The organism is Kitasatospora sp. NPDC101235, assembly GCF_044767505.1.
GTDB lineage: Bacteria > Actinomycetota > Actinomycetes > Streptomycetales > Streptomycetaceae > Kitasatospora.
In genome coordinates, this window is the sequence record NZ_JBIWNZ010000005.1 from 173,014 (window position 1) to 228,753 (window position 55,740).

The window sequence follows — 55,740 nt, forward strand, 5'->3', positions numbered from 1 at the left end:
GCGTCCAGGACGATCAGGACGACCCGGTCGGCGTCGGTGTCCTCCGGCAGCCAGGCTTCGAGCGCCTGGTAGGCGGCGTTCAGGGCGTCGCCCTTGCCGGTGCGCGCCTGCGGCAGCCGCCGGCCGACCAGGTGGACCGGCCGTCCCGCGTCCGCCCTGGCCCGTACCAGCTCGGCGGTCCGGTCCTCGCAGTGGTCGTCGACGACCCAGACCCGCGCCCGGGGAAAGTGCCGGGCGAGGTAGTCCAGGGTGGTGCCGATCACGGCCTCCTCGTCCCGGCAGGGTATGAGGAAGTGCCAGTCGAACCGGCTCGGGTCGCCCGGGGCGTCCGGGCGGGCCCGCAGGAAGTTGCGCACGATCACCGTGACGTAGGCGAGGAAGCCGATCCCCAGCACGAAGGAGAGGGAGACGGACAGGTCGAGCAGGGTCACGGCGCATCGGCCTCCGCGTCGCGGGTGGACGTTCGGGTGATCAGGTGGAGGAAGAGCAGCAGCGCGATCAGGCCGGCGGCCATCATCAGCACCGAGCCGAACAGGACGTGCGTCCAGCCGAACCCCTCGTCGCCGTAGCGGTGCTGCATGGCGACGATCAGCGTCAGCCGGCCCAGGTTGGCGGCGACGACCAGGGCGGCCGCCAGGAAGAAGCCCAGCAGGACCCGGGCCGGCCGGCGGGTGCCGAACAGCAGGAGGACTCCGGCCAGCAGCGCCAGCGGGGCGATCAGCAGGTCGCTGCTGCATCCGGTGGTCAGGGCGATCCCGCGCCCGAACCCGCCCGCGTCCGCGGCGTACAGCACCGGCGCGTCGGGGGCCTCCAGCAGCAGGGTGCGCAGGCCGAGCGCGTGGGAGACCAACCACCGCGCCCCGGCCATCTCGTGGAACCGGTAGGCGCGTTCGCCGGCGACCAGGACCCCGCACAGGCCCAGCAGCAGTGGTCCGGCCACCCCGGCGAGCACCCGGCCGGACAGTGGGGCGCGGCCGTGCCGCGACAGCGGCGAGCGGGCCGGCCCCGGTGGCCGGGCGGGTTGCGGGTACACGTCTGCGGTCACGAGGAAACCCCCTGGGAGTGAGGCGAGTCGGCGGAAGGAGGCGCGGCAGGGCCGCTACCGTTCGTCGCGCTTCCGGCCGGTCCGCTCGTCCCGGTCGGCGGCCAGCCGGCTGCGCCGCAGCAGGGCGACTCCCACCAGCACCAGGGCCGTGCCGGCCGCGGCCGCGATGCCGAGGCCGGGCGAGCCGGTCGAGGCCAGCACGCCGCCGCCGGCTGCCGTCGGGGGAAGGCCGCCGCCCATGGGTCCGTACATGGTGGTTCCTCTCGTGACGACCGGGTTGTCCCGGTCTTTGCGATCTGGAGCCGTATGTTGCTGGGCTGATCGGATGATCGGATAGGTACGGCGCGCCCATTCGGGTGGAAATCACCCGTTTGCCGCAACCGGCCGCGCGAAGGCGCCGGCCGGCCGGTATCCCGCGGGCGACCGCCGCCACCAAGTGGACACGGCGCAACGGTCCCTGATGCACCGGCATACGAACCACCACCCGGCCCCTTCCGGGCCACGGCAGGCTCCTGTCGGCCAAGTGGGTGACATTGTTCCTTCATGTGGATATTTCTTGTGAATCCCCCCATATCGTCTGCTGATACTTCCCCACCCCACCCCTCGCCCCCTTCGGAGCGCCATGTCCTCGACCGATGTCGCCCTGGTCCTCGGAACCCGGCCGGAGATCGTCAAACTCGCCGGAGTGGTCCGCCTCCTCGGCCCGCAGGCCCGCGTCGTCTGGAGCGGCCAGCACTGGGACCCGGCCCTCACCACCACCTTCTTCACCCAGTACGGCCTCCCCCACCCGCACCACCTGCTGAAGGGCGTCGGCGGCGAGCCGCGCGGCCGTCAGATCGGCCGGATGGTCAGCGCGTTGAGCGACCACCTCGCCGCCCGCCCGCCGGCCGCCGTCGTCGTCCAGGGCGACACCAACACCGCCGCCGCCGGCGCCCTGGCGGCGCACTGCGCCGGCATACCCGTCGTCCACGTCGAGGCCGGCCTGCGCTCCTTCGACCCTGACATGCCCGAGGAGGCCAACCGTCGCCTGATCGCCCCGCTCGCCGACCTGCACTGCGCGCCCACCGCGACCGCGGCGGCGCACCTGCTGCGCGAGGGGATCGAACCGGACCGGGTCGTGATCACCGGCAACACCGTCGTCGAGGCGACCCTGGAGACCCTGCCCGGCGAGGCCGAGGCCCAGCGCATCGTGGCCGAACACGCCGTCACCCCCGGCGGCTACGTGCTCGCCACCATCCACCGCCCCGAGAACACCGACGACGCCGCGCGGCTCGCCCAGATCCTCGACCAGCTCGCCGCTCTGGACCTGCCGGTGCTGCTGCCGCTGCACCCCCGGACCAGGGCCGCCGTCGAGGCGTTCGGCCTGCGCAGCCCGATCGCGCGGCTGCGCCGGATCGAGCCGCTGGACCACGCCGGTTTCCTCGCCCTGGCCCGCCACTGCCGCCTGCTGGTGTCGGACTCCGGCGGGGTCCAGGAGGAGTGCACGGTGCTCAAGCGCCCGCTCGTGGTGGTGCGCAACTCCACCGAGCGCCCCGAGGCCGTCCGGGCCGGCTTCGCCCGGCTCGCCCGCCCCGGCCACGAACTCGGCCGCGCCCTGCGGGACCTGCTCGCCGACGAGGCCGCCACCGAACGGCTGGCGCACCTCCCCTCGCCCTACGGCACCGGGCAGGCGAGCGCCGAGATCGTCGCCGCGGTCCGCAGCCGCTACCTCGCCCCCGAACGGCCCGCCGAACGCCCCGCGGAGCAGCCCGCCGCACCGCTGCCCGCCCTCGACCGCGCGCCGGTCGCGGCCGCGGCAGCCCACCCCCGGCGCTGAGCGGCGGCGGGCCCCGGAACGTCGCACAGAACGACGACCCCGCCAGACTCCCGTTCGACCACTAACCGGTTTCGGACAGTCCTTGGCCCGCGTTCCGGACAGCCCCTCGGATCCTCGTGAACGGCGCTTTCCCGCACCCCACCCTGGAGTCGCCGGGCGGCCGAGCTCAGGACGGCCTCGGAGCCGCCCGAGTCCGGTGCAGTGCACCGCACTTCACCGATCGCTCGCCACCCGACCAGGAGGTCGCCTTGAGCACCCACCGCCCCACCCGGAGAAACGTCCTGAAGGCCGCAGGCGGCCTCTCGGCAGCACTGGCGCTCGGCGGCGCGAGCGTCCTCGCGACCGCCTCGGCGGCCCACGCGGCCGACGACGGCTTCGGGCTGCACATCGTGGACCGCAACGAGGCCGACGCCCGGATGCGGTACTACCGCTTCGCGACCGCCGAGATCGGCTGGCAGCCCGCCGTCAACGTGCTGCTCCCCGACGACTACCACACCAGCGGGCGCACCTACCCCGTCCTCCACCTGCTCCACGGCGGCCTCCAGGACTTCATCGAGTTCGACCGCCAGGGCGTCCGCGACTGGACCGCCGGCAAGCCGCTGATCGTCGTGATGCCCGACGGCGGGCAGGCCGGCTGGTACTCCAACCCGGTCAGCACCAACGCCGGCCCCCGGAACTGGGAGAGCTTCCACCTCAACCAGCTGGTCCCGTGGATCGACGCCAACTTCCGCACCTACGCCGAGTACGACGGCCGGGCCGTCGCCGGCTTCTCCATGGGTGGCTTCGGAGCCCTGAAGTACGCGGCCAAGTACTGGGGCCACTTCGCCTCGGTGAGCTCCCACTCCGGCCCGGCGAGCCTCCGCCGCGACAACGGCGCGGTCGTGCACTGGGCCAACGTCTCCGCCGCGGTCAAGGACCTGGCCGGCGGCACGATCTACGGCGCGCCGCTGTGGGACCAGGCCAGGGTCACCGCCGACAACCCGGCCGAGCGCCTGGACAGCTACCGGAACAAGCGGATCTTCCTGGTCGCCGGCACCAACCCCGACCCGACCAACCCCTTCGACCAGTTCAACGAAACGGAAGTGCTCGCCGGCCAGCGGGAGTTCCGCGCCCTGCTCGACAACGCGGGCATCCCGTACGAGGCCCACGAGGAGCCGGGCGGACACATCATCCGCGACTACATGTTCAGGCGCGACATCGACGGCATCATCGACCGGCTCCGCAAGGCATAGCGCGGCGGCCGGCCCCGTCCCCGCGGTCCGGTGGGACGTCCCCGACGGGGACGTCCCACCCGCCGCTGCGCGCCCCGGATCCGCCGGCCGCGGCGGCGCATCCGCCCCCTGACCGGCCCCCGCCCCGGACCCGCCCGCAAACTGCCAGGCACGAAGGTGACGGATCGGATCCGTCGACCCGGCGCACCCCGGCTGGCAGGGTCGGAAGCAGCCCGCAACCGGCGGGATCCACTGCACCCGGGGGGCTCCCATGACGACGACATCCGACGGCCTCGCGGCCACCGGAGCGGGCGCGTTCGGGTGCCCGCCGCGGATCACGGGCTGAGGCGGACGCCATGGACGACCGCTACGAGCGCCACTGCTTCGCCGACCCGCTGTTCTACGACGACCCCGCCCGAGCCGAGCGCCCGGAGGACCGGTTCGCCGCCGCCACCGCCCCGCTGCCGGCGGGCTGGCAGCGCCACGAGCACGGCCCCTGGGTGAACCTGCGGCCGCCGCACGCCCAGCTCCCCGAGCAGGGCTGGAAGGTGCACGTCTCCGCCACCCCCGACGAGGCGGAGCGGGTCGTCGACCAGGTCCTGGCGTACTGCCTGGAGCACGGACTGACCTGGAAGTTCCTGCGCGGCCGGGCCACCGTGCTCGCCCTGAACAGCAAGTACGCCGACCGCCGCGCCAGCGGCAAGCTGATCACGCTCTACCCGGAGGACGACACCCGGCTGGTCCAGGTGCTGGACGACCTGTCCACCCTGCTCAAGGGCGTCCCCGGCCCCTACGTGCTGAGCGACCTGCGCTACCGGGAAGGACCGCTCTACCTGCGCTACGGCTCCTTCGTCGAACGCCACTGCACCGACGAGCACGGCCGGCGCGTCCCGGCCATGCGCGGGCCGGACGGCGCCCTGGTACCCGACACCCGGGGCACGGTCTTCACCGTGCCGCACTGGGCGCCGGTGCCGGAGGTCGTCACGGCCCAGCTCGCCGCCGACGCCGCCCGCGAGGCCGAGACCCCGGCCGACTTCCCGTTCGAGGTCACCAAGGCGCTGCACTTCTCCAACGGCGGCGGGATCTACCTGGCCACCGACCGGCGCGACGACCGCCGGGTGGTGCTGCGCGAGGCCCGCCCGCACGCCGGGCTCGACCACGCCGGCCGGGACGCGGTGCAGCGGCTGCTGAGCGAGCGCCGGGTGCTGGAGGCGCTGGCCGGGGTGGACTTCGTGCCCGCGCTGTACGAGTACCGGCAGGTCTGGGAGCACCACTACCTGGTGGAGGAGTACATCGAGGGCGAGCGGCTGGAGGACGTCTTCACCCGCACCTGCCCGCTCACCCGCCCCGACCCGGACGAGGCCGCGTCGGCCGAGTACACCGCCTGGGCGCTCGACGTGCTCGACCAGGTCGGCGGCATGCTGGCGGCGCTGCACGAGCGCGGGCTGGTCTTCGGCGACCTGCACCCCAACAACGTGATGGTCCGGCCGGACGGGCGCTGCGCGCTGGTCGACTTCGAGATCTCCTTCCCGACCGACGACGCCGCCGCTCCCCCGCTGGGCGCGCCCGGCTTCGTGTCGCCGACCGCCCGGCGCGGGACCGCGGTGGACGCGTACGCGCTGGCCGCGCTGCGGCTCTACCTCTTCCTGCCGCTGAACATCCTGCTCGGACTGGACTCGGCCAAGGCCGAGCTGGCCGGCCGGGAGATCGCCCGCCTCTACCCCGTGCCCGCCGGGTTCGGGGCCGGGGTCGCCGAGGCGCTGCACCGGGCGGCCGGCGGGAAGCTGCCGCCGGGTGCCACCGAGGGCCGACCGGGCACCGCCGCAAGCGCCGCGGGACCGTCGCGTCCGGCCTGGCCCCAGGAGCCGGCGACGGACACCGGGGCCTGGCGCCCGGTCCTGGACTCGCTGGCCGAGGGCATCCTGGCGATGGCGACCCCGGACCGGACGGACCGCCTCTTCCCCGGCGACATCGAACAGTTCGGCCCGGGCCACGGCGGCCTGGGACTGTCCTACGGCGCGGCCGGCGTCCTGTACGCGCTCGGGGCTTGCGGCCGGCCCGCACCGCCGGAGCAGACCGACTGGCTGGTGGCCCGCTCGACGGCGGCGCCGGACCTGCCGCCCGGCCTGTACGACGGCCTGGCCGGCATCGCCTGGGCGCTGGCCCGGCTCGGTGCGCCGCAGGAGGCCGGCGCCCTGGTCGAGCGACTGCTCGCCGCCGAACTCCCGGCCGATCCGGGGCTCGGCTCCGGACGGGCCGGCATCGCGCTCGGCCTGCTCGACCTGGCCGGCCCGCTCGGCCAGGAGCGCCTCGCCGAACGGGCCCTGGCCCTCGGCCACGAGCTGGCCCGGGACGAGCCCGCGCCGCGGCTGCGCGGCCTGCTGGACGGCTGGAGCGGGCAGGCGTCGCTGTTCCTGCGGCTGCACGGGCACACCGGCGAGCGGCGCTGGCTGACGGCGGCCGAGGCGGCGCTCGGCCGCGAACTGGACGGGGCGGACATCTCCGACGGGATGCTCTTCCTGGTCGAGGACCGGCATCGCCGCAAGCTCCCGTACCTGGCCGCGGGCGGTGTGGGCACCGCCCGGCTGATCACCGAGCTGGCCCGGCACCACGGGGCGGACGGGCTGCCCGAGCGGTTCGCCCGGGCGACCGCCGCCGCCGACCGCGCCTGCCTCCCCGACCTGATCGCGGCGGCCGGCCTGTTCGAGGGCCGGGCCGGGCTGGTGCTGCACCTGCTGCGCGGCGGGCACCGGGCCGAGGCCGACCGCCATCTGCGGCTACTGGAGTGGCACGTGATGAACCATCGCGGCCACCCGGCCTTCCCGGGCCGGCGCTCGATGCGCCTGTCCGCGGACCTGGCCACCGGCTCCGCCGGCGTCCTGGTGGCGCTCCACGAGGCCGTCCTCGGCCCGGTGTCACTGCCCGGCATCACGGACTTCCCCCGGCCCTGAGGCCCGGGGGGACCCCCGGCCGCCACCCGGCGGCCGGGACCATCACGGAAAGGAACCGACCATGACCCAGATCCTCGCCCTCCAGGGACTCCAGAGCGAGACCGGCACCGGCGCCGTCGAGCCCAACAGCCACTGGAGCAGCGTGGCCCACTACCGCGCCGAGGCGCCCGTCTCCGAGGAGGCCGGTCGCTGATGTCGAAGATCCTCGCCCTCCAGGCGCTCGAGGCCGCCCAGGACGACGCGGCCGTCCCGTTCAGCCACTGGAGCACCGACCTGCACCTGCCGGTCGGCGCCCCGGTGGAGGCGGCGGAGTAACCCTCCGGTCGACGACACGGCTGCCCGCCGGGGCCACCCGGCGGGCAGCCGTCCGTCGTCGCCTCCGGACGGAGGCCGTCGCCACCTGCGGACGGAGGCCGGCCTCAGCAGGGCGCGGTGGCGTCCGCCGGGAAGGTGAGCCCCGCGCGCTCGGCCAACGCCCCGGCCTGGAACCGGCTCTGCGCGCCCAGCCGCGCCAGCAGCTCGGCGATGTGGCGCCGGCAGGTCCGGGTCGACATGCCCAGCCGCCGGGCGATGGTGTCGTCCTTCTCCCCGGCGGCGAGCAGCACCGCGATCACGTCCTCGACCTCGCGGGAGACCGTACGGGCGGCCCGCGGCGCGGTGTCGTAGGGGACGGCCTGGCTCCACTCGTGCTCGAAGAGCCCGACGAAGTACGCCACCAGGGACGGCTCCCGGACCAGCAGCGCCCCTCCGGTGGCGAGCCGGGCCGGCACGAAGGCCGTGGTCCGGTCCACCACGACCAGCCGGGCCGGCACTTCGGCACGGGTCCGGACCTCCGCCCCCGCGGCGATGACCAGCTCCGCGTAGGACCGGGTGGGCGGGTCGAAGCGGGTCGGGTGCTGGTACAGGCTCCGCAGCCGGACGCCCCGCTCCAGCATGGCCAGGTCCCGGGGCAGCGCCTCGGTCAGGGCCGCCTGCGGGTGCCCGCCGCCCGGCCGGACGGTCAGCACCTCCTCCTTGGCGGCGCCCACCACGGAGGCGAGGGCCGAACCGGCCACGTGGGTGTCCTCCAGCAGACGGACCGAGCCGTCCGCGTCGCCGCCCTGCGCCCGGTACACCGGCTCCAGCGAGGCCACCTCGGCGCGCAGCCCGGCCAGTGCGGCCTGACGGCGGCCCAGCTCGGCCTCCGCGATGCGCAGCCGCGCCTCCTCCCGTCCGGTCAGCCGCGCGGCGGCCTCCTCCGGGCCGACCGCCGCGAAGCAGCCCGGCCCGGCTCCCGGGCTGCGGATCAGCAGGCACAGCGCGGCCAGCCGGTCGACGGCCGACCGGCAGCGCGCCTCACCGAGCCCGAGGTCGGCGGAGATCCGCGCCAGGTCGGCGGGCTCGACCCGCCGGTTCCGCACCGCCCACTCGTAGACCAGCCTCGCCTCGCGATCGAGCAGGGCCTCCCGCCCCGACGACCGGACCGTGTCCGTATTCACCGGATTCCTCCACCCCTCCTCAGTCGGCCAACATCTTCCTGTCCCCCTCACCCCCTGGTGGCCGTCGCCGACGGTGACGACGATCGAACAACCGCTTCCGGGGCCAAGCCGCCGGACGCGATCGTCGACTGCCACCAGCTGTCAAGAGGGCCGCCATGAAAGAACGTGGAACTGTCCGCGTCGCGTTCACCCCACGCGCACCAGGAGCCCCACTGGGCTCCGTCCCGACCCCCGTCGCCCCCTCCACCGAGCCGGGCAACGGCACCGTCACCTTCTACGACTGGGCCGTCCGCCGGGAGCGGCCCGCACCGGTGCGGGCCGTGGCCGCACCGTCGGCCCGTCGGCGGTGGACCGAGCAGTCGTGGACGGCCGCGCAGGCGGTCCACGGGCTCCCTGGGGCCGGCGCGCCCGCCGGGCGGCCGGAGGTGCCACCGGCCCCCGGCGCCGTGCGCGCGGCCGTCGGCGCCCGGCTGCTGCGGGCCCGCCGGGAGGTCTTCCTCTGCTGCCCCGGCGGCGACCCGACGGCGGCAGCGCTGGCCGACCTGGTCCTGGCCGAGCTACCGCGCACCGACCCCGCCCTGCGGGTCCGGATCGTCCACCAGCACCCCGCGCGCTTCCACCTGCCCACCCAGCGCCAGGCCCGGGCCGCGGAACGGGCCGGCGCCGAGGTACGGACCACCGGGGAGAGCTGCGGCCCGCTGCTGGTCGTCGACCGGGAGAGCGCCTTCCTGCCGGAGCGGGGGCGGCCCGACGGGCTGGTGCTGGTGGACCAGCCGTCGGTGGTGGCCCACCTGGCCGACTCCTTCGAGACGCTCTGGCACCGGGGCGAGGCCTTCCGCAGCGGCCCGGCCGCCGCCCGCGCCGTCTCCGACGAGCTCCGGGCGACGATCCTGCGGCTGCTCGCCGACGGGCTGAAGGACGAGGTCATCGCCCGCCGGCTCGGGCTCTCGCTGCGCAACTGCCGTCGGCACATCGCGGGCGTCTACAGCTCGCTGGGCGCGGACAGCCGCTTCCAGGCGGGCGTGCTGGCGGAGCGCAACGGCCTCACCGGGAGCGCGGCGGACGCCGCGACCGGCACACACAGATAGCGTGTGCAAATATTGATTCGCAACAACTAACCACCCGCTGAGCCACCCGGGGCGCCCCTGAGGCGCTCACTCCTCGGTGCGCCCCAGCAGCGTCTCCTCGACGTCCAGCCGCCTGCGCAGCAGCTCGCCCCCTGTCCATGCCCGGCAGGCCGGCCGGCCTGCCGACGCGGATCGCCGGGGCCGCACGACCTGGTCGCACGCCCGGGCGGTCCGGCCCGTCCTGGACCACCCGGGCCCGCGGTCCCGCGGTCGCCGTTGCCGTCAGCCGGCTTCCGTGCGCGGCTCCAGCCGGGTGCCCGTGCGCAGGGTGATCGACATCAGGTCGCTGGGGGCGTCGAGCTCCAGCCGGTGCCAGCGGCCCCGGGGCACGATCGCGGCGGTGCCCGCCGTCAGCCGCACCACGGACTCCTCGTCGCCGGGCTCGACCGGGCGCAGGAAGAGCCGGACGCCGCCGGCCAGGCAGCAGACCGCCTCCTCGGCCTCGGGGTGCATCTCCCAGTGGTCGGCGTGGACCTCGGCGTCGCTCTCCACGTGGAAGGTCGCGATCTGCCAGGCCCTGGCGTCGCCGCCGGTCATCCGGCGCCCGGCGGCCCGGACACCGCCGTCGGAGTGGATGTGCAGGGCCGAGGCGAACAGGTCCACGGTCGTGATCGGAGTGGTCGTCATGAGCGGGTTCCTTCCAGTCGGTTCGCCGCGGGGTCCGGTCGGTCCGCGGCGGGGGTGAGCGGATCGGGGCGGCCGGGCGCCTCCGGCCGGCGCCGGGGCAGCACGCCGATCGCCACCAGCGCGGCGAGGACGAACAGCCCGGCGGTGACGGCCAGTCCGGTGGCGTAGCCGTCGTTGAGGGCGGCGGGGTCGGTGGCGCCGCCGGTGCGGTGGGCGGAGACCGTGGCCAGGGCCGCCAGGCCGACACAGCCGCCGAGTTGGCGCGAGCTGTTGAGCAGGCCGGAGGCCGTCCCGGCCTCGCGGGCGGCCACGCCGGTGGTCCCGGCGGCGGCGACCGGGGCCAGCACCAGTCCGGTGCCGACGCTGGTGACCAGGGACGGGCCGAGGACATCGGTGAGGAAACCGCCGTCGGGGCCGATCAGGGCGAACCAGGCCAGGCCCGCGGCGGCCAGCACGGCTCCGGGCACCAGGGCGGCCCGGGGGGTGCGGTGCGCGACGACGCGCGTGGCGAGCACGGAGCCCGCGACCAGTCCGGCCGAGAAGGGCAGGAAGGCGAGGCCGGTGGCCGCGGCACCCAGGCCCAGGACCTGCTGGAGGTAGAGGGAAACGAAGTAGAAGGCGGTGAACTGCCCGGCGGCGGCCAGGAACACCAGCACGTTGGCGCCGGCCACCCAGCGGCTGCGCAGCAGGCCGAGACGGAGCAGCGGCGCGCAGGCCCTGGTCTCGGCGACGGCGAAGGCGGCCAGCAGCGCGACCGCGGCGGCGAGCGTCCCCAGGGTGGCCGGGGAGCCCCACCCCCGGACATCGGTACGGACCACGCCGTACACCAGCAGCCCGACCCCGGCGGTCGCGAGGACGGCGCCGAGCACGTCCGGCCGCTCCCGTCGCTCCGACCGCACGGGCCGCTCCCCGGCCGCCCCGGTCGCCTCGGCGGGGCCGTCGGCGGGCAGCAGGGCGAGCGCCGCCGCCACCACGGGCAGGTTGACCAGCATGACCCAGCGCCAGCTCGCGTACTCGGTCAGCAGTCCGCCCGCCAGCACGCCCAGCGCGCCGCCCGCGGCGTTCGCCGCGCTCCACACGCCGAGCGCGCGCACCCGCCGGGGCCCTTCGGCGAACGTGGCGGTGAGCATCGCGAGCGCGGCCGGGGCCGCCGCCGCGGCGCCCACGCCCTGCCCGGCTCGGGCGGCGACCAGCTGCCAGGGCGCCTGGGCCAGGCCGCCCGCCAGCGAGCAGAGGCCGAAGACGGCCAGGCCCAGCAGGAGCAGCGGCCGCCGGCCGTACAGGTCGCAGGCGCGGCCGCCGAGCAGCAGGAGCCCGCCGAAGGTGAGCGCGTAGACGTGCACGACCCAGGAGAGGTCGAGCGGCGCGAAGCCCAGGTCGGTCCGGATCGCGGGCAGGGCGACGTTGACCACCGACATGTCCAGGGCGAAGACGAACTGTGCGACGGTCACCGCCGCGAGCACCCGGCCGGGGCGCCCTCGTAAGTTTCTATACATGTATAGAAACTAGCCCCGGACGATCCCCGCTGTCGAGTCCCGGGTGATGATGAGGGCATGCAGCAGCCCCCCACTCAGCAGCCGACCGGATCTCCGGCCGGACCGCCCGCCGCACGGCGCAAGGCCGGCGGCCGGCCTCCCCGCATCTCCCGCGAGGAGGTCGTCACCACGGCCCGCCGGATCGTGGACGAGGAGGGCGTCGAGCGGCTGACCATGCGCCGCCTGGCCACCGAGGTCGGCAGCACGCCGATGGCGCTCTACCACCACGTCCGCGACAAGGAGGACCTGCTCGTCCTGCTGCTGGACGACTACGCCGCGCGGACGCTGCGACCGACCGCGCTGCCGGCCGAGCCGCGCGAACGGGTCCTCGTGGCGGCGGCCGCCATCCACGAGGCGCTCGCCGCCTGCCCGTGGATCGTGGACGTGCTGACCGGGGACAGCCTGATGTCCGCCCACTCCCTGTGGTTCGTCGAGCAGATCGTCGACGGCCTGGTCGCCTGCGGCCTGTCACCGGAACGGGCCGTCCGGGGCTACCGCGCCATCTGGTACTACACCGCCGGCGAGATCATGGTCCGCGCGTCGACGGCCCGCCGCCGCACCGCCGACGGCGACCGCCCGACCCACCGACAGCAGGTCTTCGCCGACCTCGACCCGGAGCGGCTCCCCCGCCTGGCCGGACTCGCCGACCGCTGGGCACCGCTCACCGCCGAGGACACCTACCGGGACGGCCTCGACGCCCTGGTGGACGGCCTGATCGCGGCCCGCTGAACGGGGCCGGGCACCTCCCCGGCTACTTCCCGACCAGGACCCGGCCGATGAGGCCGCTCAGCGCACGGGGTGCCAGGCGCCGGGCCGTCCACAGGGCCCTGGTGCCGCGCCCGGGGAAGGACCACGCGCGTCCGCGCGCCAGGGCGCGGTCCATCGAGTCCAGCACCTTCTCCGGACTCAACCCCCTTCGCGGACCGAGCAGTTCAGGGGTTTCGCGGCGGATGCGCGACAGCATCGGGGTCTCCACGGCGGGCGGGCAGACGCACAGCACCCGGATGCCCTCGGCACGGTGTTCGGCCGCGACGATCTCGGCCAGGAAGTGGACCGCGGCCTTGGCCGCGCCGTAGCCGCCGCCCAGCGGGACGGGCACCCAGCCGCCGATGGAGCCGAAGAGCACGATCTGGCCCCCGCCCTGAGCGGCCATCGCCGGCACCACGGCCCGGACCATGTGGAGCGTGCCGCCGTACACGACGTCCATCAGGCGGAGGGTGTCCGCCGGGTCCTCGTCGAGCAGCCGCCCCATGGAGGCGACGGCGGCGCAGTGCACCAGCCGGCGGAGCGGGCCCAGCTCCCGGGCGACGGCGCGAACCACGGCGGCGACCGCCGCAGGGTCCGTGACGTCGCAGACGAACGGACGCACCGCGGGGGCCTCCTGCGACAGCGCGTCGAGACCGGCCGCGTCGACGTCGACCGCCGCGACCGCCCAGCCCGCCCGGGCCAGCCGCAGCGCCGCCGCCCGGCCGATCCCGCCGGCGGCGCCGGTGACGATCGCCACCTCGCCTGGCACGGACGCCATCTGTCACGCTCCCACGGCTGCGAGATCCACCGGACACCCTCCCGGCGCCGGAGGCCGAGCCTCCCGCGCCGAAGGGCTCCTACCCAGCCGACGGCGCCACAACTCTCTTAGGCCGGGCGGACCTTGACGTCAGCCGTTGCCGAAGAAGCCGAGCGCGCCCGCCGCGCAGACCCCACCGGCCCCCATGAAGACCGGCGTCAGCACCTTGATCTCCACCCAGCTGCCGGCCCGGAACCGCATGCCCTTCGGCGGCCCGACCGGGTACCAGCGCCGGCGCCCGACGGGGATCGGCCACAGCACCGGGCAGCCCGAGACGGTCAGCGCGTCGCCCAGGCAGTGCACCAGCGCGCCGAGCGCGATCGGCAGCCCGATCCAGAGGTACTCCTGCCCGGGCTCCTCGAACAGCCACTGCGAACCGTTGCCGGGCTTGTCGAGGACCTCCGCGAGCATCCACGCGCTGGTCGCCCCCAGCAGCCACACCAGGACGTCGCTGGAGACCCGGGCGTGCCGCCACAGCAGGCCCTCGATCGCCAGCACCATGTGCACGAACAGCACCACCAGCACGCCCCAGCGACCGCCGTACACGGCCACCGCCGCGGCGCCCGCCCCGCACAGCACCGCCCAGGGCCAGGTGTGCGTCAGCGTCCGGTGGCCGCCCGAGCGCCGCGGGTCGCCCTTGCCCCGGGTGGCCTTGTACACGGCGTACGAGAGGTTGTCGATCACTTCGCAGAGCGCCCGGGACACCGGCCCGAACGCCCTGGATATCGTCGCCGCCTTGTGGTCCAGGTCCGGCGCCAGGGCCGCCCCCGCACAGATCAGCGCCCCCGCGAGCAGGACCGGCCAGGGCATCGGCTCCCCCATCCCGGCCGCCACCGCGCCCACCCCCAGCCACGCGGTCGCACCCGACAGCGAATGCGCCGGTCCCATCATGTCCGTACACCACCGATCCTCATCAGCTCCGTCCTCACCGTGAGGACCTGACATCCCGGCAGCCTATCCGTCCAAGATCACCCGCCGGGCGCCTCGCCCGGCCCGGCACCCCCGCCCCCGACCCGCACCCGCCGGCCCGCCCCCTGCCGGCCCGCACCGCCTCACCCGGCCGTGCGCTGTGCCTCCAGCGCGATGCGGGCCGTGGTCGTCAGCGCGTCCAGCGCCTCCCGGGTGCGGGCCGGTTCCTGCATGCGCGCGTCCGGCTCGGCTCGCTCCCGCGCCATGGCGCAGGGCCCCCGACGCCCGCTCCGGCGCGTCCGGTGCCCCGCCGGTCAGGCGAGGCTCTTCTCCAGCGCGGCGAGGTAACTGCGCATCAGGTGGTCGCGGACGCCCTCGCCGTCCGGGGAGAAGGCCGCGGCACCCAGGCCCCCGACCCGGTCGGTCAGCGCGGAGACCAGCCCGACCTTCTCCTGGACGCGGCCCGCGGAGTCGATGTGGCGCAGCGCCGCGACATGGGTGAAGGCGGGCTCCGGGGGCAGCTCGGGGACGATGTCGTTGCCGTGGACGAAGCGGAAGGTACGTCCCTGCAGGCCCTTGTCGTAGGCGGCGGCCAGCAGCCGGTCGCAGGTCCGGGGCTGGCCGAAGGTGTAGACGCCGTCGGCCGCCAGGCGCGGGTCCTCCAGGTCGAGCCGGGCGGCGACGAGCATGGCGAGGGCGCCGCCGAGGCTGTGGCCGGTGAACCAGACGGTCTGGCCGTCGGTCCGCAGGTCGGAGACGGCCTCGGCGACGTCGGGGAAGACGGATTCGAGGGCCTCGGCGAAGCCGTAGTGGACGTAGCCCGTCCGGCCGGGGCCCGGCCAGGGCGGGGTGGAGGCGTCGGTGAGCCAGTCGCGGATCTGTGCGGGTTCGGTGCCGCGGAACGCGGTGACGATCATGTTGTCACCGGCCATGGTGTAGGCCTGGGTGTCCTGGAGCGGGAACGGCGGGGTGAACCGGGTCTGGTGGTGGCGCACGGTGTCGAAGCCCCAGTCGCGGGCCTGCTCCTCGATGGTGGCCTCGTCCTTGTAGGCGAGGTCGGCGGCCTTGGCCAGCCAGTAGGCGTGCGGAAGGCTGTATCCGGTGACGTGCTGGTCGAAGGTGGTCGGTACGGCCATGGGGGGACGCTCCTGTCGGGTCGACGGTCGACGGCTGGTCTGTCCCGGGGCCGTCGGCGCCCACCGAAGGGGGCGTGCCGTGACGCCCCGGTGACCAAGGGTGACGCTACCGCCCATGCGCTTCGTGGGCGACCGGGCCACCGCCACCCGCCGGACCCCGCCGCGCGGCCCCGCTCGGCCGCCGTCCACCGCCTCAGGGCGTACGCGTCCCGTCGAGGTAGGCGAGGACCGCGAGGACGCGGCGGTTGTCGTCGTCGGACGCACCGAGGTCGAGCTTCGCGAAGATGTTGGAGGTGTGCTTGCTGACCGCGCCCTCGCTGAAGTGCAGCCGTTGCGCGATGGCGGCGTTGGAGCGGCCTTCGGCCATCATGGCGAGGACCTCGCGCTCCCGCGGGGTGAGGAGGGCGAGGGGCTGGTCGTAGGCGTTGCGGGCGAGGAGGCGGGAGATGACCTGGGGGTCCATGACGGTGCCGCCCGCGGCGACGGTGCGGACGGCGTCGACGAACTGGTCGGCTTTGGAGACGCGGTCCTTGAGGAGGTAGCCGACGCCGCCGGTGCCGTCCGCGATCAGCTCCCGCGCGTAGAGCTGTTCGACGTGCTGGGAGAGGACCAGGACGGGCAGGCCGGGCCGCTCACGACGGGCGGCGAGCGCCACCTGGAGGCCCTCGTCGGTGTACGTGGGGGGCAGGCGGACGTCGACCACCGCGATGTCGGGTCGGTGCTCGGCCAGTGCGGCGGCCAGTTCGGGTCCGCTCTCCACCGCGGCAACGATCTCGTGCCCGTGGGCACCGAGCAGCAGGGAGAGGCCGTCCCTCAGCAGGACGAGGTCCTCGGCGAGGACAACACGCACGGTAGCTCCATGATCAGCCTGGTCGGACCCCCCGGGGGGCTGGTCAGCGTGAGCGTACCGTCGAACGCGGCGAGTCTGCGTCGGATGCCCCGCAGGCCACTGCCCCGGCCGGGGTCGGCGCCGCCGCGGCCGTCGTCGGTGACCTCGGCGCGGAGCAGGCCTGTCGCGTGGGCGAGGTGCACGGTGGCGTGCCGGGCGTCGCCGTGCCTGACGGCGTTGGTGAGTGCCTCGCTGACGGCGAAGTAGACCGCCGACTCCACCGGTGCCTCGGCCCGTCCGGGCAGTTCGGCCCGCACCTCGACCTTCAGCGGGACGTCCAGCGCCAGCGCCCGCACGCCTTCGGCGAGGCCCCGTTCGGCGAGCACCGGAGGGTGGATGCCGCGCACCAGGTCGCGCAGTTCCTGGAGTGCCTGGGTGACGTTCTCCTGGGCGTCCGTCACCACCCGCTTCGCCTGTTGCGGATCACGGTCGATCAGCGCCGCGACCGCGCCCAGGCGCAGGCTCACCGCGACCAGCCGGGCCTGGGCGCCGTCGTGCAGGTCCCGTTCGATCCGGCGCAGTTCGGCGGCCTGGGCCTCGGTGGCGTCCAGCCGGATCTCGGTGAGCTGCTCGACCCGCCGGGCGAGCCGGGAGCGTTCGGTGGGGCCCAGCAGGGTGCCGGTCCACCGGCCGTGCAGGCGCAGCGCGGGCCGGGCGAGGGCGAGTCCGGCGACGATCAGCACCGGCCCGAGGAGGAGGAACAGGAGGGCGGGTACGCCTGCGGAGGGCAGGCCGAACAGCAGGTCGTACGGCAGCGGGGCCTGGACGATCCCGTACAGGCCGGCGCCGGCCAGCAGCACGGGTGTGGCCGCGATGCCGCCGCCGACTATGGGGTCGGCGACCAGCCAGAGGGCGTCGCGCCAGGTCGCCGGGTCGTTCCAGAGCCAGCGGATGGTGCGGGACATGCCCGCGAACCAGCGGCTCTTGTGGTAGTCGTGACCGGTCCAGAACCAGCCGTGGAGGGTGCGTTCCAGGGCCGGGAGCGGCTGGTACGGCGGCGGTACGGGCACCCCCGACCAGTGGCCGGCCGCCCACCGGGCGGCGCCGGCGGCGGAGCGGACCATCCGGATGGCGGCCGGGAAGAGCGGGAACATCCCGAGGCAGCCCCAGAGCAGGAAGGACAGCAGGAAGACCGTCACCAGCACCACCCCGACCGGTATCAGCAGCGTCAGGACGGCGAGCCGCCCGAGTGCCCGTACGGCGGCGCGCAGCTCTCGGGCCGCGCTGCCCGGTTCCCGGGCGGCTGGGGTCTGCGGGCTGCTCACGGGACCTCCGGTCGGGATCGGTGCGGGCCGTCCATGATCGCAGCCGCCTGCTCCGGCGTGCGTCCCGACGCGGGCCCCTGCGTGCGTCCCTGCTGACCGCGGGTCAGCCGGTACGTCCCCACGAGACAGCCCGCGCCCAGCAGCACGAACCCGACCGCCACCGGCACCTGCCACGCCGACGGCAGGTACAGGGCCAGGAGCCAGCTCCGGTTGGCCGGCGCGAAGAGCGACATCCCCAACGCCACCACACCCTGCGGGGCCACGGCCAGCACGCCGGCCGTGGTCAGCAGCCCGGCCGCCACGGCGCGCCCGCGCGGCAGCCGGTCCGACGGTTCCCCGTCGCCCGGGGCGTCCGGGGCCGCCGCCCGCCGTACGCCCTTGCGCAGCGCGTCCAGCAGCTCCGGCCCGCGGGTCTCCAGCCGGCGCCGGGCCCCCGCCCCGAGCAGCCCGGCGTACAGCAGCCCGGTGCCCCAACCGGCCGCCACCCCGGCCCAGCGCAGCGGTTCGCTGTGCAGCAGCGTGCCGGCCAGGACGACGCCGGCGGCGGGCAGCGCGGCGAGGGCCTGGAGCAACAGGACGACCATGCTCTGCAGCCGGGTCTGGTCGGCGCTCTCGTCGCTGAAGCCGTCCAGCGGGTTGCCGCCGGGCCGGTCCGGGAACGGCGCGGGGCCGAGGACGGACACCAGCGGCACCAGACCCGCCCCGGCCCCGAGCACGGCGGGCAGGACGGCGAGCACCCAGGGCCGGCTCCCGTCGACCCGGGCGGCGGCACCCGCGACCAGGGTGAGCAGCAGGGCGGCGGGGCCGACGACCAGCAGCCAGGCGAGCTGCCGGGCCCGGACGTCGACCCGCTCGGCGCCGGGGACGACCAGGGTCAGCCAGAGCGCGCCGGCGTCCAGGCCGTACAGGTTGGCGCACAGCGCGCCGGCGAACAGGGCCGCGACCACACCGGCCCACGGCACCAGGGCGGGGAAGCCGCCGAGCAGCGGCAGCAGGCCGGTGAACACGCCCGTCCACAGCGCCATCCGCAGCAGCCGGGCCCGGCGCGGGTCGCGGGCCCACAGGCGCAGCTCCTTGCCGAGCACGGCACCGCCGGGGGTGTCCGGTACGGCCGGCCACCGGACACCCGCGCGTGAGGCGCCCCGCCGTGAGGCGCCCCGCCGGGAGGTGCCCCTACCGGCCGTACCGCGTGCCAACTGCCGGGCGAGCAGGGCGGTCCAGGCGGCGAACAGCAGCCCCGAGAGCGCCAGCAGCCCACCCAGGCAGGCCGCGGCCAGGGCCCACTGCCCGCGTCGGGCGGCGTCGACCGCGACCACCGACCAGCCCGAGGGCAGGACCCGTACGGCGGTGCCGACGGCGGCGGCCCACTCGCCGCCGAGCAGCCGGGCGAAGAAGCCGATCGCGAACCAGCCGGTGTTGAGGAACCCGGTGACCAGGCCGACCAGCAGCGCGGACAGCTCCCAACCCAGCCGCGAGCGGGCCGCGCTGCCGAGGCCCTGAAGGGTCAGCTTGGACAGCACCACCACGAAGAGCAGGTGCAGCAGCACCGCGGGGACGGCGACCAGCGCGGGCACCGGGCCGAACCCGGCGCCGAGGACGATCAGCACCGCGAAGGCGGCCAGGCTGACCAGCGGGGTGACCCCGACGAAGGCCGCGCCGAGCAGCCCGACGGCCAGGACGCGCGGCTGCCGGGGCAGCAGGGTGAAGTAGTCGAGCCGCAGGGTCGGATCGCCGCCCGTGACGGTCGGACCGAGCGCCCAGCCCGCCGTCCACACCAGCAGCACGGCGGCGATGACACCGACCCCGGCCTCGGGGGTGGGGAAGTCCGCCAGGCCCAGCAGTGCGGTGCCGACGGCCGCGACCGCGCCGGTCACCGCCCCGAGGAACAGACTCGCCGCCCGGGGACCGGACATCGAACGCCGCAGGACGGCCAGCTTCATCCCGATCAGGACGCCAACCACGACAGGCCCTCCGCTCCCCCGGTCCGGGCGCCGACCAGCTCGACGAAGACCTCCTCCAGGCCGCGTCCGCCACGGACCTCCGTCACCGTGCCCGCCGCCAGCACCCGGCCCCCGGCGATCACACCGACGTGGTCGCAGAGCTGCTCGACCAGCGCCATCACATGGCTGGACAGGACCACCGAGCCGCCGGAGTCGACGAAGCGCCGCAGAATGACCCGGATGGTCGCGGCCGACACCGGGTCGACGGCCTCGAAGGGCTCGTCCAGCACCAGCAGCCGAGGGGCGTGCAACAGGGCGGTGGCCAGGCCGATCTTCTTGCGCATCCCCGTGGAGTAGTCGATGACGGGGGTGTGCTCGGCACCGTCGAGCTCCAGCACGGCCAGCAGTTCCTCGGACCGGGCGTCCACGGTGCCGGCCGGAAGACCGCGCAACCGGCCCAGGTAGTACAGCAGTTCGCGCCCGGTCAGCCGCTCGGGCAGCATCATGCCGTCGGGCAGCACCCCCACCAGGGACTTGGCCCGCACCGGGTCGCTCCACACGTCGACGCCGAGGATCGCCGAGCTCCCGGCGTCCGGGCGCAACAGCCCGACGGCCATCGACAGCGCGGTGGTCTTGCCGGCGCCGTTGGGCCCGACGAGCCCGTAGAAAGACCCGCACGGCACGGACAGGTCCACCCCGTCCACGGCGACATGCGCTCCGAACCGCTTGCGCAGCCCCGACAGCTGCAGTGCGGGGGCTTCCCCGCCCCCTACCGCTCGGAATCCCTGCCCCGCGCGCGCCGATCCCCGCACCTCGTCCCTCCCGCGTCGTCACGGCCGCCCCGGTCCGGGCGGCACGTGATCAACGCTAGGGACAGCGGGGCGGCGGCAGAATCCACCTGCACCCCCACCGGGGGTGGGTCTGGGCCCACCCCCGGTCCGAGCGCGCCGCCGGTCGACGGGTGAGCATCGCCGGCACCGCCTCCACCACGGCGTTTGCGCGAACCGAGAAGGCCCTGTGTACCGTCTGTGAGCACCGGGTCGCGGGGCGGGTTCCCGCCCGACCCCACCCAGGACACGGCCGGGGTCGAACACTGCCCTCCCCCGGACGCGCCGGTCGGTCCCGGAGCCACGTCGCCCACCAGGGACCCAGCCGCCATCAAGCGAGAGGAGCCACCCCCGTGGACAACGGAACGCCCCTGAGCGAGCAGCACCGCGCCGCCGCCGAGGCCCACACGGACACCGCGCACGAGCAGCACGACCGGGGCGAGAGCGCCCACCAGTCGATCACGTACGCGAACAACGCGAACCTGACGGCAGCGCGGCTCGAACGCGAGGGACGGTGACGGGCTCTCCCACCACGGAGCCGTCGAACTCCGCCCGCCGGATCGCCGGGTTGACCGGATCCCGACGACCGGCATCCTGACCCCCGCACCTGCACCTGCCCCGGCGCGCAGGGAGGAGGCTCTCCGGCCTGCGGCACGGCCCCGGCCCCGGCCCCGGCCGCCGACCGGGTGGCCCGCCGGGCGGTGAAGTACGCAGGCCTGGCGGTGAGTTGTCCGAGCCGCCAGGCCCTGGGCGCCGACCGGCCGGGTGGTCGGTGCGGGCCCGGGCCATGAGCCGCTGACAGCCGGTCCGCTGCCGCTCGCCCGGCCGGGCGCCGGGGTCCTCGACCAGGCCGCGCACCGCTACCACGAGCGGGCCGCGCCCGGTCGGGACTCGACCGACCGGGTTTCCCGCCGACGCGGCCGGGCAGCCGCCGGGCATGGACCATTCGCACACGCCCGTCCTCGACGCGCTCGGCGGGCCGCACCCGTCCGGCCGCCCGCGGACGGTCTCCTCCGCACGGAGCGGGCAGACGCCGGCCCTCCACCGATTGCCCGCACCGGGTCGGACGGCGACCGGAACGAGGCGGCGACCGGTATGAGACGGAGACCTCCATGAACGGTGCCGAAGGCTTCCCGGTCCGGCTGTCCGCCGAGCACCGGGCCATCGAGGCGCTGCTGCGCCGGCTGAACCGCACCACCACCCGCGCCGGCACCCCCGACGAGGAGGCCCTGCGGCTGCTGGGCTCCTTGCGGCGCCTCCTCGCCCCCCACCTCCTGGCCGAGGAGGCCCACCTGTACCCGCTGGCCCGGCGGTGCCTCGTGGCCGGTGACGCGCTCGCGGACGCCGCCGACGGCAGCCATGCGGCGATCCGCCGGCTGCTCGACCGGGCGCAGGACGGCCGGCTGTCCGCCGGCGGGCGCCGCCACGCCACGGCCGTGCTGGTCGTCCTGCTCCGCGCCCACCTGCGCGGCGAGGAGGAACGGCTGTTCCCCGCGCTGCGCGCCCGCGCCGCGCCGCGGGACCTGCGGACCTGCGAGCGCCGCATGCACGAGGGCCGGGGCCGCCGGCCGGGTGCACCGCTGCGGGGGCTCCCGCCGGGGACCGGGGCCATCGCCGCCCTCCGGGACCACGTCAGCGGGCACGACGGCTCCGGGCACCACCACTCGCCCTGACGACCAACCGGCGCCCGCCGGGCCCCTCGACCGCCGCCGCCCGGAGGCCCGGCCGCGCTACGAGCCGCTCCACTCGCCGGGCGCGGACCGCAGCCGGTCGCCCTCGGCCAGCCGCCGGGCCACCGTGTCGAGGTCCGTGCCCAGCCGCTGGGCGGCCGCGACCAGCAGGCTCAGCGCGGTGTGCGGGGTCACGCCGAACCGCTCGGCGGTGATGCCGATGGCCAGGCCGGTGGCGTGCCGGCGGTCCAGCAGGTCGGCCACCGCCCTGGACAGCGCGAACCGGTCGAGGGCGGCCGACGCCTGGAGGGCGAGCACCTCGACCAGCCCGAGGGCCGGCGTGCCGGGCTCGGCCGGTGTGCGCAGGTACGCGCTGAACACGGTGCAGCCGTGCGGGTGGGTGCGCAGGTGCGCGCCGACCACGGCCCGTACGCCGCAGCGCCGGGCGCGGTCGGCGAACCGGCCCGGCCGGCCCGGGTCGAGCCGGACCACGACCTGCCCCTCGCCCTGGCGGCGGAGCCGGGCCAGGGGGCCCGCCTCCGCCCCGTCCTGCGCGCGTTCGAGGGCCAGCAGGTACGACGGCGTGGCCGCGAAGGTCTCGACCGAGCCGTCGTCGTGCCAGGTGCTGACGGCGGCGCCCACGCAGTGCGGGACGGTGACCCTGGTCAGCTGCACCACGTCGTGCAGCGTGGGGAAGGACCCGGACCGCGCCCGCTCGCGGGCCGCGAGTTCGCCGAGTACGGCCAGCAGCTTCGTGCGGGCCCGGTCCGTCGCCCGGGCGCCGCCCGCCGCCCCGCCGGCGCCGGCCGGGCCCTGACGGTCCAGCAGCTCACGGGCCCGGGCGATCGCACGGGCCGCGTCGGCCTCCCCCGTGTAGATGCCGATCGTGTAGCAGACGTCGCGCAGCCGCTGCCCGGCTTCCGGCGACCTCGCCGAGGACAGGGCCTCGTACTCCGCGACCAGTCGGCCGAGGGCCGCGACATCCACCATGGGCATGAGCACCTCCGTGTGTTTACGGAAAGTATGCGCCGATCACGCAGCGGAACCACGCCGCCGGTCGGCCGCCCTCGGCGGCCGTCCCCGGCGCTCGGCCCGCCGGCAGTGCAGGCCGCTCAGCCGGCTTCCTCGGGCTCGTCGGCCCAGCCGGGGGCCTCCCGGTCCTCCAGCTCCCTACGCAGCCAGGCCAGCGTGGCGCTGAGCAGCCGGGAGACGTGCATCTGGGAGACACCGATCCGCTCGGCTATCCGGGACTGGGTGCACCCGTCCCAGAAGCGCAGCTTGAGGACGGTCTGCTCGCGCTCGGGCAGCCGGGCCAGCAGCGGGCGGACGGCGATGCGGAAGTCGACGAGTTCGATCCCCGGGTCGCAGTCGCCGAGGCGGTCGAGCAGGGCGCTGCCCGTCTCGTCGGTGTCCTGGTCACGCAGCGCGTCCAGGGAGTCGGGGCGGTAGACCCGGCCCGCCATCAGGCCCTCGGTGGCCTGCTCGACGGTGATGTCCATGTCCTCGGCGATCTCCTCGGGCTGCGGCAGCCGGCCGAGCTCCTGTTCCAGGCGGTCCGAGCCCCGGGCGACGGACAGGTAGAGCTCCTGCATGCTGCGTGGGACCCGCACCGGCCACGACGTGTCGCGGAAGAACCGCTTGATCTCCCCGGTGATGGTCGGGATCGCGTAGGTGACGAACTCGACGCCGCGTTGTGGGTCGTAACCGTCGACGGCCTTGATCAGGCCGATCGTGCCGACCTGGAGGATGTCGTCCATGTCCTCGGCGCGGTGGCGGAAGCGGGCCGCGATGAAGCGCACCAGCGGCATGTTGAGCTCGATGATCGTGCCGCGGACGTAGCTGTAGGCGTGGGTCTCCTGGGCCAGCCCGGCCAACCGCTCGAACAGCGCGTCGCTCAGTTCGCGCGCCTCGGACTTCCCCATCCGGCGCAGTTCGGCCGCCGTCGGTCTCGGCGGCAGGCCGGGCGGCAGGCCCGGAGGCGCGACTCCTTCGTCGGTTGTTTCCAGGTTGATGGACACGTGACTTCTCCTGGGCATCGGGGCCCGGCGACGCGTGCGGACTCGCACCTCGTGCGTCGCGGACTTCTTCCCCCAGAACCTGTGCCCGGCTTCTTCAAGCGCGGTCCCGGTGGCACCGTCCACGGTGCTGGAGCAGCCGGTTCGGACACGGCCGCTGCACCACTGGTTGTACCCCGGGATCCGGTTCCGAACTCACGATCCGGATGTTTTCCTGCTCCGCTTCCGGGCTGTTCGCGCGCCGGCCCGGGTTCGCCCCCCGGGGTCCCGGCCCGGCCGTCAGGCCCGGCGCCCACGGTGGTCCGGCCGGACCACCGCGAGCTGTTCCGGCGCAAGCAGGACGGCGTGGTCACGGCGCCGTTCCGGCCCTGACCGCCCGGCTCAGCGGTCGATCGGCAGGGGCCGATCCGACAGCCCCGGCCGCCCCGGCCGCCGCGGCTTGGCGTAGTCGACCAGCTGCATCATGCCGAGGTCCTCGTGCTGGAGCTGGTGGCAGTGCAGGACGGTGCGGCCGGGGAAGTCCTCGTACGCGACCAGCAGGGTGACGGTGTCGCCCGGCTTGCCCCCGGCCAGGTCCACGGTGTCCTGCCACACCGGCGGGTCGAGCCGCTCACCGTTGCGGTGGGTGACGAGGACGTGGTTGGTGTGCAGGTGGAACGAGTGGTGGAAGCCCGGCGCGGTGTCGTCGGTGCGCAGGGTCCACCGTTCGACGGTGCCGAGCTTCAGGGTGTGGTTGACGTTCTCGGGGTCGAACAGGCCGTAGGCGGGGTCGCGGGTGAGGTCGCCCTCGGGGTCGGCCGCCGAGGTCGGGTGGCTGCCGAGGAGGCGGTAGGCGTTGGCGAACGGCTTGTCGAAGACGCCCGGGTCGACGTGGAAGACCACCGTGCGGTCGGCGTCGGGGTTGGCGATGTCGCCCTCGTCGAGGAACGGCTTGCCCTGCGGCAGGGTGGCCGGCAGTTCCATCGGAGGCTTGACGGCCTTCCCCGCCACCTCGACCGTCATCAGCGGGGCGGACACGCCCTTGGCCCGCAGTTCGTACGTCCCGGCCCCGCCGCCCCGCACCAGCACGTCGGCGCGGTTGCCGGGGGCCAGGAGCAGCAGCTCGGTGGCGACCGGCGCGGGGAAGGTCACGCCGTCCTTGGCGATCTGATGCATCGTCAACTCGGCGTCCCCGCCCGCCACCTGGAGCGACAGCGTGGTGAAGCCGGTCGCCGCCACCAGTCGCCAGCGCTGGACCTCGCCCGGGCGCAGCACGAGGGTGGGGTTGACCTCGCCGTTGACGGTGAAGGTGGACGGCGTGCCGGTGAGCGAGTTGTCGGCGGTGAAGTCGGGGACCCTGCCGTCCTTGAGCTTGAGTTCGTTGATGCAGACGACGAGGTCGGCGGCGGCCGCGATCTCCGGCACCTCGTCGACGTCGCCCTCGACGATGACGACTCCGGTCATCCCGCCGGCGATCTGCCCGGCGGTTGCCCCGTGGACGTGCGGGTGGTACCAGTACGTGCCGGCCGGGTGGTCGGCCGGGATGTCGATGACGGTCAGGTACTCCGGCTCCGGGGCGCCTGCCTCGACCTCGTCGGCCGTACGCGGTGTGAACTCGCGCAGGATGTTGTCGGCCTTCCCGGACGGGGAGACGTGCAGGCCGTGGGTATGCAGGTTGAAGCTGTTCTCGCGGTGCGGGTGGTTGTGGTTGCCGTCGTACGGCCGGTTGGGCGGCAGGCCGTTGACCTGGGTCAGCCGCAGGGTGTCGCCGGCGCACACCCGCAGGGTCGGCCCGGGGATGGTCCCGTTGTAGGTGCGCGTGGTGACCGTGCCGTAGCCGGGGACGTGGGTGTCCGTGAACCGCACGTCGAGCGTCTGGTCGAGCACCGCCCCCGGCCGGCCGGAGCCCGGCCGCGAGGCGCGTGCGGCCGATCGCGGGGCCCGTACGGCGGGCTGCGGGAAGGACGCCGTGGCGGCTGCCGCCCACGACGGGGCGAGGATCCTTTCGGAGGCTGCCACGAGGACGGCGGCCACGGGGAGGGCCTTGAGCATCGACCGGCGACTGATTCCGACATCTTCTCTCATATCCGGGCAATGTAGGTCGACTTGTGGACGGCCACGGTCAGGCACACCGCGCGTCGGCCAGGGGTTGGGCCTTCCGTGCCAAGCTACGAACGCTCCGGCTTGGTCAGGTTGGCCCCACTGCGGGGGTCGAAGACGTGGATGCGTGCCGTGTCCACCCACAGCTCCAGCGGGCTGCCCTCGGCGGCCCGGGTGCCGGTGCTCAACCGGGCGACCACCCGGTGCTCCTGCATGCCGGTGTCGGCCCGGCCCGAGTCGGCGGCGAGCTCGGCGAGTTCCTCGGTCGCCGCCGGTCCGTCCTCCTCCGCGAAGTGGACGTAGACGTCCGAGCCGACCGACTCCCGGACGTCGACGGTCACGGTGACGGTGACCCCTCCGGTGTGCCCCTCGGCCAGGACGGCGTCCTCGAAGTCCTCGGGGCGGATGCCGACGATCAGTTCGCGCGGCGCGTGCGCGCGCTCCAGGGCGCGCCGGGTGCGGTCGTCCAACGGCAGGTCGCCCAGCGAGGTGCGCAGGGCGTTGTGCTCCAGCACCGCGCCGAGGAAGTTCATGCCGGGCGAGCCGATGAACCCGGCGACGAAGAGGTTCACCGGCTCGTCGTACAGCTGCTGCGGCGAGCCGACCTGCTGGACGACGCCGGAGCGCAGCACCACCACCCGGTCGCCGAGCGTCATCGCCTCGACCTGGTCGTGGGTGACGTAGACGGTGGTGGTGCCAAGGCGGCGCTGGAGGGCGGCGATCTGGGTCCGCATCTGCACCCGGAGCCTGGCGTCCAGGTTGGACAGCGGCTCGTCCATCAGGAAGACCTTGGGGTCGCGGACGATCGCCCGGCCCATCGCGACCCGCTGGCGCTGCCCGCCGGAGAGGTTGGCCGGCTTGCGGTCCAGGTGCCGGGTGAGGTCCAGGATGCGGGCGGCCTCCTCGACCTTGGCGGCGATGGTCGGCTTGTCGACCTTGGCCAGGCGCAGCGCGAAGCCCATGTTGTCACGCACGCTCATGTGCGGGTAGAGGGCGTAGCTCTGGAACACCATCGCGATGTCGCGGTCCTTGGGCGCGCGGTCGTTGACCACCTCGCCGGCGATCCTCAGGCTGCCCTCGGTGATGTCCTCCAGCCCGGCGATCATGTTGAGCGTGGTGGACTTGCCGCAGCCGGACGGGCCGACCAGGATCACGAACTCGCCGTCGGCGATGGTGAGGTTGACGTCGTGGACGGCGAGGACGCCGTCGGGGTAGCGCTTGGTGATGCCGTCGAGGACGATCTCGGCCACGGTCCGCCTTCCTGGTCCGCCGGGTGGGGCGGGCTCATCCGTTGGGTCTCGGGTCGGGCCTCAGCCCTTGACTGCGCCGGCGGTGAGCCCGGCGACGATGCGGCGCTGGAACAGCAGCACGAAGACCACGATCGGGATCGTGATGATCACGGCGGCGGCTGCGATCGAGCCGGTCGGCTGCTCGAACTGGGAGCTTCCGGTGAAGAAGGCGATGGCCGCCGGAACCGTCCGGGCCGAGGTGGTGGAGGTCAGCGAGATCGCGAACAGGAAGTCGTTCCAGCAGAAGATGAAGACCAGGATGGCGGTGGTGAACACGCCCGGCGCCGCCAGCGGCGCGATGACCAGCCGGAACGCCTGCCACGGCGTGGCGCCGTCCACCTTGGCCGCCTTCTCCAGGTCCCAGGGGATCTCCCGGAAGAACGCCGAGAGCGTGTAGATCGCCAGCGGCAGCGAGAAGGTCGTGTACGGGATGATCAGCCCGAGCCAGGTGTCGAACAGGCCGAGCGCCCGCTCGATGTCGAACAGCGGCGAGACCAGCGAGATCGGGGGGAACATCGCGATCAGCAGGGACACCCCGATCAGCAGTCGCTTGCCGGGGAAGCGCAGCCGGGCCACCGCGTACGCGGCCATCGTGCCGAGCACGACCGCGACGGTGGTGGCGATCACCGCGATGCCGACCGAGTTGACCAGGGCGCGGGTGAACTCCGAGGTCTGGAAGATGCCGCGGTAGTTGGCCAGGGTCCACCGGCGGGGCACGAAGTTGCCGTCCGACAGGGTGCTCGGGGCCTTGAAGGAGAGCGCCACGATCCACCACACCGGGAACAGCGCGTAGAGCACGACCGCCAGGTTGGCGATGCCCCAGCCGGTCACCGTCCGGGCGTGTCCGCCGCTCATCGCCGCTCCGGTTCCGTGCCGGGCGCGGCCGCGCCGAACAGCTTGACGAAGACCAGCGCGATGAGCGCCACGCAGACGAAGACCAGCACCGAGACGGCCGAACCGATGCCCAGGTTGAGCGCGGTGAAGAGGTTGTCGTAGCCGAGGATCGACACCGAGCCGGTGCCGTTGGCGCCGCCGGTCAGCACGTAGATGTTGTCGAAGATCCGGAAGGCGTCCAGGGTGCGGAAGAGCAGCGCGACCAGGATCGCCGGCTTCATCAGCGGCAGGATCACCAGCCGCAGCCGCTGCCCGGAGCTCGCGCCGTCCACCATCGCCGCCCGGACCGTCTCGTCCGGGACGAGTGCCAGGCCGGCGAGCAGCAGCAGCGCCATGAACGGGGTGGTCTTCCACACCTCCGCGAGGACGATCAGACCGATGGCCGGCCACCGCTCGGTCAGCGGGGCGCTGCCCTCCGGCAGCAGGGCGGCCAGGTACCCGGTGCCCGGTGTCCAGGCGTACTGCCAGGAGTAGGCGGCGACCACCGTGACGATCCCGTACGGCACCAGCACCGCGGTGCGCACGGTGCCGCGGCCGAAGACCGTGCGGTGCATCACCAGCGCGAGCGCCAGGCCGAGCGCCAGCTCGACGGCCACCGACACCACGGTGATCAGCACCGTGACGCCGAGCGCCTGCCACCAGAAGGGGGAGGCCAGCACCGCGCCGTAGTTGGCGAGGCCGACCCAGTGCGCCTGCTCGGGGAAGCGCAGGTCGTAGCGCTGCAGGGAGAGGTGGACGGCGTAGACGACCGGGTACGCGGTGACGGCCAGCATCACGATCACCGCGGGGGCGCACAGCAGCAGGCCCAGCCTGCGCTCCTGGCGGGCGCCGCGCGACGGCCCGGCCGGTTCCGGCGGGGCCGCGGCGGCCTCGGTGGACGGTGTCACGGGATCAGCCCCTTCGAGCCGAGGGCGTCCTGGATCTGCCCGCGGAGGTCGGCCACGTTCTGCTCCGGGTGGATGTCGGCGGGCGGGGAGAGGGTGTGCGAGACGGCGATGGAGACGTTCTGGTAGGCCGGGGTCTGCGGCCGCACGCTGGCGGAGTCGAGGGCGGCCAGCACGTCGGCGGCGAACGGGTAGCTGGCGGTGAGCTCGGCCGTCCCGTACAGGCTCCGCAGCGAGGGCGGGAGGCCGCCCTTCAGCGCGTTGGTGAGCTGGTTGTCCCGGTCGCGCAGGCACAGGGTGGCCTCGGCGGCGAGGTCGGGGTGCCGGCTGTAGGCGCCCACCGCGAGGTCGATCCCGCCGATGGTCACGCTGGCGGGGCGGTCGGCGGTCACCGCGGGGTACGGGGCCCAGCGGAAGTGCGGGAACAGCTCCGGCCGGTTGGCCTTCATCGAGGGGTAGACGAAGGGGTAGTTGAGTTCGAACGCGGCCGTCCCGGACTCCATGGCGAGCCGGTTCTGGTCCTCCATCTGGTTGGGCAGCGAGGGGTCGGCGGCCTCCGAGACCGCCAGGTCCCGCATCACCCCGGCGGCCGTGACGGCGGGCGCCCCGAGCGAGGGCGCCTGCGCGTCGGGCGTGAGGATCGAGCCGCCCGCGCTGGTGACCAGCGTGTTGAACCAGACCGTCAGCCCCTCGTACTGGGCGCCCTGGATCTCCACGAAGTGCGGCTTTCCCTCGCGGGCCAGCTCCTGCGCCCGGGAGAGCATCTCCGCCCAGGTCCTGGGCGGGGTCGGCACCAGGTCGTCGCGGTACCAGAGCAGCTGGGTGTTGGAGTTGTACGGCACGGCGTACAACCGGTCCCGCCAGGTCGCGGTCCGCACCGCCGCGTCGAGGGTGTCGGCGGTGGCCTGCTCGCGCATCGCCCCGGTCCACTCGCGGATCCAGCCGGCCTCGGCGAACTCGGCGGGCCAGGTGACGTCCAGGCCGAGGATGTCCACGCCGGCGTCGTGCGCCGCCATCCGGCGCACCAGCTGCTGGCGCTGGCCGTCCGCGCCCCGGGGCAGCTTGTTGTAGCGGACCGTGTAGCGGCCGCCGGACTGCTGCCCGCAGCGGTCGGCGGCCTGCTGGAGGGCGCCCGAGTCGTCCGGGAAGTTGTACCAGTCCAGGGTCACGGGGCCGCCGTCCCCGCCGCCCGCGCAGCCCACCAGGGCGGAGGCGAGCACGGCCAGTCCGGCGGCTGCGCTCGTCCATCGCGAGCGGAAATCGGGGACCCTCGGCATCGTTCTCCCGGACTGGGACGGAGCGGCCCGGCCGACCCTAGCCCGGCGCCCCCTCCGGACCCGGGCGGGCCGCGCCGCCGCTCGGCCGGCCGACCAGCCGGACGGCCGAACCGGAGCCGCCGAAGCGCCACCCGGTCACCCTCCGTGCCGCGAGCCGCTGCCGGGAGGCGCCCGCCGGGACCGGCGCGGATACTGGGGCCGCACCGGAACTGAGGAGCACGCCGTGACCGGACACGTCGTCGTCGGATTCGACGGCTCACCCGAAAGCCTGGCCGCCGCCGCGTGGGCCGCCCGCGAGGCGCAGCGCCGCGGCCTGCGTCTGGACGTCCTCCAGGCCTGGCCCCGGCCGAAGCACCTCGCACCCGGGAGCAAACCGGGCGACCGCCCCGCACTGGCGCAACTCGCCGAACGGGAGGGAGAGTTGCGCGCACTGGCACCCGAGGTGGCGGTCTCCGCCACCTCGGTGGCCGCCGACCCCGTCGAGGCGCTGGAGGCCGCCGCGCAGGGTGCCGCCCTGCTGGTGCTCGGCTCGCACGGGCTGGGGACCCTGCGCGGGTTCCTGGTCGGCTCGGTGAGCCAGGAGGTGCTGCGACGGGCGGCCTGCCCGGTGGTGCTGGTGCGGGCCGGCGGGGACGAACCGGCCGGCGCGGTGACGGTCGGCCTGGACCTGGCGCACCCGGCGGACGAGGTGCTGGCCTTCGCCTTCGAGGCCGCCGCGCTCCGCTCGGCGCCGCTGCGGGTGATCCACGTCTGGTCCCCGCCGGCCGGCACCGAGTACATGTCCTACGGGGCGATCGGCGGGCTGGAGGGCGAGGTCTCCAGCGTGGAGCGCAGCGGGCTCGCGCAGGCCCTGGAGCCCTGGCGGGCCCGGCACCCCGAGGTGGCGGTGACCACCGACCTGATCCGCGGCAAGGCCGCCGTCGAACTGGTGGACGCGGCCGCGGCGGCCCGGCTGCTGGTCGTCGGCCGCCGCGTCCGGCGCAAGCCGCTGCGCCATCACCACCTCGGCCCGGTGGCGCACGCCGCGATCCACCACGTGCACTGCCCGGTCGCGGTCGTCCCGTACGGCTGACCGGGGTGCCGGGCGCGCTACAGTCCGGTCCCATGAGTGAGTCCGTACGCCCGCCCTTCGGGAATTTCACCACCACCGCGGCCGCGCTGGAGGTCTGCGCGGACCTCGCCGCGCCCGTCGCCGACGCGCTGAAGGACTGGGGCGCGCCCGGGGCGGCCGCCTCGGTGCTCTACGTGGACAGCGATCCGGAACAGGCGGACACCGCCGTCTTCTGCGCGGCCTACGACGTGCCGCCGGAACTCTCCGCCAACTGCGTGGTGGTCGCCGCCAAGCGCGCCGGGGAGGTGACGCTGGCCGCGTGCCTGGCCCTGGCGACCACCCGGGTGGACGTGAACAAGGCGGTGCGCACCCACCTGGGGGCGCGCAAGGCGTCCTTCGCGCCGATGGACACCGCGGTCGAGCTGACCGGTATGGAGTACGGCGGCATCACCCCCGTCGGTCTGCCCGGCGACTGGCCGCTGCTGATCGACGAGGCGGTGGCCGCGGCCCCGTACATCCTGGTCGGCAGCGGCCGGCGCCGGGGCAAGCTCATCCTGCCCGGGTGGGCCCTGGCGAAGCTGCCGGGCGCCCAGGTGCTGCCGGGCCTGGCCGGCTGACCGGGCCGGCGGCCGGGACCGTCACCGGGCCCGGGCGGGGCGGGCGCTGAGACCGACCGGGCAGACCACCGGGGTGCCGTGCACCGGGTCGGTGAGGATCGCACTCTCCACCCCGTACAGCTCGCGCACCAGCTCGGGGGTGACGATGTCGCGCGGCGCGCCCTGGGCGGCCACCCGGCCGTCCCGCATGGCCACCATGTGGTCGGCGTAGCGGCAGGCGGTGGTGAGGTCGTGCAGGACGAGGACGACGGTGCGGCCGCGCCCGGTCAGGCCGCGCACCATCTCCAGCACCTCCAGGGCGTGGCCCATGTCCAGCGCCGAGGTGGGTTCGTCCAGCATCAGGATGTCGGTGTCCTGGGCGACGGCCATGGCGATCCAGGCGCGTTGGCGCTGGCCGCCGGAGAGGGTGTCCAGCGGGCGGTCGGCCAGCTCGTGCAGGTCGGCGGCGGTGAGCGCGTGCTCCACGGCCTCGGCGTCGGCGGCGGACCACTGCCGCAGCAGGCCCTGGTGCGGCTGGCGGCCGTAGCGGACCAGGTCACGCACGGTCAGCCCGTCCGGGGCGGTGGCGGACTGCGGCAGCAGGCCGATGATCCGGGCGATCCCGCGGGTGGACAGCGAGGTCAGCGGCTTGCCGTCGAGCAGCACGGCGCCGGAGCGCGGGGCGATGGTCCGGGCGAGGCCGCCGAGCAAGGTGGACTTGCCGCAGCCGTTCGGGCCGACGATCACGGTGACCTGCTGCGGCAGTTCGAGGTCGAGCTCGCGCACCACGATGGTGCGGTCGTGGCCGAGGCTGAGCGCGCTGGTCGTCAGCCGGTGCGCGTCGGCGGCGGTCGCGGTGCGGTGCGCGTCGACGGCGGTGCGGGCGGTCATGCGGTCCTCCGGGGACGGGTGGTGAGCAGCAGCCAGAGCAGGTAGGGGCCGCCCACGACGGCGGTGACCAGGCCGGCCGGCACCTCCAGCGGCGACAGGACGGTGCGGCCGATCAGGTCGGCGAGCAGGGTGAAGACGGCTCCGGCGGCGGCCGAGGTGAGCACCGGCACGCAACGCGGTCCGGCGATCCGGCGGGCGGCCTCGGGCGCGGCGAGCGCGATCATGCCGAGCGGTCCGGCGACGGCCACCGCCAGGCCCGCGCAGACCACGGCGACCACCAGGACGCCGACGCGCAGGCCGCGCACCCGCACGCCCAGCCCGGTGGCGACGGCGTCGGAGAAGCGCAGCAGCGACAGCCTGCGGCCGAGCAGCACGGCGGCGGGCAGGCAGACCAGCAGGCCGAGCCGGAGGTGGCCGACGGCGTCGGCGTCCCGGCTGTTGAGGGTGCCGACCGTCCAGGCGTAGGCGGAGTTGGCGGCGTCGATGGCTGCGCGGGAGAGCATCAGGTTGGTCACCGCTCCGAAGACCGCGCCGATGCCGAGGCCGACCACCAGGAAGCGGTAGCCGTTGCGGCCGGCCCCGCCACCGAGGGCGAAGGCGAGCGAGGCGGCGGTGGCGGCGCCCACCAGGGCGGCGGCGGAGGGCAGCAGCTGGGTGGCGACGCCGGTGACGGAGGCGACCGCGAAGGCGGTGGCCCCCTCGTTGAAGCCGACGGTGTCCGGGGTGGCGAGCCGGTTCTGGGCGAGGGTCTGCATCAGGCAGCCCGCGACGCCGAGTGCGGCGCCGACGGCCAGTGCGGCCTCGACGCGGGGCAGCCGCAGCTTCTCCACCAGCAGCACGTCGCGCGCGGTGCCGTCGCCGAAGGCGGCGCGCAGGGCGGTCACCGGGTCGAGGTCGGTCTCGCCGACCGCCAGGCAGACGGCGGTCACCGCGACCACGGCGAGCAGCAGGGCGGTGCAGCCGAGAAGGGGCCGGACCGGGACGAGCACCGAACGGCCGCCCAGGGCGAGCAGCCGGGTGCCGGGCGGTACGGGCGGTGCCGGCCGCCGGGTCGCGGCCGAGGGGCGGTCAGGGCTCGACGCGTTCTTCACGGCGGCGGTGTTCACGGGGGCCTTCACAGCGCGGGCATTCGGTGCGAGCGGACGACGGCGACCAGGACGGGGGCGCCGCACAGGGCGGTCATCACGCCGAGCGGCATCTCGTACGGGCGGGCGACCAGCCGGGAGGCCACGTCGGCGAGCAGCACAACGGCCGGCCCGAGCAGCGCGGACACCACGAGCAGCCGGCGCAGGTCCGGGCCGACCAGGGCCCGGGCGGCGAACGGCACCACCAGGCCGACGAAGGAGACCGGTCCGGCGATCGCGGTGGCGGCGCCGACCAGCAGCGCGACGGCGGTCACCGCGAGGGCGCGGGCCCGGCGGGGCTTGTGGCCGAGGCCGGTGGCGACGTCGTCGCCGAGGCCGAGCGCGGTCAGCGCCGGGCCGGAGAGCAGCGCCGGCACCATGCCGATCGCCGACGGCCTGGGCGCCCAGCCCCACTCGGACCCGCTGTCCCTGGAGAACCTCAACAAGGCCGACGCGGACCGGGTGTTCGTCGCCACCCTGAACGCCGAGGGCGAGAAGGCCCTGGAGACCGCCCGCAAGCAGGAGGCCTTCACCCGCCTCAAGGCCGTCGGCAGCAACCAGCTCATGGGCGTCGACGGCCAGGTGTGGAGCAGCAGCTCCGGTCCGATCGCGGCGGAGAAGGTCGTCGAGGACATCGAGAAGGCCTTCGGCCCGAAGTAGTCACACCCATCGCGGAATCCCCCCCGCCGCGGCAATTCCGAAGGACCGTCACCGGAGTGGATCCGGTGACGGTCCTTCACATTGTTCCGGGGCGTCAGGACTGCCGGGCCGCCCACCCCCGCACAGCCGTCGGGGTGGCCCTCACGCCTCCAGGATCAGCTGCAGGAGTTCGCGCAGGGACTCGCGCTGGGAGGCGCTGAGCCGAGCCAGGGGATCGCCGGCGAAGGGCATGCGGGCGCGCAGATCGGCGGCCACGTCACGGCCGGCGGCGGTGGCGGCGACGTGCTTGACGCGACGGTCGCCGGGGTCGACGCTGCGCTCGACCAGGCCCCGGGACTCCAGGCGGTCGATGATCACGGTCACGTTGGACGGCTCCGCGTGCAGCCGCTCGGCGATGCGACGCGTCGGGACCGGGGCCTCGGCGGCGAGCAGCGCCTTGGCCTGCAGCGGAGTCAGGTCGTGGACCGCTGCGGCAGCCTCGGACTCCTGGCCGTAGCGACGGTTGATGGCCGCGAAGAGTCCGACGATCTCCTTGGCGAGGTCATCCGATGGGTGGGGCATGACCACCAGGGTATCCATGTGCTTGACAAAGTGAAATATTGGGCCACATAGTTATGGATCATATTGGTTATGATCAATAACTACCTGAGGACAGTGACATGCCCGACAAGACCGTCCTGATCACCGGCACCTCCTCCGGCATCGGCCTGGCCACCGCCGTCGCCGCCGCGCGCGGCGGCTGGCAGGTGATCGCCACCATGCGGAACACCGCGAAGGCCGGCGCGCTGCTGGCGGCGGCGGAGGAGGCCGGAGTCACCGTCGACGTCCGGACGCTGGACGTGACCGACCCGGCGTCCGTCGAAGCCTGCCTGGCCGGCCTCGACCGGCTGGACGCACTGGTCAACAACGCCGGTGCGGGCCACGTCGGCACCCTGGAGCAGGAGAGTGTGGACGACGTCCGCGCCGTCATGGAGGTCAACTTCTTCGGGGTCCTGCACGTCACGAAGGCCGCCCTGCCCCTGCTGCGGGCGAGCAAGGGCCGGGTGCTGACCGTCACCAGCGTCGGCGGTGTGGTCGGCCAGCCCTTCAACGAGGCGTACTGCGCCGCCAAGTTCGCAGTAGAAGGCTTCATGGAGTCCCTCGCACCGGTCGCGGCCACGGCCGGCGTGTCCGTCGGCGTCGTCGAACCGGGCGCGGTGGCGAGCGAGTTCGTCAGCAACGTGGGCCTCGCGGACGACGCACCGGAACAGGCCGGGCCGTACGCACCGGCCCTGTCCGCCTACCTGGACCGCACCCGCGGCGCCTTCGCCAGCGCGCAGGCGCCCCAGGACGTCGCCGCCCGGATCCTCGACCAGCTCACCGCCGAACGCCCCGCGTTCCGGCTGCTCACCTCCGACGCCGCCCGGGCCTTCGCCGGAACGAAGCTCAAGGACCTCGACGGCTCGGCCGTGCAGAGCCTGACCGCCGGCTGGGTCGCCTAGCTGTTCTGTCCCGTGAGGTCCGGGACACGACAGGCGGGCAGCATCAACGGGTGTGCCGCCGGCGGCCCCTGGGCCCGGCGCTCCCGGTCCAGTTCGGCTCCGGCACGCACCGCCCGGTACACCGCCCGGGCCAGCCGGGAGCCCCGGCGCACAGGATTCGCAGGTCCACAGGGCACGGCTGGAAGGATTCCGCCGGCGCCCGGCAGCCTCCTTCGTGCCGCAGGCGCCGCAGGCGAAGGCCACGCAGCGTCACGATGAACGCGGCGGGACCGGCCTCGGGACGGGCGCCTCAGCCCAGGAGCTTCGCGACCACCCGGTCGAGCGCGCGGATGTCCTCCGGCGGCAGCGCGAGCAGCGCGTCCGGCGGGGTGGTGAGGATCCCGGTGGCGAGCGCGGCCTTCGCCTCGCCCTCCTCGGTGAGGTGGACCAGCTTGGAGCGCCGGTCGGCCGGGTTGGTGATGCGTTCGGCGAGGCCGCGCCGCACCAGGTCGTCCACGATGACGCTGGTGTACGGCGGGTCGGCACCCAGCCGCTCGGCCAGCTCCCGCAGGGTGATCGGGCCGGCGGCGAGCCGGCGCAGCGCCCTGACCCGGCTGAAGCTCATGCCGAGGGCTTCGGCGACGGTCTTGCGGCGGTCGTAGCGCTCCAGCACCAGCGCGTACATCCCCTGCCAGGCCCGGGCCGCCGTTCCGGTGTCGGACTCGTTCCCCTCCGGGTGCCCGCCGCTGTCAAAGCGCTCCATCAGGCGTCCACCGTCTCCTTCGTCTTCCCGGTTCCCCCGGCCGCCTCCTCGGCGGCGAGCCGCTGCGCCGTGCGCTCGGCCGTCGCCCGGGCCCACCGGCCGGAAGTGAGCGTACCGGTGACCAGTACGGCGGCGCCGCAGGCGGCGATGATCCACCACGCCGTCCGTGCCGCCCCGGTGAAGGCCGCCGGGTCCGCCTGGGCCGCCCCGGCCATCAGGGCACCGGTCACCGCGACGCCCAGCGACTGACCGACCTGCCGACTGGTGGAGGCGACGGCAGCCGCCACCCCGGCCTGCGAGCGGGGCATCCCGGAGACGGCGGTGTTGGTGATGGGCGCGTTGACCAGACCGAAGCCGGTGCCGAAGAGCAGGAAGGCGAGGACCAGCAGACCGGTCGGCAGGTGCTCGGAGTAGCCGACCGCCTGGAGCACGGCGCTCGCGGTCAGTGCCGCCCCGGCCAGCAGCAGCGGCGTGCGCGGCCCGCGGGCGGCCACCATCCGGCCGGACAGCGGCGCGGTGAGCAGCGACATGAGCGCCATCGGCAGCATGAACAGCCCGGCGTGCAGCGGGTCGAGCCCGCGGACGTCCTGGAGGTACAGGGAGCTGACGAACAGGAAGCCGCCGAGGCCGGCGAAGGCGGCGACCGCGATCACGGTGGCGCCCGAGAAGGGGGCGGAGCGGAAGAACCGCAGGTCGATCAGCGGGTCGGTGCGCCGGGGTTCGTACCACAGCAGGCCCAGCAGCGCGCCCAGCGCGGCCGCCGTGCAGCCGAGCACCACGGGTGAGGTCCAGCCGCGCTCCGGCGACTCGATGATCGCGTAGGTGAGGGCGGCGAGCAGCACGACGACCAGCAGTTGGCCGACCGGGTCCACCCGGCGGGTGCGGGCCGCCCGCGACTCCGGCACGTAGCGGCCGGTGAGGAAGAGCGCGGCCAGGCCGATCGGGACGTTGATCCAGAAGATCGCCCGCCAGCCGGCCGACTCCACCAGCGCGCCGCCGATGATCGGTCCGGCGGCCATGCTGATGCCCACCACGCCGCTCCAGACGCCGATCGCGCGGGCGCGCTGCCGGGAGTCCGTGAAGGTGTTGCTGATGATCGACATGGCGACGGGGTTCAGCATCGATCCGCCGACCGCCTGGAGCATCCGCGCGGCGATCAGCCAGCCGAGCCCGGGGGCCAGGCTGCACAGCAGGGAGGCCGCGGTGAACACCACCAGCCCGATCCGGAACACCCGGCGGCGGCCGATCCGGTCGGCGGTCGAACCGGAGAGCATCAGCAGGCTCGCCAGCAGCAGGGTGTAGGCGTCGACCGTCCATTGCAGCCCGGACACCGAGGTGTCCAGGTCGCGCCGGATGGCGGGCAGGGCCACGTTCAGGATGGTGTTGTCGAGGCTGACGATCAGCAGGCTCATACAACAGATGGCGAGCACGAGCCAGGGCCGCGGTCGGGCGGCATCGGGCATGACGAACGCTCCACGATTACTTGTGTTGTTGTAATTATTGCGAGCATACAACTAACTCGATGGGCGACTCCACCCCCGGCCGGCCCTGGGCAACAGAACGGCCGCGCCCCGCCGATCTCCTCGGCGGGGCGCGGCCGTTCAGGCTCGCGGGTCAGGCCTTCTTGACCACGCTGGACTTGAGCTGCATGGCGCCGAAGCCCTCGATGCGGCAGTCGATGTCGTGCCCGTCGACGCCGTCCACCAGGCGGATGTTGCGCACCTTGGTGCCGGCCTTGATGCCGGAGGCGCTGCCCTTGACCTTGAGCGCCTTGACCACCGTCACGGTGTCGCCGTCGCTCAGCACGTTGCCGACGGCGTCCTTGATCACGCGCTCGCCGGCCGGCGCTCCGGCCTGGTCGGCGCCGGCGGGCACCCACTCGTGGCCGCACTCGGGGCAGACCATGAGGGCGTTCATCTCATAGGTGTACTCGCTGGAGCACTGCGGGCACGGGGGAAGGTTGTCGCTCATGGGTTCAGGATATCCAGGGTGTTCGGAGGTGGTCTGCGGGACGAGTTCGGAGGTCAGCGGGGGTTCCGGTCGGCCGCCGGGCCGGTGGCCCCGGCGGTCGTGAGGTCGTGGCCGGCGGGGGCATCCCGGTCGTGCAGGTGGGTACGGGCGTGGGCGATGGCCTCGGGGGTGGTGGCGAAGACGTGTCCGTCGGCGCGCAGCCGGTCGAGCACGCCGAGGGCGTCCAGCGGCCGGTGGTGCTCGTCGCGGATGCCGGAGACGAGGACGAGGGTGCCGCGGTGCCGGAGTTCGGCGATGGCGTCGCCGAGGACGGTGGCGCCGCTGGCGTCGATCGCGCTGACCCGCGACATCCGCAGGATCGCGACCCTGACCTCGGCGGACTCAGTGAGTTCGAGCAGGAAGCGGTGGGCTGCGGCGAACAGCAACGGCCCGTCGATCCGGTAGGCGACGATGTGCTCGGCGAGCAGCGCCTGCTCCTCCTCGTGGTGGTCGGCCGGGGGCAGGTCGGTGTGCAGCGGGACCTGCTCGATCCGGGTGGCCTTCGCGACGGCGGCGAGCGCCAGGACGCCGGAGACGAGCATGCCGACGACGACGGCGGTGACCAGGTCGAAGGCGAGGGTGGCGACGGCGGTCAGGGCCAGCACGGCGGCCTCGCCGCGCCCGGTGCGGGCCAGGGCCCGCAGCGAGCCGACCTGGACCATGCGGACGGCGGTGGCGATCAGGACCCCGGCCAGGGCCGCCAGCGGAATCCCCGCGACCAGCGGCGCGGCGGCGAAGACGATCACCGCGAGGACGGCGGCGTGCACCAGGGCGGCGAGCCGGGAGGCGGCACCGGAGCGCACGTTGACGGCGGTGCGGGCGATCGCACCGGTCGCGGCGACACCGCCGAACAGCGGGGCGGCCAGGTTGGCCAGGCCCTGGCCGAACAGTTCACGGTCGCTGTCGTGGCGTTCGGACACGCTCATCGCGTCGGCGGCGGTGGCGGACATCAGTGACTCCAGCGCGGCCAGCGCGGCGACGGCGAACGCGGAGGGCAGCAGCGCGGGGACGGCGGAGAGGTCGAGGAAGCCCAGTGAGGGCGCCGGCAAGCCGGTGGGCAGGTGGCCGATGGTGGCCACGGGCAGGCCGGCCGCCTTGGCGGTGACGGTCGCGGCGACGACGGCGATCAGCGAGAACGGCAGTGCGGGCCGCAGCCGTACGCCGACCAGCATCACGGCGGCGACGGCGAGCGCCACCCCGACGGAGGCCCAGTGCGGTGCGGCGGCGAAGTCGCGCACCGCCCGGGCCGCGACCACGGCCGGGTTGTCGCCCTCGGGCTTGCGCACGCCGAGCGCGCCGGGCACCTGCTGGAGGGCGATGACCCCGGCGATGCCGACGGTGAAGCCCTCCACCACGGGCACCGGCACGTACGCCATCCAGCGCCCGGCCCGGACCAGGGCGAGGACCACCAGGACCACCCCGGCCAGCAGGCCGACGGTCAGTACGCCGTCGGTTCCGTAGCGGGCGACGATCGGGACGAGGACGACGGTCATGGCGCCGGTCGGCCCGGACACCTGGAGGTTGGAGCCGCCGAAGACGGCGGCCAGTGCCCCGGCGACGACGGCGGTGGCCAGTCCGGCCTCGGCGCCCGCGCCGGAGGAGATGCCGAAGCCGAGGGCCAGTGGCAGCGCCACGATCGCCACCGTGAGGCCGGCGAGCAGGTCCTTGCGGGGGGAGCGGCCCATGGTGGCGAGGATCGCCCGGGTGGGCAGGACGGCCCGTACCCGTTCGCGCGCGACGGTGGCGGGGCTCATGCCGCGCCCTCCCCCGACCGGCCGGCTGCCGGCCGTTGTTCGCCGATTGCCGCGGTCACGACCGCTCCTTCCTGCGTCCGCCGGTGGCGCCCGGACGCTCCTCGTACCAGTCCAACGGCACGCCAGCATGTATGAAATTGAAGAATTTTTCAAATCACTTGTTTTGCATGTGATGTATCCCGACAGTAGTGATCGCTGCGCTCGGCCGCGGACGGACGACCGGCCCCGGCCACCGGGGCACCGCTCGCCCTGGTCGCCGGGGCCGGCTTCCGGCGGCCAGGGGCGCTACGGCGCGTAGGTGAACGCCACCGGGCCGCTGGTGCCGCCCGCCGTGGTCACCGTGACGTCCACCGGCCCTGGCCGGTCGGCCGCCGGGGCGGTGGCGGTGCACAGCTGCGGGCCGCAGGAGGCGCGGGTGGCGGGCCGTCCGCCGAAGGAGACCGTGCCGGCGGCCAGGTCCTCGCCGGCCACGATGACCGCGGTGCCGCCGCCGACCGGGCCCGAGGGGGTGTTCAGGCCGGAGACCGAGGGCGCCGCCGGGGGCGGCGGCGGGGCGCCGGTGTAGTCGAAGGCCACCGGGGCCTCGACCGTCCCGCCCGGTCCGACCACCGTGACGGCGGCACTGCCCGAGCCGCCGGGCGTGGTCACCGTGCAGACGGTGTCGGTGCAGGTGCCGGGCGCCGGGACGCCGCCGACCAGCACCATCGCACCGGCCAGGCTTTCGCCCGTGACGGTCACGGGGGTGCCGCCCGCTCCCGGGCCGGCGGTGGCGCTGACCTCGTCGATCCGCGGCTTCGGGGCGAACAGCGGTGGCAACAGGCCGATGCCGAGCAGGTAGGTGGAGACGTGCCCGGTGGGGATCGTGTCGTTGGCGTTGGCCACCCTCGCGGTGATCGCGCCGGTGACCGGGCCGGCCCCCTCCGCGACGACCGGGATCTTCATGAACTCCTGGGCCCCGGGGCGACGGTTGCCGTTCAGGACGGCCTCCAGGTGGCGGCCGTCGGGCGAGACGGTCTCGGTGAAGGTGTAGTCGTACGGCGTGGAGTAGAACATCGCGCCGTCGGTGGTGAGCCCCGAGGGCAGGTCGACGGTGAAGTGGGTCGGCCCGGTGAGGTCCTCGGTGCCGATCGAGTTCCAGGACACCGAGACGACACCGTGCCGGTTCTGCTCGGTGGGGTAGTTCCCGGCCTGGGTGAGGAGCACCCGCTGGCGCATGAGAGTCGGGCCCCCGGCGGGCGCGGTGGTCGCCCCCGCCGTCGCGGTGGCGGCGGTCAGGGACAGGGCTGCGGCGAGACCGGCTCCGGCCAGTCTGATGATCGTAGGCATACGGAAATCCTCGCGGGCACCCGGCAGTTCGGCGGCCGCTTTCCCGAATTGCCCGAACCGGCACCGCATTTGGCGCGATCCCGCACCCGCGCGCTGCCCGCCCTCCCCGCCTCCCCTCCCCTGCCGCGCCGTCACCCGGCCAGCGGCGCGGGCAGCGGGCGGGAGTGCAGGACGTCCAGCCGGGAGACCGCCCTGGTCACCACCACGTACAGCCGGTGCAGGCCGCGAGCCTCGGCCTCCACGATGGCGGCCGGCTCCAGCACCACCACGTGGTCGTACTCCAGCCCCTTCACCAGCGAGGCCGGCAGCACCGTCACCCGCGCCGTGGTGCCGACCTGTTCCGCCTCCCCGGTCGGGATTCCCGCCGCGCGCAGGGCCTCGGCGGCCTCCGCCACCGCGCCGTCCGCCGCGATCACCGCGATCGAGCCCTCGCGCTCCAGCGCGGCCCGCACCGCCGCCACCGCCGCTCCGCCCAGGCTGCCGCCGGCCACCTGTCGCACCGTCAGCTCACCGTCCTGCCGCAGCGACACGGCCGGCGGCACGTCCACGTCCAGCGCGCCCAGCAGGGTGTTGGCGAGCGCCGTCACGGCGGCCGGGACGCGGAAGCCGGTGGTCAGCGACACCACCGCGGCCTGCGGCTTGCCCAGGTGGGCGAGCTGCTCGGACCAGCTCCGGGCGGCCCACGGGGCGGTCGCCTGGGCGAGGTCACCGAGGACGGTGAGGGAACCGAAGGCGCTGCGGCGGGCGATCGCCCGGCACTGCATCGGGGAGAGGTCCTGGGCCTCGTCCACCACGACGTGGCCGAAGCCGGCCGGGCGCTCGACCAGGCCGGCCACCTCGTCCAGGAGCATCAGGTCGTGCTCGGACCACGGGGCGCTGCGCTCCGACCGCGGCGGCCGGCGCCACAGGATCGCCGCCTGCTCCTCGGGGCCGAGCACGCCGTCGGCGGCCTCGGCCAGCACGGCGGGGTCGCTCAGCAGGGCGGCGACCACGGCCTCCGGGCGCAGATCGGGCCAGGCGGCCTCCAGGAAGGCCGCGACCGGCCTGCAACGGCCGATCTTCCGCGACCAGGCACCGGACCTGACGCCGGACCGGCGCTCGGCCTGGTCCTGGACCATCGCCACCACCCGGGTACGGAGGCTCTCCCGGCCGATCGCGTACGGCGGCGCCTGCCCGCGCAGTTCGGCGACCGTCCGGTCGAGCCGCTCCGGCGACACCCGCCACCGGTAGGAGCCGTCCGGGACGACCAGTGGCTCCGAGCCCGTCGCCCGGATGCGGCCGTACAGTGCCCGGCGCAGCACCGTCGCCATCCGCGCGTCCTGCTTGACGGCGGCGGCCCGTTCGTCGTCCACCGAGGTGACCGGCCGGGTGGCGACCAGGTCCTCGACGGTGCTCTGGGCGACGTCGATCTCGCCGAGCGCGGGGAGCACCTCGGCGATGTAGCGCAGGAAGGTCCGGTTGGGGCCGATGACCAGCAGGCCGCTGCGCCGGATCCGCTGCGGGAAGCTGTAGAGCAGGTACGCGGCGCGGTGCAGCCCGACGGCGGTCTTGCCGCTGCCGGGCGCGCCTTGCACGCACACCGACTCGCTCAGTTCGCCCCGCACCAGCGCGTCCTGTTCGGGCTGGATGGTGGCGACGATGTCCCGCATCGGGCCGGTGCGGGGCCGCTCGATCTCGGCGGCCAGGATGCCGCCCGCGCCGCCCTCCCCACTGCCCTCGCCGCCCGCCGGGCCGCGCCCGCCGGACCCCGCGAACCCGCCGGCCCCGCCGAGGGGCTCGTCCTCCAGCCCGGTCAGCTCCTCCGGCGCGCCCAGGCTCCACGGCGCCCAGCCGAACCGGCGGCGCCGCGCGAGCCCGAGCGGGGCGTGGGCGCTCGCCTGGTAGAACGCCCGGGAGACCGGGGCCCGCCAGTCGACCACCAGCGGCGGCACCGTCGGGTCCTCGGAGATCCGCCGTCGGCCCACGTAGTAGCGCTGCCGCCGGTGGTCGCCGGCCTCCGCGGTGTCGGCGAAGTCCAGGCGGCCGAAGAACGACGGGCTCTGCGGCAGCTCCCTCATCCGCTTGGCGCGGGTGCGCAGGTACCGGCCGAGCGCCTCCGCACTGGCGCCGTCGCCGGAGACGTCCTCCCCGGCGACGACCTGGTGGCTCGCGTCCTCGACCTGCCGGGCCGTCGCCGCCCGGCAGACCTCGACGTAGGCCCTCTCCCGCTCCAGTTCGCCGTCGAGGTTCCGGGCTTCCGAGGTCATCGTTCGCGTCCCTTCCTGCACCGCGGGCTCACCTGCTGCTCGGATTCCAGCATAACTTAACTCAGTAAAATTACTGACTTAGTTGCCAATCCGGCGGGTTCGGCCCCAGGCACCTCAGGACACCAGGGGCGCCTCCTCCAGCTCGGTCAGCGTCACGGTGCACAGGCCGCCGCGCTCGGCCCGCACCTCCGTGACCTCCAACTGCGTGCCGGGCAGCAGGATGAACTCCTCCTCGCCGGTGAACGCCGAGAAGTTCCTGATGCCGGCGGCCCGCACCGGACGCACCTCGAAGAGCGTCCGCTTGCCCCGGCTGCCGAGGAAGGAGCGCGCCACCCCGAGCTCGGAGGTGCAGGAGGACACGCCCCACCACGTGACCGTCTTCCCGAGCGGGTACTGGCGCCGCAGGTCCAGCGACACCCCGCGCCACAGCGGCGCGGTACGGGCGGGCAGCCGCGACACCGCCGCGAACAGCAGCCGCAGGTACGGCAGGTACGGCACCAGCCGGCTGCGGTCCGGCGAGCGCAGCACCGCGTTGATCTCCCGGTAGAACGCGGACTCGCAGGTGTACAGGTAGAGCGCGGCGATCTCGTCGGCGGACAGGCCGGTGGCCGCCTCGTCCGCCCGCCGCTTGCCGAAGTCGTGCGACAGCGACACGTGCCGGTCCAGGCCGCGCAGCAGCTCGGCGACCGGCGACACCGCCTCCCGGAAGCCCAGCAGCGGGGTGTCGAACACACCGGTGACGGCGGGCAGGACGAGGCCCTCGTCCTTCACCCCGGCGAGTCGGTCCAGGTAGAGCTGGTGCAGCTCCATGGTGGAGGCGATGAAGGCGCCCATCCGCTCGGCCGTCCCGTCCTGCGCCCCGCCGCCCTGCGCCGACGGCGCGTTCCACCCGGTGCTGGGCAGCCAGTCGACCTCGTCGGCGCCGAGCGAGGCGAGGGCGGCGTTCACCGTGGCGAAGTGCTCGCCGTCGCAGAAGATGTCGCCCTGGGCCGCCGGGTTGGCGTGGTCGATGTGGCGGACCTCGACCTCGGGGTACTTCTCCTGCAGCCGCAGCACGACGTTCTTCAGGCTGCGCGCGTGCGCACCCCACCAGGCGAAGACGACGTAGCGGTCCTCCTCGGCGGACTGCTGCTTGGCGCGGAGGATCTCCTCGACGATCCGCTCGGCGACCGGCCGCCAGAACCCGGTGTGCTGGTCCGGCCCCATCGCCCCGTCGCCGCTCGCGGTGAGCGCCGCGTTCAGCAGCAGCACGCCCTGGGTGAGCATCGCCTGGAACCACTCCGGCGGCTGGACCGTCTCCTGCTTCTTCAGCAGCGCCCGTATGTCCGCGATCGGCGTCTTCTTGGGGATGCCGTACTTCCACATCGCCGCGGCCTTGATCAGGCAGCGGATGCTGATCACCCGGCCGAACTGGCTGTCCTTCCAGTCGTGGAAGGTGTTGTCGAACATCGCGATGCCGGTGGCGCTCTCCGGCCTCGGGTACGGGTTCTGGCCGAAGACGACGACCTTCCACTTGTGCGGCGCGTGCGGCTTGAGCGCCTGGAAGGTCAGCTCGCGGACCGGGACGACCTCCGGACTGCGGCCGGGGCCGATGAACGAGGCCGCACCGGGCTGCGCCTCGATGACCGGCTTCAGCAGCGGCAGCCACGGCTCGCCGCCGCCCGTGAAGAGCTCCGCGAGGGCGAGCGGGTCGTTCGGGTCGGGCTGGGTGGCGGGGGTGTCGACAGCGCTCATGGTGGTGCGACTCCGGCTGGTCGGGACCGTACGAATGACAGACGAACGGCAGGTGATGGCCCGTCAGCTTCCCTGGCGGACACCACAGTCCTATCAGCGGGGTCCGACAGTCCGGCCCGCCCCGACCGGCCGCCGACCGGGGGTGGACGGATTGTCAGAGCCGGGCGCTAGCTTCGTCGGTGTCACCAAGGAACCGGATCGACCGACCCGGCCGACGGGCCTGGCCACCGCCCGGCCGCACACCCGACCGACAGGAGCCCAGCATGACCACGGACCGCACCCCGTCGCCGCTCAAGGTGGTGCTGACCGACCTCAACGCGGCGGTCGTGGAGTCCTGGCGGGCGGCCTTCGCCGACGTCCCCGGGATCGAGATCCGGCACGCCTCCCTCCTCACCGCGAAGGCCGACGCCTGGGTCAGCCCCACCAACTCCCGCGGCCGGATGGACGGCGGGACGGACGCGGCGATCAAGCGCCACCTGGGTGCGGGCATCCAGCTGCGGGTCCAGAAGGCGATCCGCGAGCGGCACGCCGGCAGCCTCCCGGTCGGCAGCGCGGTCTGCGTGCCCTCCGGCGCCGTCAACCCCGCGTTCCTGATATCGGCCCCGACCATGCAGACCTCCTCGCAGAACGTCAGCGAGACCTTGAACGTGGCCCTGGCCTGCGCCGCCGCCTTCCAGGCCGTCCACCGCCAGAACCACCTGGCACCGGGCTCCATCCGGTCCGTCGCCCTGGTCGGCATGGGCGCCGCCACGGGCAAGGTCCCGCCCCGGGTCTGCGCCAACCTGATGTGGTCCGGCTACACCCTCTTCAACGACCACCACTTCGAGGACGACGACGACCTGCGCGCCACCGTCCTCGCCCAGCTGGACGACCTCGAAAAGGCGCCCGCCACCCAGCGGGTGCGCATCACGCCGCCGGCGCGCCGGAGTTCGCCCACCCGGCGGGCCTGACCCCGCCCCGGGCGGCCGGCCGCCACCCTTCGCCCGCCGCCGCACGGCCCCGTGCGGCCCCGTGCGGCGGCGGCGGCGTCGCTTCCTCCCCCGCCCGACTCCCGGCCGCACGCCCCGGGACGCACCCTCAGCCCGCCGTCAGCGCGAGCCGGATCCACCGTTCGGACTCCGCGACCGCCACCCCCACGTCGAAGGCCTTCGGACCGGCCGCGGCCTGCACCACCAACCCCTTGAGCAGCCCGACGAAGGCCAGCGCGAAGGCTCCCGGGTCCACGCCGGGGCGCAGCTCGCCGTCCCGCTGCCCCTGCCCGACCACCTCGGCCGCCCACTCCCGGGTCCGGGTGTCCAACTCCGCCACCGCGACAGTCAGTTCCGAGGCCCCGGCGAGCGCCTCGGCTCCCAGCACCACGAAGGCCCGGCCCAGGTCGGTCGGGTTGCGCACGCCCTCCAGACAGCCTCGCGCGAACCCGCACAGCTCGTCCACCGCCCCCGCCCCACTGCGCTCCGGCGCGGCCGCCGCCATCGCCTCGGCCAGCGCCGCCTCCTGGAGCCGGGCCAGCAGCGCGGCCTTCGAGCCGAAGTAGTGGGTGGCCAGGCCCCGGCTGAAGCCCGCCTCCTCCCCCACCCTGGCGAGCGTGACCCCGGTGCTGCCGTGCTCGGCGATCAGCCGGGCGGCGGCGGCGATCAGCGCGGACTCGGCCCGGGCACGCCGTTCGGCCTGGGTGCGGCGCGCCGGCGCCTCCCCGGAAGCCCCGGCACACTCGCCACCGCCACCACCCTGGTGCCGATCCCGGACGAGCTCCCCTTCGAGCAGGCCTGTTTCATCCCCGACGCGGTTTCCACCCCCTGGGCCGCGATCACCACCACCGGCGCCGTGCGCCCGGCCGAGGCGGTCGGCGTCTGGGGCGTCGGCGGCCTCGGCGCCCACGGCGTGCAGCTGTTGCGGGCCATCGGTGCCTTCCCGATCGTCGCCGTCGACCCGCTGCCGGCCGCCCGCGAGCGCGCCCTGGCCTTCGGTGCCGACGCCGCCCTCGACCCGGCCGACCCCGGGTTCGCCGAGCTGCTGCGCGAGGCCACCGGCGGTCGCCCGCTGTCCGCCGCCTTCGACTTCGCCGGGGTCGCCCCGGTGCGCGAGCAGGCCATGGCCACCCTCGGCGAGCACGGCCGCCTGGTGCTGGTCGGCCTCACCGACAAGCCGCTGACCGTCACCAACGGCACCCTGGTCAGCTACCTGCGCCAGCAGATCCGCGGCCACTACGGCTCCGAGGGCCAGGACGTCGTCGACCTGGTCAACCTGGTCCGCGGCGGCCGGCTCGAGTTCTCCCGCTCGGTGAGCGGGACCTTCCCGCTGGCCGAGGCGGCCCGCGCGGTCGAGGCGCTGGAGCGCAAGGAGGGCAACCCGATCCGCCTGGTGCTCAAGCCCTGACCCGAGGCCCCACCGACCCGGCGCCGCACCTCCGGACTGAGCCAGGCAGGTGCGGCGCCGCCCTGTCGCCCGGCTACTCCACCTCCGAGACCCGCAGCACCGGGCCCGGCGCCGTCGCCACCCCGGCCGGCTCCCGGTACAGCGTGACCCGGAACACCCCGTACAGACTCGCCGTCACCGCCACGGCCACCCCCAGGCACAGCACCGCCCCGGCCACCATCTGCGCCCCGAGTGCCCGGTCGGTCACCGTGAGCCCGAGGGCGAACACCACCAGGCACGGCAGCAGCGCCACCTGAACCGGCATCGTCATCCAGGCCGACCCCCGCATGAACCGCCCACGGTCCCGCCGGTACGCCTCCCGCGCGCTCCGCCGCGCCTCCCGCACCCCGACCCCGTCGAGCACGAGTGCCGGCAGCACCAGATAGTTCGCCGACGACCACCCCATCCCCACCAGCAGCAGCGTCCCGACGACTCCCAGAGCTCCGACCGGCGCCCAGCCCGCGATCACCGGCAACCGCCTCGCCGCCCGCACCCAACAGGACCCGATCCCCACCGGCCGCCCGCGCAGCGCGTCATCGGCCGCGATGAGCGTCACGGCGTTGGAGAACGTGGCGGCCACGGCCACCACCAACGCCCCCGCCACCCCCAGCACCACGCTCCCCCCGGCCCACACCTCCGCCCAGACCAGCAGCGACAGCAGCCCGCCCACCACCACCGTCGCGACCCCGGGCAGCAGCACCAGCTCCTTCCGCCGCCACACCACCCGCGCCGACGCCCGCACGGACCCGCTCTCGACCAACGCCCCGCCCGCCTCCCACGTCACCGAAACGGCCAGGCTACTGCCCGGCGCCGCCCCGGCCCACACCCGGGTCGCACCGACCGGCCTGCGGACCACCGAGCCATCAACTCCCGTCCACCGCACGGGAAATGGCATGCACGCCACTAGCCAACCGGCCAGTAGCACCCCTACCGTCGACTCTTCCGTGAGACTTCGACGGAGGAGTCCGCCTTGCGCCAACACCCCCGCCCCCGCTCCCTCCGGCTCCCGGCCGCCGCCCTCGCCCCGGCCCTGCTCGTCACCGCAGCCCTGACCACCGCCCCCACCGCCACCGCCGTGCCCGCCCCCGCAACGGCGACCGCCGCCGCCAACGACTACTGCGGCGGCCACTGCGCCGACATCCTGCCGCCCGGCGAGAACGGCAACGCCACCCTCGCCGACATCCTGCTCAACCGGGCCTTCGGCACCCGCCCCGCGCACACCGACGACCAGCTCGGCCCGTACGCCGCCCTCGCCTCCGGCTACCCCGGCCTGACCGAGGCCAGGCTGCGTGACTTCTTCAACGACGCCTCCTTCGGCGTCCCCACCGACCAGGTGGCCAGTACCACCAGCCCGCGCCCGGACGTCACCATCGTGCGCGACAAGGCCACCGGCGTCCCCCACATCACCGGCACCACCCGCTACGGCACCGAGTTCGGCGCCGGCTACGCCGCCGCCCAGGACCGGCTCTGGGTCATGGACCTCTTCCGGCACGTCGGCCGCGGCCAGCTGTCCGGCTTCGCCGGCGGCGCCGCCGCCAACCGCCAACTGGAGCAGACCTTCTGGCAGGCAGCGCCGTACACCGAGGCGGAGCTGCAGCAGCAGATCGACGCCATCGCCGCCCGCGGCGGCCGGGCCACCCAGGCGCTCACCGACGCCAACGCCTACCTCGACGGCATCAACCAGTACGCCAAGGAGTCCTACAACGCCCGCACCTTCCCCGGGGAGTACGACCTCACCGGGCACATCGACCCGATCACCAACGCCGGCTCGATCGAACCGTTCAAGCTGACCGACCTGGTCGCCCTCGCCTCCGTGGTCGGCGCGCTGTTCGGCTCCGGCGGCGGCAACGAACTCGCCTCCGCCCAGGTCAAGTCGGCCGCCGAGGCCCGGTACGGCAAGGACGCCGGGGACGCGGTCTGGAAGTCCCTGCGCGAGGCGGACGACCCGGAGGCCGTCCAGACCCTGCACGACGGACAGAGCTTCCCGTACGCGACCGTCCCCGATCACCCGCAGGGCGAGGCGCTGCCCGACCCCGGCTCGGTGGTGCCCGAGCGGGTGGTCTACGACGCCACCGGCTCCGCCGACTCCGCCGCCACCAAGGCGAACGGCGTCCTGCCCGGAAACCTGCTGACCGCCCGGCACGGCATGTCCAACGCCCTGCTGGTCTCCGGCGCGCACACCGACGACGGCCACCCGGTGGCCGTGTTCGGCCCGCAGACCGGCTACTTCGCCCCGCAGCTGCTGATGCTGGAGGAGATCCAGGGCCCCGGGATCAGCGCACGCGGCGCCGCCTTCGCCGGCCTGAGCTTCTACGTCCAGCTCGGCCGCGGCCAGGACTACGCCTGGAGCGCGACCTCCGCCGGGCAGGACATCACCGACACCTACGCCGTCCCGCTCTGCACCACCGACGGCTCCCCGGCCACCACCGCCGCCGGCTCCTACCTCTGGCACGGCCAGTGCCTGCCCTTCGAGCGGCTGGAACGCAAGAACGCGTGGAACCCCACCACCGCCGACTCCACCCCGGCCGGCTCCTACACCCTGGTGATGTACCGCTCCAGGTACGGCCTGGTGACCGCCCGCGGCACGGTCGGCGGCGCACCCGTCGCCTTCACCTCGCTGCGCTCCACCTACCGGCACGAGGCCGATTCCATCATCGGCTTCCAAGAGTTGAACGACCCGGGCGCGGTGCACGACGCGGCCGGCTTCCAGCGGGCCGCGCAGGACATCAACTACACCTTCAACTGGTTCTACGCCGATTCGCGCGACATCGCGTACTACAACTCCGGCAGCAACCCGGTCCGCGCCCCCGGCGTGGACCCCGGACTGCCCGTCCGGGCTCAACCCGCCTACGAGTGGGCCGACTTCGATCCCGCCGCCAACACCGCCCGGTACACCCCGGCAGCCGAGCACCCGCAGTCCGTCAACCAGGACTACTACGTCTCCTGGAACAACAAGCAGGCGGACGGCTACACCTCGGCCGGCTTCGGCAACGGCTCGGTGCACCGCGGCAACCTGCTGGACGACCGGGTCAAGTCCCTGCTCAGGAACGGCGGCAAGGCGAGCCGGGTCTCGCTCACCCAGGCCATGGAGAGCGCCGCCCTGGCCGACCTGCGGGCCGAGGACGTACTGCCCGACCTGGTCCGCGTGCTGCGCAGTGCCCCCGTCACCGACCAGGCCGCCCTCACCGCCCTGCAGCAGCTGGAGGCCTGGCTCGCCGACGGCGCCCTGCGGAAGGAGACTTCGCCGGGCAGCCACGGCTACGCGGACGCCACCGCGATCCGGGTGATGGACGCCTGGTGGCCGCTGGTCGCCGACGGCGTCATGCGGCCGGGCCTCGGCGATCCGCTGTTCGGCGCGCTGACCGGCGCGCTCCAGATCAACGAGTCCCCCTCGGGCGGGCAGGCCGGCCCCGCCACCGGCCCGGTGAGCGCCAACGAGGCCATCCCGCACAAGGGTTCGGCCTTCCAGTACGGCTGGTGGAGCTACCTGGACAAGGACCTGCGCGCCGTCCTCGGCGACCGGGTGGCCGGCCCGCTGGCCCGGCCGTTCTGCGGCGGGGGCGACCTCGCGGCCTGCCGGACCGTCCTGCTGACCACCCTGAAGCAGGCCGCCGCCCAGACGCCCGCCCAGGTCTACCCGGGCGACGCGGACTGCGCGGCCGGCGACCAGTGGTGCGCCGACACGATCGTCCAGCGCCCGCTGGGCGGCGTGACGGACGCCAAGAGCACCTGGCAGAACCGTCCGACCTACCAGCAGGTGGTGCAGTTCCCGAGCCACCGCTGAGCGACGCCGCCGGGCTCCCCACGGCCGGGGGCCCGGCGGCCTCGGCACACCGGTCCCGGTCCGCCGACCCGCTTCGCGACCGCCGCCTCGCCCGCACTCCACCGTCCATCTCGGCCCCCTGGTCCGTTCACCCCCTGAGTCCCCCGCGGGTCTTCCCGCCCCGCGCCCCGCTCGGGCCCAGCCCGACGCGCGGCCTGCGGGAACTGCCCCTAGCGTGGTCCGGGGACCGCCCGACCACCCCGGGCCGAGGCCCGGGACCCGCCTCAGGAGGCACGCCGACCATGACCGCCAACCTCTCCGAGCTCACCGGCGACTACATCCTCGATCCCACCCACACCCGGATCGGCTTCGTCGCCCGCCACGCCATGGTGACCAAGGTCCGCGGCGCCTTCCACAAGTTCGAGGGCACCGCCCACCTGGACGGCGGCGACCCGTCCCGCTCCTCCGGTCAGGTGGTGATCAAGGCAGAGAGCATCGACACCGGCGTGGCGCAGCGTGACCACCACCTGCGCACCAACGACTTCCTGGACGCTCCGAACTTCCCCGACATCGCCTTCCGCTCCACCGCGGTCGAGGTGCGCTCCGCCGGCGAGTACCGGGTCACCGGCGACCTCACCATCAAGGACACCACCCGCCCGGTCACCATCGACTTCGAGTACACCGGCAACGCCGTCGACCCGTACGGCAACCTGCGGGTGGGGCTGGAGGGCTCGGTGACCATCAGCCGCAAGGAGTACGGCGTCTCCTGGAACGCGGCCCTGGAGGGCGGCGGCGTCCTGGTCGGCGACAAGGTCGTCCTGGAGTTCGACATCTCGGCGATCCGCCAGGCCAACTAGGCCAGCCGGCGCAGCACGACCACCCGAAACGGCCGGTACCGGTACCCCCACGAACCGGTTCACGCCGAGCCCCGTCGACCGCCGGACCGCAGGTCGGCCGCCCGGCTAGTCTCCTGGCATGCCGACAGAAGACTCCCTCGCGACCGGCCAACGCTCCCTCGGTGACCCTTCCCTCGACTTCCCGCTCTGGCCCCCGCTCACCGCCGGCTGCCCGCGCACCGGCACCGACGACGTCTCCTACCCCGTCGAGGTCGACTACGCCTACGGCAAGGCCGACCCGGCAGGCCTGTTCGCCCCCTCCCCGGTGCGCGGCGGCCTGGAGCGCTGGGCCCCGCTGCTGCCGCCGCTGCTCGCACCGGGCCTGGGCGAGGGCGCCACTGCGCTGGTGGAGATCGAGCCCGGGGTGTACGTCAAGGACGAGTCGCGCAACCCCACCTGGAGCCACAAGGACCGGCTGAACCGCTGCACCACCAGTGCCGCCGTGGGCGTCGGCGCGCCGGGCCTCGCGGTCGCCTCCTCCGGCAACCACGGCGCCTCGGCCGCCGCCTACGCCGCCCGCGCCGGACTGCGCTGCGTGGTGTTCACCGGCCCGGACCTGCCGCCGAACGTCGACGCCTTCCTCGACGCCTACGGCGCGGTGGTGCTCCCGGTGCCGTGGGAGGCCCGCTGGCCGCTGCTGCGCCAGGTGGTCGACCGGCTGGGCCTGCACCCGGTCAGCAACCTGACCACCACCCACACCGGGCACGCGTACGGCCCCGAGGGCTACAAGACCGTCGCGTACGAGATCTTCCAGGACGTCGGCCTGCCGAGCGCGGTGTTCGTCCCGACCGGCTACGGCGAGCTCCTGTTCGGCGTCTGGAAGGGCTTCGCCGAGCTGCGGCGGCTGGGCCTCACCGACCGGGTGCCGCGCATCCACTCCTGTGAGACGGCCGCCTCCGGGCCGCTCGCCCGGGCCATCGCGGAGGGCCTGCCGGCCACCCACGTGACGGTCGGCCCGAGCGACGCGTACTCGATCACCTCCCCGGTCAGCGGCTACCGCGGCGTGCTCGCGGTCCGCGAGAGCGGCGGCCGGGCGCTGACCCTGGACGACGGTCAACTCGCGGACGCCCAGAGGGAGCTGGCCCGGGCCGGGCTCTGGACGGAGCTGTCCTCGGCGGCCGGTCTGGCCGGGCTGCGCAGCCTCGGCGAACCGGACCTCTCCGAGGGGCCGGTGGTCTGCGTGTCGACCTCCAGCGGTTTCAAGGACAAGGGCGTCGGCACCCGTCGGACCGAGCCGGTCGCCCCCGACTGGGACGCGGTCGCCCGCCGCCTGCGGGCGGCCGGCATCACCGACTGAGCCTCACCCCCCGCTGCAAGGCCTGCTGTTCGCCCACCCGTCCACGGTCGTAGGGTCGCCGTAGGGTCGGTGTTCGCCGAGCGCCAGCAGGCTTGCACCCTCCGTCGAATCCCCCGCCTGCCGAAGGGTAGCCACTGTGTCGCGTTCCCTCCGCCGCCTGCTGCCGCTCGCCGTCGCCGTTGCGGCGGTGCCCGTGCTCGCCCTGCCCGCGCTTCCGGCCGGCGCGGTCACGTACGGCACCCCGACGATCGCCTTCTCGGCCGGGTACCTGTCCGGCGCGGTCGGCGCCACCGGCGACCCGACCGTGACCGTGACGGTCGCCCAGTCCGGTGCCTCGGCCTCGGCACTGACCGTCGCCGCCTCCGCCACCACCCGCAGCGCCGTGGCCCGCACCGGCGACGTCACGGTGAGCGGCACCGGCGGCACCCGCACCCTGGCGGTCGCCGCCCAGGGCGTCGGCTACGCCGACCTCACCATCAAGGTCACCGGCCTGGGCGGCAAGAGCGCCACCCGCACCCTGCACTACGCCGCCTCCCCCGCCGTCCAGTCCTCCGCCACCAGCCGTTACCTGACCGGCTCCAGCGACGCCTCGGCCGCCGTGGACGCGGGCGGCGGCTACATCGTGGTCGGCGACGACGAGTCCAACACCCTGCGCCTGTACGACCGCAACAACTCCGGTGCGCCGATCCGTACCTGGGACTTCAGCTCGGCCCTCGGCATCTCCAAGGAGATCGACATCGAGGGCGCCACCCGGGTCGGCAACACCATCTACTGGACCGGCTCGCTCGGCAACAACAAGGACGGTGTGGTCAAGACCGACCGGCACACCGTCTTCGCCACCACCGTCACCGGATCCGGCGCCGACACCCAGCTGTCCCTGGCCGGCTCGTACCACGGCCTGCGCGACGACCTGATCGCTTGGGACGACGCCCACGGCAAGCGCTACGGCTTCGCCGCCGGCGCCGCCGACGGACAGGCGCCCAAGCAGATCGACGGGTTCAACGTCGAGGGCCTGGAGTTCGCCCCCGGCAGCACCAGCACCGCCTACATCGGCTTCCGCGCGCCGCTCACCCCGGCCGTCACCGGCGGCCGGGCGCTGCTCGTCCCGGTCACCAACTTCCCGTCGCTGCTCAACGGTTCGGCGACGCACGCGACCTTCGGCGACGCGATCGAGCTGGACCTCGGCGGGCTGTCCGTCCGCGACATCCGCCGCAACGACCTCGGCCAGTACCTGATCGTCGCCGGCTCCTGGGCCGCCGAGGACAACTCCGCCCCGTACGCGCTCTACCGCTGGAACGGGCAGCCCGGCTCCCGGCCGACCAAGCT

General features: G+C 74.5%; 52 protein-coding genes and 2 pseudogenes (2 of these 54 cut by a window edge). 20 read left to right on the forward strand and 34 right to left on the reverse strand.

Features of this window, described 5'->3' with window-relative positions:
- The 3 genes in view from ACIRRH_RS11240 to ACIRRH_RS11250 are tightly spaced (at most 54 nt apart) and all read right to left on the reverse strand, a layout consistent with a single transcriptional unit that may run on beyond the window.
- Positions 1 to 431 carry the 5' portion of a glycosyltransferase gene (locus ACIRRH_RS11240; protein WP_403065063.1) on the reverse strand. Its footprint begins 937 nt before the window's first position, so the window shows 431 of its 1,368 coding nt (coding positions 1-431); it begins with the start codon at positions 429 to 431; the stop codon falls past the left edge of the window.
- On the reverse strand, positions 428 to 1,045 hold the full coding sequence (locus ACIRRH_RS11245) for an archaeosortase/exosortase family protein (protein WP_403065066.1): 618 nt from the start codon (positions 1,043 to 1,045) through the stop codon (positions 428 to 430). The genes ACIRRH_RS11240 and ACIRRH_RS11245 overlap by 4 nt, the downstream gene beginning before the upstream one ends.
- 54 nt (positions 1,046 to 1,099) lie before the next feature.
- A complete protein-coding gene (locus tag ACIRRH_RS11250) occupies positions 1,100 to 1,297 on the reverse strand; it encodes a hypothetical protein (protein ID WP_403065069.1) in 198 nt (65 codons plus the stop codon).
- Positions 1,298 to 1,667: 370 nt separating this feature from the next.
- Between ACIRRH_RS11250 and wecB the strand changes: the two genes are divergently transcribed.
- From wecB to ACIRRH_RS11275, 5 genes are all read left to right on the forward strand, one after another.
- Entirely contained in the window at positions 1,668 to 2,861 is a 1,194-nt protein-coding gene (gene wecB / locus ACIRRH_RS11255; RefSeq protein ID WP_403065072.1) for a non-hydrolyzing UDP-N-acetylglucosamine 2-epimerase, read from the forward strand.
- A gap of 248 nt (positions 2,862 to 3,109) precedes the next feature.
- Positions 3,110 to 4,093: an alpha/beta hydrolase gene (locus ACIRRH_RS11260; RefSeq protein WP_403065075.1), complete on the forward strand. Its 984-nt coding sequence runs from the start codon at positions 3,110 to 3,112 to the stop codon at positions 4,091 to 4,093.
- Between the two features lie 335 nt (positions 4,094 to 4,428).
- Entirely contained in the window at positions 4,429 to 7,023 is a 2,595-nt protein-coding gene (gene lanKC / locus ACIRRH_RS11265) for a class III lanthionine synthetase LanKC (protein ID WP_403065078.1), read from the forward strand.
- A 61-nt stretch (positions 7,024 to 7,084) separates the two neighbouring features.
- On the forward strand, positions 7,085 to 7,216 hold the full coding sequence (locus ACIRRH_RS11270; protein WP_403065081.1) for a hypothetical protein: 132 nt from the start codon (positions 7,085 to 7,087) through the stop codon (positions 7,214 to 7,216).
- Positions 7,216 to 7,338 (forward strand): hypothetical protein, encoded by a 123-nt coding sequence (locus ACIRRH_RS11275; RefSeq protein WP_403065084.1) that lies wholly within the window; start codon positions 7,216 to 7,218, stop codon positions 7,336 to 7,338. Before ACIRRH_RS11270 ends, ACIRRH_RS11275 begins: the two co-directional genes overlap by 1 nt.
- A gap of 104 nt (positions 7,339 to 7,442) precedes the next feature.
- On the opposite strand, the gene ACIRRH_RS11280 is transcribed toward ACIRRH_RS11275, so the two are convergent.
- Positions 7,443 to 8,501, reverse strand: a complete 1,059-nt coding sequence (locus ACIRRH_RS11280; protein ID WP_403065087.1) for a LuxR C-terminal-related transcriptional regulator — start codon at positions 8,499 to 8,501, stop codon at positions 7,443 to 7,445.
- Between the two features lie 155 nt (positions 8,502 to 8,656).
- Here ACIRRH_RS11280 and ACIRRH_RS11285 point away from each other — a divergent pair, with 155 nt between their 5' ends.
- Complete coding sequence (locus ACIRRH_RS11285) at positions 8,657 to 9,589, forward strand: response regulator transcription factor (RefSeq protein WP_403065090.1); 933 nt, start codon at positions 8,657 to 8,659, stop codon at positions 9,587 to 9,589.
- Positions 9,590 to 9,850: 261 nt separating this feature from the next.
- On the opposite strand, the gene ACIRRH_RS11290 is transcribed toward ACIRRH_RS11285, so the two are convergent.
- Both ACIRRH_RS11290 and ACIRRH_RS11295 read right to left on the reverse strand, forming a co-directional pair.
- A complete protein-coding gene (locus ACIRRH_RS11290) occupies positions 9,851 to 10,255 on the reverse strand; it encodes a cupin (protein ID WP_403065093.1) in 405 nt (134 codons plus the stop codon).
- The gene (locus ACIRRH_RS11295) at positions 10,252 to 11,751 is read right to left on the reverse strand and encodes an MFS transporter (RefSeq protein ID WP_403065096.1); all 1,500 of its coding nucleotides are present in this window, start codon (positions 11,749 to 11,751) and stop codon (positions 10,252 to 10,254) included. The genes ACIRRH_RS11290 and ACIRRH_RS11295 overlap by 4 nt, the downstream gene beginning before the upstream one ends.
- 57 nt (positions 11,752 to 11,808) lie before the next feature.
- Between ACIRRH_RS11295 and ACIRRH_RS11300 the strand changes: the two genes are divergently transcribed.
- A complete protein-coding gene (locus ACIRRH_RS11300; protein WP_403065099.1) occupies positions 11,809 to 12,519 on the forward strand; it encodes a TetR/AcrR family transcriptional regulator in 711 nt (236 codons plus the stop codon).
- 22 nt (positions 12,520 to 12,541) lie between these two features.
- Here ACIRRH_RS11300 and ACIRRH_RS11305 read toward each other — a convergent pair whose 3' ends face one another.
- The 8 genes from ACIRRH_RS11305 to ACIRRH_RS11340 all read right to left on the reverse strand — a co-directional run bounded on the left by ACIRRH_RS11305 (position 12,542) and on the right by ACIRRH_RS11340 (position 20,305).
- A complete protein-coding gene (locus ACIRRH_RS11305) occupies positions 12,542 to 13,315 on the reverse strand; it encodes an SDR family NAD(P)-dependent oxidoreductase (protein ID WP_403065102.1) in 774 nt (257 codons plus the stop codon).
- A gap of 129 nt (positions 13,316 to 13,444) precedes the next feature.
- Positions 13,445 to 14,245: a metal-dependent hydrolase gene (locus ACIRRH_RS11310; RefSeq protein ID WP_403065105.1), complete on the reverse strand. Its 801-nt coding sequence runs from the start codon at positions 14,243 to 14,245 to the stop codon at positions 13,445 to 13,447.
- A 161-nt stretch (positions 14,246 to 14,406) separates the two neighbouring features.
- Positions 14,407 to 14,529 (reverse strand): hypothetical protein, encoded by a 123-nt coding sequence (locus tag ACIRRH_RS11315; RefSeq protein ID WP_403065108.1) that lies wholly within the window; start codon positions 14,527 to 14,529, stop codon positions 14,407 to 14,409.
- Positions 14,530 to 14,577: 48 nt separating this feature from the next.
- Positions 14,578 to 15,399: a lipase family protein gene (locus ACIRRH_RS11320; protein WP_403065111.1), complete on the reverse strand. Its 822-nt coding sequence runs from the start codon at positions 15,397 to 15,399 to the stop codon at positions 14,578 to 14,580.
- Positions 15,400 to 15,592: 193 nt separating this feature from the next.
- On the reverse strand, positions 15,593 to 16,249 hold the full coding sequence (locus ACIRRH_RS11325) for a LuxR C-terminal-related transcriptional regulator (RefSeq protein ID WP_403065114.1): 657 nt from the start codon (positions 16,247 to 16,249) through the stop codon (positions 15,593 to 15,595).
- A complete protein-coding gene (locus tag ACIRRH_RS11330; RefSeq protein WP_403065116.1) occupies positions 16,213 to 17,553 on the reverse strand; it encodes a sensor histidine kinase in 1,341 nt (446 codons plus the stop codon). Before ACIRRH_RS11330 ends, ACIRRH_RS11325 begins: the two co-directional genes overlap by 37 nt.
- The gene (locus ACIRRH_RS11335) at positions 17,550 to 19,514 is read right to left on the reverse strand and encodes a hypothetical protein (protein ID WP_403065119.1); all 1,965 of its coding nucleotides are present in this window, start codon (positions 19,512 to 19,514) and stop codon (positions 17,550 to 17,552) included. Before ACIRRH_RS11335 ends, ACIRRH_RS11330 begins: the two co-directional genes overlap by 4 nt.
- Positions 19,499 to 20,305, reverse strand: coding sequence for an ABC transporter ATP-binding protein (locus ACIRRH_RS11340; RefSeq protein WP_403065122.1), 807 nt, complete (start codon positions 20,303 to 20,305; stop codon positions 19,499 to 19,501). Before ACIRRH_RS11340 ends, ACIRRH_RS11335 begins: the two co-directional genes overlap by 16 nt.
- Positions 20,306 to 20,673: 368 nt before the next feature.
- Between ACIRRH_RS11340 and ACIRRH_RS11345 the strand changes: the two genes are divergently transcribed.
- The 3 genes and pseudogenes from ACIRRH_RS11345 to ACIRRH_RS11355 all read left to right on the forward strand — a co-directional run bounded on the left by ACIRRH_RS11345 (position 20,674) and on the right by ACIRRH_RS11355 (position 21,993).
- Positions 20,674 to 20,838: a hypothetical protein gene (locus ACIRRH_RS11345; RefSeq protein WP_403065125.1), complete on the forward strand. Its 165-nt coding sequence runs from the start codon at positions 20,674 to 20,676 to the stop codon at positions 20,836 to 20,838.
- Between the two features lie 232 nt (positions 20,839 to 21,070).
- Positions 21,071 to 21,436, forward strand: a pseudogene (locus ACIRRH_RS11350) (hypothetical protein); the annotation flags it as partial.
- Positions 21,433 to 21,993 carry a hemerythrin domain-containing protein gene (locus ACIRRH_RS11355; RefSeq protein WP_403065128.1) on the forward strand — a complete coding sequence of 187 codons (561 nt, stop codon included), beginning with the start codon at positions 21,433 to 21,435 and terminating at the stop codon, positions 21,991 to 21,993. The pseudogene ACIRRH_RS11350 and the gene ACIRRH_RS11355, both read left to right, overlap by 4 nt.
- A 57-nt stretch (positions 21,994 to 22,050) precedes the next feature.
- Here the strand turns inward: ACIRRH_RS11355 and ACIRRH_RS11360 are convergent, their stop codons facing one another.
- From ACIRRH_RS11360 to ACIRRH_RS11390, 7 genes are all read right to left on the reverse strand, one after another.
- Positions 22,051 to 22,986 (reverse strand): DUF5133 domain-containing protein, encoded by a 936-nt coding sequence (locus ACIRRH_RS11360; protein WP_403065131.1) that lies wholly within the window; start codon positions 22,984 to 22,986, stop codon positions 22,051 to 22,053.
- A gap of 116 nt (positions 22,987 to 23,102) precedes the next feature.
- Positions 23,103 to 24,008 (reverse strand): SigB/SigF/SigG family RNA polymerase sigma factor, encoded by a 906-nt coding sequence (locus ACIRRH_RS11365; RefSeq protein ID WP_403065133.1) that lies wholly within the window; start codon positions 24,006 to 24,008, stop codon positions 23,103 to 23,105.
- Between the two features lie 378 nt (positions 24,009 to 24,386).
- A complete protein-coding gene (locus ACIRRH_RS11370) occupies positions 24,387 to 26,069 on the reverse strand; it encodes a multicopper oxidase family protein (protein ID WP_403065136.1) in 1,683 nt (560 codons plus the stop codon).
- 83 nt (positions 26,070 to 26,152) lie between these two features.
- On the reverse strand, positions 26,153 to 27,334 hold the full coding sequence (locus ACIRRH_RS11375) for an ABC transporter ATP-binding protein (RefSeq protein WP_403065139.1): 1,182 nt from the start codon (positions 27,332 to 27,334) through the stop codon (positions 26,153 to 26,155).
- 60 nt (positions 27,335 to 27,394) lie between these two features.
- Complete coding sequence (locus ACIRRH_RS11380) at positions 27,395 to 28,228, reverse strand: carbohydrate ABC transporter permease (protein ID WP_403065141.1); 834 nt, start codon at positions 28,226 to 28,228, stop codon at positions 27,395 to 27,397.
- Positions 28,225 to 29,154, reverse strand: a complete 930-nt coding sequence (locus ACIRRH_RS11385; protein WP_403065144.1) for a carbohydrate ABC transporter permease — start codon at positions 29,152 to 29,154, stop codon at positions 28,225 to 28,227. The genes ACIRRH_RS11380 and ACIRRH_RS11385 overlap by 4 nt, the downstream gene beginning before the upstream one ends.
- Positions 29,151 to 30,428, reverse strand: coding sequence for an ABC transporter substrate-binding protein (locus tag ACIRRH_RS11390; RefSeq protein WP_403065147.1), 1,278 nt, complete (start codon positions 30,426 to 30,428; stop codon positions 29,151 to 29,153). The genes ACIRRH_RS11385 and ACIRRH_RS11390 overlap by 4 nt, the downstream gene beginning before the upstream one ends.
- Positions 30,429 to 30,651: 223 nt before the next feature.
- Between ACIRRH_RS11390 and ACIRRH_RS11395 the strand changes: the two genes are divergently transcribed.
- Together ACIRRH_RS11395 and ACIRRH_RS11400 are read left to right on the forward strand one after the other, a co-directional pair.
- The gene (locus ACIRRH_RS11395; protein ID WP_403065150.1) at positions 30,652 to 31,500 is read left to right on the forward strand and encodes a universal stress protein; all 849 of its coding nucleotides are present in this window, start codon (positions 30,652 to 30,654) and stop codon (positions 31,498 to 31,500) included.
- Between the two features lie 32 nt (positions 31,501 to 31,532).
- Entirely contained in the window at positions 31,533 to 32,096 is a 564-nt protein-coding gene (locus ACIRRH_RS11400) for a YbaK/EbsC family protein (protein WP_403065153.1), read from the forward strand.
- 21 nt (positions 32,097 to 32,117) lie between these two features.
- Here the strand turns inward: ACIRRH_RS11400 and ACIRRH_RS11405 are convergent, their stop codons facing one another.
- Genes ACIRRH_RS11405 through ACIRRH_RS11415 form a run of 3 tightly spaced genes read right to left on the reverse strand, consistent with a single transcriptional unit; the run spans position 32,118 to position 34,470 of the window.
- Positions 32,118 to 32,966 (reverse strand): ABC transporter ATP-binding protein, encoded by an 849-nt coding sequence (locus ACIRRH_RS11405; protein WP_403065156.1) that lies wholly within the window; start codon positions 32,964 to 32,966, stop codon positions 32,118 to 32,120.
- On the reverse strand, positions 32,963 to 34,072 hold the full coding sequence (locus ACIRRH_RS11410) for a FecCD family ABC transporter permease (RefSeq protein WP_403065159.1): 1,110 nt from the start codon (positions 34,070 to 34,072) through the stop codon (positions 32,963 to 32,965). Before ACIRRH_RS11410 ends, ACIRRH_RS11405 begins: the two co-directional genes overlap by 4 nt.
- A gap of 8 nt (positions 34,073 to 34,080) precedes the next feature.
- Positions 34,081 to 34,470, reverse strand: coding sequence for a FecCD family ABC transporter permease (locus tag ACIRRH_RS11415; protein WP_403065162.1), 390 nt, complete (start codon positions 34,468 to 34,470; stop codon positions 34,081 to 34,083).
- Between ACIRRH_RS11415 and ACIRRH_RS11420 the strand changes: the two genes are divergently transcribed.
- The gene (locus ACIRRH_RS11420; RefSeq protein WP_403065164.1) at positions 34,469 to 34,750 is read left to right on the forward strand and encodes a hypothetical protein; all 282 of its coding nucleotides are present in this window, start codon (positions 34,469 to 34,471) and stop codon (positions 34,748 to 34,750) included. The genes ACIRRH_RS11415 and ACIRRH_RS11420 overlap by 2 nt on opposite strands.
- A 141-nt stretch (positions 34,751 to 34,891) precedes the next feature.
- Here ACIRRH_RS11420 and ACIRRH_RS11425 read toward each other — a convergent pair whose 3' ends face one another.
- A complete protein-coding gene (locus tag ACIRRH_RS11425; RefSeq protein ID WP_224281304.1) occupies positions 34,892 to 35,311 on the reverse strand; it encodes a MarR family winged helix-turn-helix transcriptional regulator in 420 nt (139 codons plus the stop codon).
- Positions 35,312 to 35,409: 98 nt separating this feature from the next.
- Here ACIRRH_RS11425 and ACIRRH_RS11430 point away from each other — a divergent pair, with 98 nt between their 5' ends.
- Positions 35,410 to 36,231 carry an SDR family oxidoreductase gene (locus ACIRRH_RS11430; protein ID WP_403065167.1) on the forward strand — a complete coding sequence of 274 codons (822 nt, stop codon included), beginning with the start codon at positions 35,410 to 35,412 and terminating at the stop codon, positions 36,229 to 36,231.
- Between the two features lie 289 nt (positions 36,232 to 36,520).
- On the opposite strand, the gene ACIRRH_RS11435 is transcribed toward ACIRRH_RS11430, so the two are convergent.
- From ACIRRH_RS11435 to ACIRRH_RS11465, 7 genes are all read right to left on the reverse strand, one after another.
- Positions 36,521 to 36,973 carry a MarR family winged helix-turn-helix transcriptional regulator gene (locus ACIRRH_RS11435; RefSeq protein WP_403065170.1) on the reverse strand — a complete coding sequence of 151 codons (453 nt, stop codon included), beginning with the start codon at positions 36,971 to 36,973 and terminating at the stop codon, positions 36,521 to 36,523.
- Positions 36,973 to 38,436 carry an MFS transporter gene (locus ACIRRH_RS11440; RefSeq protein ID WP_403065172.1) on the reverse strand — a complete coding sequence of 488 codons (1,464 nt, stop codon included), beginning with the start codon at positions 38,434 to 38,436 and terminating at the stop codon, positions 36,973 to 36,975. The genes ACIRRH_RS11435 and ACIRRH_RS11440 overlap by 1 nt, the downstream gene beginning before the upstream one ends.
- A gap of 151 nt (positions 38,437 to 38,587) precedes the next feature.
- Positions 38,588 to 38,944, reverse strand: a complete 357-nt coding sequence (locus ACIRRH_RS11445) for a zinc ribbon domain-containing protein YjdM (protein ID WP_363383090.1) — start codon at positions 38,942 to 38,944, stop codon at positions 38,588 to 38,590.
- Between the two features lie 53 nt (positions 38,945 to 38,997).
- Positions 38,998 to 40,737 (reverse strand): SulP family inorganic anion transporter, encoded by a 1,740-nt coding sequence (locus ACIRRH_RS11450; protein ID WP_403065176.1) that lies wholly within the window; start codon positions 40,735 to 40,737, stop codon positions 38,998 to 39,000.
- 285 nt (positions 40,738 to 41,022) lie between these two features.
- Positions 41,023 to 42,063: an IPT/TIG domain-containing protein gene (locus ACIRRH_RS11455; protein ID WP_403065179.1), complete on the reverse strand. Its 1,041-nt coding sequence runs from the start codon at positions 42,061 to 42,063 to the stop codon at positions 41,023 to 41,025.
- A 131-nt stretch (positions 42,064 to 42,194) separates the two neighbouring features.
- The gene (locus ACIRRH_RS11460; protein ID WP_403065182.1) at positions 42,195 to 44,309 is read right to left on the reverse strand and encodes a HelD family protein; all 2,115 of its coding nucleotides are present in this window, start codon (positions 44,307 to 44,309) and stop codon (positions 42,195 to 42,197) included.
- Positions 44,310 to 44,423: 114 nt separating this feature from the next.
- Complete coding sequence (locus ACIRRH_RS11465) at positions 44,424 to 46,043, reverse strand: ADP-ribosyltransferase domain-containing protein (protein WP_403065185.1); 1,620 nt, start codon at positions 46,041 to 46,043, stop codon at positions 44,424 to 44,426.
- A gap of 263 nt (positions 46,044 to 46,306) precedes the next feature.
- Here ACIRRH_RS11465 and ACIRRH_RS11470 point away from each other — a divergent pair, with 263 nt between their 5' ends.
- Positions 46,307 to 46,993 carry a macro domain-containing protein gene (locus ACIRRH_RS11470; RefSeq protein WP_403065188.1) on the forward strand — a complete coding sequence of 229 codons (687 nt, stop codon included), beginning with the start codon at positions 46,307 to 46,309 and terminating at the stop codon, positions 46,991 to 46,993.
- A gap of 127 nt (positions 46,994 to 47,120) precedes the next feature.
- Here the strand turns inward: ACIRRH_RS11470 and ACIRRH_RS11475 are convergent, their stop codons facing one another.
- Positions 47,121 to 47,807, reverse strand: coding sequence for a TetR/AcrR family transcriptional regulator (locus ACIRRH_RS11475; RefSeq protein ID WP_403065534.1), 687 nt, complete (start codon positions 47,805 to 47,807; stop codon positions 47,121 to 47,123).
- Here ACIRRH_RS11475 and ACIRRH_RS11480 point away from each other — a divergent pair.
- Positions 47,754 to 48,419: pseudogene (locus ACIRRH_RS11480) on the forward strand (zinc-binding dehydrogenase); the annotation flags it as partial. The gene ACIRRH_RS11475 and the pseudogene ACIRRH_RS11480 sit on opposite strands and share 54 nt — an antisense overlap.
- A 73-nt stretch (positions 48,420 to 48,492) precedes the next feature.
- On the opposite strand, the gene ACIRRH_RS11485 reads toward ACIRRH_RS11480, so the two are convergent.
- Positions 48,493 to 49,242 (reverse strand): hypothetical protein, encoded by a 750-nt coding sequence (locus ACIRRH_RS11485; RefSeq protein WP_403065191.1) that lies wholly within the window; start codon positions 49,240 to 49,242, stop codon positions 48,493 to 48,495.
- A gap of 186 nt (positions 49,243 to 49,428) precedes the next feature.
- On the opposite strand from ACIRRH_RS11485, the gene ACIRRH_RS11490 reads away from it, so the two are divergent.
- From ACIRRH_RS11490 to ACIRRH_RS11505, 4 genes are all read left to right on the forward strand, one after another.
- On the forward strand, positions 49,429 to 52,242 hold the full coding sequence (locus tag ACIRRH_RS11490) for a penicillin acylase family protein (protein WP_403065194.1): 2,814 nt from the start codon (positions 49,429 to 49,431) through the stop codon (positions 52,240 to 52,242).
- A gap of 281 nt (positions 52,243 to 52,523) precedes the next feature.
- Positions 52,524 to 53,078, forward strand: a complete 555-nt coding sequence (locus ACIRRH_RS11495) for a YceI family protein (RefSeq protein WP_403065197.1) — start codon at positions 52,524 to 52,526, stop codon at positions 53,076 to 53,078.
- Between the two features lie 118 nt (positions 53,079 to 53,196).
- Positions 53,197 to 54,414, forward strand: a complete 1,218-nt coding sequence (locus ACIRRH_RS11500; RefSeq protein ID WP_403065200.1) for a pyridoxal-phosphate dependent enzyme — start codon at positions 53,197 to 53,199, stop codon at positions 54,412 to 54,414.
- A gap of 136 nt (positions 54,415 to 54,550) precedes the next feature.
- Positions 54,551 to 55,740: the 5' portion of a hypothetical protein gene (locus tag ACIRRH_RS11505; RefSeq protein WP_403065203.1), read on the forward strand. It continues 196 nt past the right edge of the window; only the first 1,190 of its 1,386 coding nucleotides appear in the window; its start codon is at positions 54,551 to 54,553; its stop codon lies beyond the right edge, outside the window.

Coding starts and splice junctions, on each gene's coding strand:
- ACIRRH_RS11250 (WP_403065069.1), bottom strand. CDS start 1,297: ATGTACGGACCCATGGGCGGCGGCCTTCCCCCGACGGCAGCCGGCGGC.
- wecB (WP_403065072.1), top strand. CDS start 1,668: ATGTCCTCGACCGATGTCGCCCTGGTCCTCGGAACCCGGCCGGAGATC.
- lanKC (WP_403065078.1), top strand. CDS start 4,429: ATGGACGACCGCTACGAGCGCCACTGCTTCGCCGACCCGCTGTTCTAC.
- ACIRRH_RS11270 (WP_403065081.1), top strand. CDS start 7,085: ATGACCCAGATCCTCGCCCTCCAGGGACTCCAGAGCGAGACCGGCACC.
- ACIRRH_RS11275 (WP_403065084.1), top strand. CDS start 7,216: ATGTCGAAGATCCTCGCCCTCCAGGCGCTCGAGGCCGCCCAGGACGAC.
- ACIRRH_RS11285 (WP_403065090.1), top strand. CDS start 8,657: ATGAAAGAACGTGGAACTGTCCGCGTCGCGTTCACCCCACGCGCACCA.
- ACIRRH_RS11290 (WP_403065093.1), bottom strand. CDS start 10,255: ATGACGACCACTCCGATCACGACCGTGGACCTGTTCGCCTCGGCCCTG.
- ACIRRH_RS11295 (WP_403065096.1), bottom strand. CDS start 11,751: ATGTATAGAAACTTACGAGGGCGCCCCGGCCGGGTGCTCGCGGCGGTG.
- ACIRRH_RS11300 (WP_403065099.1), top strand. CDS start 11,809: ATGCAGCAGCCCCCCACTCAGCAGCCGACCGGATCTCCGGCCGGACCG.
- ACIRRH_RS11305 (WP_403065102.1), bottom strand. CDS start 13,315: ATGGCGTCCGTGCCAGGCGAGGTGGCGATCGTCACCGGCGCCGCCGGC.
- ACIRRH_RS11310 (WP_403065105.1), bottom strand. CDS start 14,245: ATGATGGGACCGGCGCATTCGCTGTCGGGTGCGACCGCGTGGCTGGGG.
- ACIRRH_RS11315 (WP_403065108.1), bottom strand. CDS start 14,529: ATGGCGCGGGAGCGAGCCGAGCCGGACGCGCGCATGCAGGAACCGGCC.
- ACIRRH_RS11320 (WP_403065111.1), bottom strand. CDS start 15,399: ATGGCCGTACCGACCACCTTCGACCAGCACGTCACCGGATACAGCCTT.
- ACIRRH_RS11355 (WP_403065128.1), top strand. CDS start 21,433: ATGAACGGTGCCGAAGGCTTCCCGGTCCGGCTGTCCGCCGAGCACCGG.
- ACIRRH_RS11360 (WP_403065131.1), bottom strand. CDS start 22,986: ATGCCCATGGTGGATGTCGCGGCCCTCGGCCGACTGGTCGCGGAGTAC.
- ACIRRH_RS11370 (WP_403065136.1), bottom strand. CDS start 26,069: ATGAGAGAAGATGTCGGAATCAGTCGCCGGTCGATGCTCAAGGCCCTC.
- ACIRRH_RS11380 (WP_403065141.1), bottom strand. CDS start 28,228: ATGAGCGGCGGACACGCCCGGACGGTGACCGGCTGGGGCATCGCCAAC.
- ACIRRH_RS11390 (WP_403065147.1), bottom strand. CDS start 30,428: ATGCCGAGGGTCCCCGATTTCCGCTCGCGATGGACGAGCGCAGCCGCC.
- ACIRRH_RS11400 (WP_403065153.1), top strand. CDS start 31,533: ATGAGTGAGTCCGTACGCCCGCCCTTCGGGAATTTCACCACCACCGCG.
- ACIRRH_RS11405 (WP_403065156.1), bottom strand. CDS start 32,966: ATGACCGCCCGCACCGCCGTCGACGCGCACCGCACCGCGACCGCCGCC.
- ACIRRH_RS11420 (WP_403065164.1), top strand. CDS start 34,469: ATGCCGATCGCCGACGGCCTGGGCGCCCAGCCCCACTCGGACCCGCTG.
- ACIRRH_RS11415 (WP_403065162.1), bottom strand. CDS start 34,470: ATGGTGCCGGCGCTGCTCTCCGGCCCGGCGCTGACCGCGCTCGGCCTC.
- ACIRRH_RS11425 (WP_224281304.1), bottom strand. CDS start 35,311: ATGCCCCACCCATCGGATGACCTCGCCAAGGAGATCGTCGGACTCTTC.
- ACIRRH_RS11430 (WP_403065167.1), top strand. CDS start 35,410: ATGCCCGACAAGACCGTCCTGATCACCGGCACCTCCTCCGGCATCGGC.
- ACIRRH_RS11435 (WP_403065170.1), bottom strand. CDS start 36,973: ATGGAGCGCTTTGACAGCGGCGGGCACCCGGAGGGGAACGAGTCCGAC.
- ACIRRH_RS11440 (WP_403065172.1), bottom strand. CDS start 38,436: ATGCCCGATGCCGCCCGACCGCGGCCCTGGCTCGTGCTCGCCATCTGT.
- ACIRRH_RS11445 (WP_363383090.1), bottom strand. CDS start 38,944: ATGAGCGACAACCTTCCCCCGTGCCCGCAGTGCTCCAGCGAGTACACC.
- ACIRRH_RS11450 (WP_403065176.1), bottom strand. CDS start 40,737: ATGAGCCCCGCCACCGTCGCGCGCGAACGGGTACGGGCCGTCCTGCCC.
- ACIRRH_RS11455 (WP_403065179.1), bottom strand. CDS start 42,063: ATGCCTACGATCATCAGACTGGCCGGAGCCGGTCTCGCCGCAGCCCTG.
- ACIRRH_RS11460 (WP_403065182.1), bottom strand. CDS start 44,309: ATGACCTCGGAAGCCCGGAACCTCGACGGCGAACTGGAGCGGGAGAGG.
- ACIRRH_RS11465 (WP_403065185.1), bottom strand. CDS start 46,043: ATGAGCGCTGTCGACACCCCCGCCACCCAGCCCGACCCGAACGACCCG.
- ACIRRH_RS11470 (WP_403065188.1), top strand. CDS start 46,307: ATGACCACGGACCGCACCCCGTCGCCGCTCAAGGTGGTGCTGACCGAC.
- ACIRRH_RS11495 (WP_403065197.1), top strand. CDS start 52,524: ATGACCGCCAACCTCTCCGAGCTCACCGGCGACTACATCCTCGATCCC.
- ACIRRH_RS11500 (WP_403065200.1), top strand. CDS start 53,197: ATGCCGACAGAAGACTCCCTCGCGACCGGCCAACGCTCCCTCGGTGAC.